The sequence below is a fragment of the Bradyrhizobium sp. S69 genome, assembly GCF_009766005.1.
Lineage (GTDB): Bacteria > Pseudomonadota > Alphaproteobacteria > Rhizobiales > Xanthobacteraceae > Bradyrhizobium.
Genome location: NZ_LMUK01000010.1, coordinates 111,773 through 168,463 on the forward strand (window position 1 = coordinate 111,773; position 56,691 = coordinate 168,463).

At 63.0% G+C, this 56,691-nt stretch carries 54 protein-coding genes (2 of these 54 only partly in view); 24 read left to right on the top strand and 30 right to left on the bottom strand.

The genetic code is table 11. The annotated features are described in order from the left end of the window. The 16 genes from GSQ88_RS03770 to eno all read right to left on the bottom strand — a co-directional run. Positions 1 to 1,171, bottom strand: partial view of a pyrroloquinoline quinone-dependent dehydrogenase gene (locus tag GSQ88_RS03770; RefSeq protein ID WP_159006045.1) — the 5' portion only. It extends 659 nt beyond the left edge of the window; the window shows 1,171 of its 1,830 coding nt (coding positions 1–1,171); it begins with the start codon at positions 1,169 to 1,171; the stop codon falls past the left edge of the window. Positions 1,172 to 1,335: 164 nt separating this feature from the next. Beyond that, positions 1,336 to 2,307: a tripartite tricarboxylate transporter substrate binding protein BugD gene (locus tag GSQ88_RS03775; protein WP_159006046.1), complete on the bottom strand. Its 972-nt coding sequence runs from the start codon at positions 2,305 to 2,307 to the stop codon at positions 1,336 to 1,338. A gap of 183 nt (positions 2,308 to 2,490) precedes the next feature. Next, entirely contained in the window at positions 2,491 to 3,732 is a 1,242-nt protein-coding gene (locus GSQ88_RS03780) for a threonine synthase (RefSeq protein ID WP_159006047.1), read from the bottom strand. 121 nt (positions 3,733 to 3,853) lie between these two features. Beyond that, positions 3,854 to 5,275 (bottom strand): dihydrolipoyl dehydrogenase, encoded by a 1,422-nt coding sequence (gene lpdA / locus GSQ88_RS03785; protein WP_159006048.1) that lies wholly within the window; start codon positions 5,273 to 5,275, stop codon positions 3,854 to 3,856. A gap of 65 nt (positions 5,276 to 5,340) precedes the next feature. Continuing rightward, complete coding sequence (locus GSQ88_RS03790) at positions 5,341 to 5,769, bottom strand: hypothetical protein (RefSeq protein ID WP_159006049.1); 429 nt, start codon at positions 5,767 to 5,769, stop codon at positions 5,341 to 5,343. 33 nt (positions 5,770 to 5,802) lie between these two features. Next, on the bottom strand, positions 5,803 to 7,161 hold the full coding sequence (locus tag GSQ88_RS03795; protein ID WP_159006050.1) for a pyruvate dehydrogenase complex dihydrolipoamide acetyltransferase: 1,359 nt from the start codon (positions 7,159 to 7,161) through the stop codon (positions 5,803 to 5,805). Between the two features lie 2 nt (positions 7,162 to 7,163). Further along, on the bottom strand, positions 7,164 to 7,469 hold the full coding sequence (locus GSQ88_RS03800; protein WP_159006051.1) for a DUF5076 domain-containing protein: 306 nt from the start codon (positions 7,467 to 7,469) through the stop codon (positions 7,164 to 7,166). A 3-nt stretch (positions 7,470 to 7,472) separates the two neighbouring features. Continuing rightward, the gene (locus GSQ88_RS03805) at positions 7,473 to 8,900 is read right to left on the bottom strand and encodes a pyruvate dehydrogenase complex E1 component subunit beta (RefSeq protein ID WP_159006052.1); all 1,428 of its coding nucleotides are present in this window, start codon (positions 8,898 to 8,900) and stop codon (positions 7,473 to 7,475) included. A 27-nt stretch (positions 8,901 to 8,927) separates the two neighbouring features. After that, a complete protein-coding gene (gene pdhA / locus GSQ88_RS03810; RefSeq protein WP_159006053.1) occupies positions 8,928 to 9,950 on the bottom strand; it encodes a pyruvate dehydrogenase (acetyl-transferring) E1 component subunit alpha in 1,023 nt (340 codons plus the stop codon). A gap of 144 nt (positions 9,951 to 10,094) precedes the next feature. Continuing rightward, positions 10,095 to 10,409 (bottom strand): FtsB family cell division protein, encoded by a 315-nt coding sequence (locus GSQ88_RS03815; protein WP_159006111.1) that lies wholly within the window; start codon positions 10,407 to 10,409, stop codon positions 10,095 to 10,097. A 201-nt stretch (positions 10,410 to 10,610) separates the two neighbouring features. Beyond that, positions 10,611 to 11,165: an NADPH-dependent FMN reductase gene (locus GSQ88_RS03820; protein WP_159006054.1), complete on the bottom strand. Its 555-nt coding sequence runs from the start codon at positions 11,163 to 11,165 to the stop codon at positions 10,611 to 10,613. 284 nt (positions 11,166 to 11,449) lie between these two features. Then, positions 11,450 to 12,448 (bottom strand): MBL fold metallo-hydrolase, encoded by a 999-nt coding sequence (locus tag GSQ88_RS03825; protein WP_159006055.1) that lies wholly within the window; start codon positions 12,446 to 12,448, stop codon positions 11,450 to 11,452. Positions 12,449 to 12,721: 273 nt separating this feature from the next. Continuing rightward, positions 12,722 to 13,864, bottom strand: coding sequence for a zinc-binding dehydrogenase (locus tag GSQ88_RS03830; protein ID WP_159006056.1), 1,143 nt, complete (start codon positions 13,862 to 13,864; stop codon positions 12,722 to 12,724). Positions 13,865 to 13,978: 114 nt separating this feature from the next. Further along, complete coding sequence (locus GSQ88_RS03835) at positions 13,979 to 17,125, bottom strand: glycoside hydrolase family 113 (protein ID WP_159006057.1); 3,147 nt, start codon at positions 17,123 to 17,125, stop codon at positions 13,979 to 13,981. Positions 17,126 to 17,302: 177 nt separating this feature from the next. Beyond that, entirely contained in the window at positions 17,303 to 18,484 is a 1,182-nt protein-coding gene (locus tag GSQ88_RS03840) for an NADH:flavin oxidoreductase/NADH oxidase (RefSeq protein WP_159006058.1), read from the bottom strand. Positions 18,485 to 18,557: 73 nt separating this feature from the next. After that, entirely contained in the window at positions 18,558 to 19,841 is a 1,284-nt protein-coding gene (gene eno / locus GSQ88_RS03845) for a phosphopyruvate hydratase (RefSeq protein WP_159006059.1), read from the bottom strand. 135 nt (positions 19,842 to 19,976) lie between these two features. Here eno and queF point away from each other — a divergent pair, with 135 nt between their 5' ends. Together queF and GSQ88_RS03855 are read left to right on the top strand one after the other, a co-directional pair. After that, a complete protein-coding gene (gene queF, locus GSQ88_RS03850; protein ID WP_159006060.1) occupies positions 19,977 to 20,453 on the top strand; it encodes a preQ(1) synthase in 477 nt (158 codons plus the stop codon). A gap of 169 nt (positions 20,454 to 20,622) precedes the next feature. Next, positions 20,623 to 21,075 (top strand): hypothetical protein, encoded by a 453-nt coding sequence (locus GSQ88_RS03855; protein ID WP_159006061.1) that lies wholly within the window; start codon positions 20,623 to 20,625, stop codon positions 21,073 to 21,075. Between the two features lie 190 nt (positions 21,076 to 21,265). On the opposite strand, the gene GSQ88_RS03860 is transcribed toward GSQ88_RS03855, so the two are convergent. Continuing rightward, positions 21,266 to 22,009 (bottom strand): SDR family NAD(P)-dependent oxidoreductase, encoded by a 744-nt coding sequence (locus GSQ88_RS03860; protein ID WP_159006062.1) that lies wholly within the window; start codon positions 22,007 to 22,009, stop codon positions 21,266 to 21,268. A 228-nt stretch (positions 22,010 to 22,237) separates the two neighbouring features. Between GSQ88_RS03860 and GSQ88_RS03865 the strand changes: the two genes are divergently transcribed. Then, the gene (locus GSQ88_RS03865; protein ID WP_159006063.1) at positions 22,238 to 23,146 is read left to right on the top strand and encodes a LysR family transcriptional regulator; all 909 of its coding nucleotides are present in this window, start codon (positions 22,238 to 22,240) and stop codon (positions 23,144 to 23,146) included. 160 nt (positions 23,147 to 23,306) lie between these two features. Here GSQ88_RS03865 and GSQ88_RS03870 read toward each other — a convergent pair whose 3' ends face one another. Beyond that, the gene (locus GSQ88_RS03870) at positions 23,307 to 24,542 is read right to left on the bottom strand and encodes an NADH:flavin oxidoreductase/NADH oxidase family protein (protein ID WP_159006064.1); all 1,236 of its coding nucleotides are present in this window, start codon (positions 24,540 to 24,542) and stop codon (positions 23,307 to 23,309) included. 107 nt (positions 24,543 to 24,649) lie between these two features. Here GSQ88_RS03870 and GSQ88_RS03875 point away from each other — a divergent pair, with 107 nt between their 5' ends. Continuing rightward, the gene (locus tag GSQ88_RS03875) at positions 24,650 to 25,099 is read left to right on the top strand and encodes a MerR family transcriptional regulator (RefSeq protein WP_159006065.1); all 450 of its coding nucleotides are present in this window, start codon (positions 24,650 to 24,652) and stop codon (positions 25,097 to 25,099) included. Positions 25,100 to 25,174: 75 nt separating this feature from the next. After that, entirely contained in the window at positions 25,175 to 26,476 is a 1,302-nt protein-coding gene (locus tag GSQ88_RS03880) for a PQQ-dependent sugar dehydrogenase (RefSeq protein ID WP_159006066.1), read from the top strand. A 19-nt stretch (positions 26,477 to 26,495) separates the two neighbouring features. Here the strand turns inward: GSQ88_RS03880 and GSQ88_RS03885 are convergent, their stop codons facing one another. Together GSQ88_RS03885 and katG are read right to left on the bottom strand one after the other, a co-directional pair. Next, positions 26,496 to 26,969 (bottom strand): hypothetical protein, encoded by a 474-nt coding sequence (locus GSQ88_RS03885; RefSeq protein ID WP_159006067.1) that lies wholly within the window; start codon positions 26,967 to 26,969, stop codon positions 26,496 to 26,498. A gap of 204 nt (positions 26,970 to 27,173) precedes the next feature. Further along, a complete protein-coding gene (gene katG, locus GSQ88_RS03890; RefSeq protein ID WP_159006068.1) occupies positions 27,174 to 29,366 on the bottom strand; it encodes a catalase/peroxidase HPI in 2,193 nt (730 codons plus the stop codon). Positions 29,367 to 29,559: 193 nt separating this feature from the next. Between katG and GSQ88_RS03895 the strand changes: the two genes are divergently transcribed. Then, positions 29,560 to 30,498: a hydrogen peroxide-inducible genes activator gene (locus tag GSQ88_RS03895; protein WP_159006069.1), complete on the top strand. Its 939-nt coding sequence runs from the start codon at positions 29,560 to 29,562 to the stop codon at positions 30,496 to 30,498. A 4-nt stretch (positions 30,499 to 30,502) separates the two neighbouring features. Here the strand turns inward: GSQ88_RS03895 and GSQ88_RS03900 are convergent, their stop codons facing one another. Next, on the bottom strand, positions 30,503 to 31,342 hold the full coding sequence (locus GSQ88_RS03900) for a helix-turn-helix transcriptional regulator (RefSeq protein WP_159006070.1): 840 nt from the start codon (positions 31,340 to 31,342) through the stop codon (positions 30,503 to 30,505). Between the two features lie 92 nt (positions 31,343 to 31,434). Between GSQ88_RS03900 and GSQ88_RS03905 the strand changes: the two genes are divergently transcribed. From GSQ88_RS03905 to GSQ88_RS03925, 5 genes are all read left to right on the top strand, one after another. Continuing rightward, a complete protein-coding gene (locus tag GSQ88_RS03905) occupies positions 31,435 to 32,328 on the top strand; it encodes an SDR family oxidoreductase (protein ID WP_159006071.1) in 894 nt (297 codons plus the stop codon). 89 nt (positions 32,329 to 32,417) lie between these two features. Then, complete coding sequence (locus GSQ88_RS03910; protein ID WP_159006072.1) at positions 32,418 to 32,741, top strand: ArsR/SmtB family transcription factor; 324 nt, start codon at positions 32,418 to 32,420, stop codon at positions 32,739 to 32,741. Next, entirely contained in the window at positions 32,738 to 33,148 is a 411-nt protein-coding gene (locus GSQ88_RS03915; RefSeq protein WP_159006073.1) for an SRPBCC family protein, read from the top strand. Before GSQ88_RS03910 ends, GSQ88_RS03915 begins: the two co-directional genes overlap by 4 nt. A gap of 52 nt (positions 33,149 to 33,200) precedes the next feature. Beyond that, complete coding sequence (locus tag GSQ88_RS03920) at positions 33,201 to 33,422, top strand: hypothetical protein (RefSeq protein ID WP_174247909.1); 222 nt, start codon at positions 33,201 to 33,203, stop codon at positions 33,420 to 33,422. A 38-nt stretch (positions 33,423 to 33,460) separates the two neighbouring features. Continuing rightward, entirely contained in the window at positions 33,461 to 33,919 is a 459-nt protein-coding gene (locus tag GSQ88_RS03925; protein ID WP_159006112.1) for a DUF1801 domain-containing protein, read from the top strand. Between the two features lie 59 nt (positions 33,920 to 33,978). Here GSQ88_RS03925 and GSQ88_RS03930 read toward each other — a convergent pair whose 3' ends face one another. From GSQ88_RS03930 to GSQ88_RS03945, 4 genes are all read right to left on the bottom strand, one after another. Beyond that, positions 33,979 to 35,769, bottom strand: coding sequence for an MOSC and FAD-binding oxidoreductase domain-containing protein (locus tag GSQ88_RS03930; protein WP_159006075.1), 1,791 nt, complete (start codon positions 35,767 to 35,769; stop codon positions 33,979 to 33,981). Positions 35,770 to 35,852: 83 nt separating this feature from the next. Next, complete coding sequence (locus tag GSQ88_RS03935; protein ID WP_502706692.1) at positions 35,853 to 37,046, bottom strand: MFS transporter; 1,194 nt, start codon at positions 37,044 to 37,046, stop codon at positions 35,853 to 35,855. A gap of 35 nt (positions 37,047 to 37,081) precedes the next feature. Continuing rightward, entirely contained in the window at positions 37,082 to 37,960 is an 879-nt protein-coding gene (kdsA, locus tag GSQ88_RS03940; protein ID WP_502706689.1) for a 3-deoxy-8-phosphooctulonate synthase, read from the bottom strand. A gap of 153 nt (positions 37,961 to 38,113) precedes the next feature. Further along, positions 38,114 to 38,440 (bottom strand): NIPSNAP family protein, encoded by a 327-nt coding sequence (locus tag GSQ88_RS03945; RefSeq protein WP_159006078.1) that lies wholly within the window; start codon positions 38,438 to 38,440, stop codon positions 38,114 to 38,116. A 122-nt stretch (positions 38,441 to 38,562) separates the two neighbouring features. Between GSQ88_RS03945 and GSQ88_RS03950 the strand changes: the two genes are divergently transcribed. Both GSQ88_RS03950 and GSQ88_RS03955 read left to right on the top strand, forming a co-directional pair. After that, a complete protein-coding gene (locus tag GSQ88_RS03950) occupies positions 38,563 to 38,823 on the top strand; it encodes a BrnT family toxin (RefSeq protein ID WP_159006079.1) in 261 nt (86 codons plus the stop codon). Further along, positions 38,807 to 39,103, top strand: coding sequence for a BrnA antitoxin family protein (locus GSQ88_RS03955; RefSeq protein WP_159006080.1), 297 nt, complete (start codon positions 38,807 to 38,809; stop codon positions 39,101 to 39,103). Before GSQ88_RS03950 ends, GSQ88_RS03955 begins: the two co-directional genes overlap by 17 nt. A gap of 6 nt (positions 39,104 to 39,109) precedes the next feature. Here the strand turns inward: GSQ88_RS03955 and pyrG are convergent, their stop codons facing one another. The 3 genes from pyrG to tpiA form a co-directional block, all read right to left on the bottom strand. Then, the gene (pyrG, locus tag GSQ88_RS03960) at positions 39,110 to 40,741 is read right to left on the bottom strand and encodes a CTP synthase (RefSeq protein ID WP_159006081.1); all 1,632 of its coding nucleotides are present in this window, start codon (positions 40,739 to 40,741) and stop codon (positions 39,110 to 39,112) included. A gap of 166 nt (positions 40,742 to 40,907) precedes the next feature. Next, positions 40,908 to 41,294 carry a preprotein translocase subunit SecG gene (gene secG / locus GSQ88_RS03965; RefSeq protein ID WP_159006082.1) on the bottom strand — a complete coding sequence of 129 codons (387 nt, stop codon included), beginning with the start codon at positions 41,292 to 41,294 and terminating at the stop codon, positions 40,908 to 40,910. Between the two features lie 329 nt (positions 41,295 to 41,623). Beyond that, on the bottom strand, positions 41,624 to 42,385 hold the full coding sequence (gene tpiA, locus GSQ88_RS03970; RefSeq protein ID WP_159006083.1) for a triose-phosphate isomerase: 762 nt from the start codon (positions 42,383 to 42,385) through the stop codon (positions 41,624 to 41,626). Between the two features lie 329 nt (positions 42,386 to 42,714). Here tpiA and GSQ88_RS03975 point away from each other — a divergent pair, with 329 nt between their 5' ends. The 10 genes from GSQ88_RS03975 (at position 42,715) to moaC (ending at position 54,743) form a co-directional block, all read left to right on the top strand. Further along, the gene (locus tag GSQ88_RS03975) at positions 42,715 to 44,331 is read left to right on the top strand and encodes an ABC transporter substrate-binding protein (RefSeq protein WP_159006084.1); all 1,617 of its coding nucleotides are present in this window, start codon (positions 42,715 to 42,717) and stop codon (positions 44,329 to 44,331) included. 21 nt (positions 44,332 to 44,352) lie between these two features. After that, positions 44,353 to 45,306, top strand: coding sequence for an ABC transporter permease (locus tag GSQ88_RS03980; RefSeq protein WP_159006113.1), 954 nt, complete (start codon positions 44,353 to 44,355; stop codon positions 45,304 to 45,306). Position 45,307: 1 nt separating this feature from the next. Then, positions 45,308 to 46,135 carry an ABC transporter permease gene (locus tag GSQ88_RS03985; RefSeq protein WP_159006085.1) on the top strand — a complete coding sequence of 276 codons (828 nt, stop codon included), beginning with the start codon at positions 45,308 to 45,310 and terminating at the stop codon, positions 46,133 to 46,135. After that, a complete protein-coding gene (locus GSQ88_RS03990; RefSeq protein ID WP_159006086.1) occupies positions 46,132 to 47,748 on the top strand; it encodes an ABC transporter ATP-binding protein in 1,617 nt (538 codons plus the stop codon). The genes GSQ88_RS03985 and GSQ88_RS03990 overlap by 4 nt, the downstream gene beginning before the upstream one ends. Further along, positions 47,745 to 48,929, top strand: coding sequence for an amidase (locus GSQ88_RS03995; RefSeq protein ID WP_159006087.1), 1,185 nt, complete (start codon positions 47,745 to 47,747; stop codon positions 48,927 to 48,929). Before GSQ88_RS03990 ends, GSQ88_RS03995 begins: the two co-directional genes overlap by 4 nt. 22 nt (positions 48,930 to 48,951) lie before the next feature. After that, positions 48,952 to 49,965, top strand: coding sequence for an alpha/beta fold hydrolase (locus GSQ88_RS04000; RefSeq protein WP_159006088.1), 1,014 nt, complete (start codon positions 48,952 to 48,954; stop codon positions 49,963 to 49,965). A 301-nt stretch (positions 49,966 to 50,266) separates the two neighbouring features. Then, complete coding sequence (locus GSQ88_RS04005; protein ID WP_159006089.1) at positions 50,267 to 52,195, top strand: peptidylprolyl isomerase; 1,929 nt, start codon at positions 50,267 to 50,269, stop codon at positions 52,193 to 52,195. A 159-nt stretch (positions 52,196 to 52,354) separates the two neighbouring features. Then, positions 52,355 to 53,368: an anthranilate phosphoribosyltransferase gene (gene trpD, locus GSQ88_RS04010; RefSeq protein WP_159006090.1), complete on the top strand. Its 1,014-nt coding sequence runs from the start codon at positions 52,355 to 52,357 to the stop codon at positions 53,366 to 53,368. Positions 53,369 to 53,384: 16 nt separating this feature from the next. After that, positions 53,385 to 54,206, top strand: a complete 822-nt coding sequence (gene trpC / locus GSQ88_RS04015; RefSeq protein WP_159006091.1) for an indole-3-glycerol phosphate synthase TrpC — start codon at positions 53,385 to 53,387, stop codon at positions 54,204 to 54,206. A gap of 3 nt (positions 54,207 to 54,209) precedes the next feature. Continuing rightward, positions 54,210 to 54,743 carry a cyclic pyranopterin monophosphate synthase MoaC gene (gene moaC, locus GSQ88_RS04020; protein ID WP_159006092.1) on the top strand — a complete coding sequence of 178 codons (534 nt, stop codon included), beginning with the start codon at positions 54,210 to 54,212 and terminating at the stop codon, positions 54,741 to 54,743. A 126-nt stretch (positions 54,744 to 54,869) separates the two neighbouring features. Here the strand turns inward: moaC and GSQ88_RS04025 are convergent, their stop codons facing one another. Next, positions 54,870 to 55,058, bottom strand: a complete 189-nt coding sequence (locus GSQ88_RS04025; RefSeq protein ID WP_159006093.1) for a Flp family type IVb pilin — start codon at positions 55,056 to 55,058, stop codon at positions 54,870 to 54,872. A gap of 191 nt (positions 55,059 to 55,249) precedes the next feature. After that, positions 55,250 to 55,846 carry a CGNR zinc finger domain-containing protein gene (locus GSQ88_RS04030; RefSeq protein ID WP_159006094.1) on the bottom strand — a complete coding sequence of 199 codons (597 nt, stop codon included), beginning with the start codon at positions 55,844 to 55,846 and terminating at the stop codon, positions 55,250 to 55,252. A gap of 106 nt (positions 55,847 to 55,952) precedes the next feature. Here GSQ88_RS04030 and GSQ88_RS04035 point away from each other — a divergent pair, with 106 nt between their 5' ends. Beyond that, on the top strand, positions 55,953 to 56,691 hold the 5' portion of the coding sequence (locus GSQ88_RS04035; RefSeq protein WP_159006095.1) for an MFS transporter. 533 nt of this gene lie beyond the right edge of the window; the window shows 739 of its 1,272 coding nt (coding positions 1–739); the start codon lies at positions 55,953 to 55,955; its stop codon lies beyond the right edge, outside the window.

The window sequence follows — 56,691 nt, forward strand, 5'->3', positions numbered from 1 at the left end:
ACAGCCATTGGCCGTTGGTGCGGTCGAGCACCTCGATGATGCCGAGCTTGCCCACCGTCACCATCGCCTTGCGCACCTTGCCGTCGACGGGAATGTCGACCAGCACGCGCTCATAGGCGTAGTCGAGGTCCCAGGTGTCGTTTTGAAGGTGCTGGTAGTACCACTTCAGCTTGCCGGTATGGGGATCGAGCGCCAGCGTGGAATCGGTGTACAGCGCGTCATTATTGGCGCCGTCTTTCTTCGGCAGCAGGCCGCCGATTTCGGCGATGTGGGGATAGGGCTGGCCGACGCCGAGGAACAGCGTGTCGGTGTCGGGGTCGTAGCTGCCCGAGTTCCAGGTCGAGGCGCCGAAGCGCTTGTCCAGCGGCAGGCCGTTCCAGCTATCGCCGCCGGGTTCGCCCGGTTGTGCCACGGTGTGGAAGCGCCACAGCTCCTTGCCGGTGTCGATGTCGTGGCCGGTGATGAAGCAGCCGCCGGGGTTGGCGTTGCCGCAGCCGGTCATGCCCTGCACGATGACGTTGGAAGCCACCAGCGGGCCGCCGGTGTAGCGCCAGCCCTTCTTGTAGTCCTCGGTCTCGTGGTCCCAGATCACCTTGCCGGTCTTCATGTCGAGCGCGATGATGTGGGCGTCGGTGGTGGCGACGATCAGCTTGTCGTCGACCATCGCCATGTTGCGCTTGGCGCCGTTGTTGCCGTTCTGGCGCGCGACCTCGGGCGGGATGTCGCGTTTGTATTCCCACAGAAGTTCACCGTTGGTGGCGTCGAGCGCCTGCACCTTGTCGAGATAATTGTAGAGGAACAGCACGCCGTCATGGACCATCGGCGTGGTCTCGGTGGCCCCCGGCGTCATCGCCCAGCTCCAGGCCACCGTGAGGTTCTTGACGTTGCCGGTGTCGATCTGCTTCAGCGGGCTGTAGCCCCAGGCATCATAGGTACGCCGCCACATCAGCCAGTCATTGTCCGGCGGATTGAGCAGCATCTTCGCGGGCACCGGGGTCAGCGCACGCAGCGGACCGTCATGCGGCGGCGGGGTCACTTGGGCGGGCGTCTGCTGCGCGGACTGCGCCGCGGCCAACGACAGGCCCAGCCCGAGCGCGCCGGCAGCCACCGCGCCGGCGCCGAACCAACGTCCCATCCAGTTTGCAACCGGCCTTTGCGTGGGCGTGTTCATGTTGGTTTCCCCTGATTGTTGTTGTTCTGTTGTTGGACTGGCGGATGCGTCGGCCGATCGCGGCTCACGCGATATGTCCGCACCTGTATAACGGACCGCGCGCAGGTCCCGTCATAGGGCCAGCGCATCGCAGTCATGTGACGGCATGCAAGCGCGCGCGCCGTTCACTCCATCTTGATGTTGGCGGACTTGATCATCGGCCACCATTTTGCAATCTCGGCTTTCTGCCAAGCGCCGAGCGCTTCCGGCGAGAGCTGATCCTTCGGCGGCATATCGAGGCCGAGATCGCCGAGCTTCTTGCGCACCGCCGGATCGCTCAACGCCTCCACCGCGGCGCCGTTGAGTTTGGTCACGATGTCGTTCGGGGTGTCCTTGGGCACCCAAAAACCCGACCACAGCGTCATGTGAAATCCCGGCAGGCCCGCCTCGTCGGTGGTCGGAATCTCGGGCGCGGAATCGACGCGCTTGTCGGCGGTGATGGCATAGGCGCGAATGGTCCCTGCCCGCACCTGGGCGATCGAATTGGAAGTCTGGTCGACGATGATGTCGATCTGTCCGGCGACGAGGTCGGTCAGCGCCGGTGCGGTGCCGCGATACGGCACGTATTGCAGCTTGATGCCGGTGATGTTTTCAAAATACAGCCCGGCGATATGGCTGCCGGAACCGGCGCCTGCGGTGCCGGCGGTCGGCGGCGTCGGTTTGGACTTCAGCCAGGCCAGCAATTCCTGCAAGGTCTTGGCGGGAATCGTGTTCTTGCTGACGATGATCATCGGGTTGCTCGGCAGCATCACCACCGGCTCGAGATCGGTCACGAGGTCGTAGCCGAGCTTGTAGATCGCGCCGTTGGCGACGTTGGTGCCGAGATGGCCGAAGCCGATGGTGTAGCCATCCGCCGGCGAGCGCACCACCCGGCCGACGCCGAGCGAGCCGCCCGCGCCCGTGACGTTCTCGATCAGGATGGTTTGGCCCAGCGACCGCTGCATCCGCTCGGCCAGCACCCGCGCCATCGCATCCGACGGGCCGCCGGCCGAGAACGGCACCACGATGGTGATCTGACGCGACGGGAAATTTTCGGCATGCGCGTTGCCGGCGAACGCCAGCAGCGCGGCTAATGCGGCCCACATCGTTCTTCGCATCACATTCTCCAGCGCGGCATGACGGCGACACAAACAGACGAGACAAACACAGCCGTCATCCTGAGGTGCGAGCCCTTGCGAGCCTCGAAGGATGGCCGCACGCACAGCGCCGAACAACATCCTTCGAGGCTCGCTACGCTCGCACCTCAGGACGACGTCGGAATTTTCCTCAGGCCAAGGCTTTTACAACTTCGCGTAGTCGATCGGTTTGTGCCGATCGAGCGTGCGGGTCACCGGCGGCAACGGGTATTTCAGCCCGGTGGCGCAATTGAACAGCATCACGCGATCGTTCTTGCCGACGCGGCCTTCGCTGAGACTTTGCTTGTAGGCCGCATAGGTCGCAGCCCCCTCCGGGCACAACAGCAGGCCTTCCTCGCGCGCGACTTCGTTGAGCGCCGCCGAAATCTTGGCGTCGTCGACCGCGATGGCAAACCCCTTGCTCTCGCGTACCGCGCGCAGGATCAGAAAATCCCCGACTGCCTGCGGCACCCTTATGCCGGAGGCGATGGTGTGGGCGTCCTCCCAGCGCGGCGCATGCTCCGTGCCGTTCTCGAAGGCGCGCACCATCGGCGCGCAGCCGGAGGCCTGCACCGCCACCATCCGCGGCCGCTTGGCGCCGATGAAGCCGATCGCCTCAAGTTCGGCGAACGCCTTCCACATCCCGATCAAACCCGTACCGCCGCCGGTCGGATAGAAGATCACGTCGGGCACGTCCCAGTCGAGTTGCTCGGCGAGCTCCAGCCCCATCGTCTTCTTGCCTTCGATCCGGTACGGCTCCTTCAAGGTCGAGGTATCGAACCAGCCGGCTTTTGCTTTGCCTTCGCCGACGATCTTGCCGCAATCGTCGATCAGGCCGTTGACGCGGTAAACCGTCGCGCCCTGCAACTCGATCTCGCTGACATTGACCTCGGGCGTATCGGCGGGACAAAAAATCGTGGTCCGGATGCCGCAAGAGGTGGCGTAGGCCGCCAGCGCGGCGCCTGCATTGCCATTGGTCGGCATCGCCATGTGCTTGATGCCGAGCGCCTTGCCCATCGACACCGCCATCACCAGGCCGCGGGCCTTGAACGAGCCGGTCGGCAACCGCCCCTCATCCTTGACGATGATCTCGCCGCCGCCGATCTTTTTGGACAGCTTAGGCAGGCGAATGAGCGGCGTCGTGACCTCGCCGAGGCTGACGATGTCGCTGACCTTGCGCACCGGCAGCATCTCGCGGTAGCGCCACAGATCGGCCGGCCGCGCCTTCAGCGCGTCCTTGGTCAGCGCCTTCTTCACGCCGGCGAGGTCGTACCGCACCAATAGCGGCTTGCCGGCTTTCGACAGGTTATGGATCTGATCGGCGGGATAATGATCGCCCTCCATCGCGCATTCGAGATGGGTCACGAAAGTGGGGCGCTCGATCGTCAGATTGTCGTTGTCTTTCACGGGCGTTGTTCTTTCTTGTTTTCCGTCATTGCCGGGCTTGACCCGGCAATCCATCCCCTAGGATCAAATGTTTTTAGATGGATGCGCGGGTCAAGCCCGCGCATGACGAGTTACCGTTACGCTACATATTCAGCGCTTGGCCGTAGGCGTCGAGCACGGCTTCCTTCATGGTTTCGGAAATGGTGGGATGCGGGAAGATCGTGTGCATCAATTCTTCCTCGGTGGTCTCTAGGTTCATCGCCACCACAAAGCCCTGGATCAGTTCGGTGACTTCCGAACCGACCATGTGCGCGCCGAGCAACTGGCCGGTCTTCTTGTCGAACACCACCTTGACCAGACCCTGGTCCTCGCCCTGCGCGATCGCCTTGCCGTTGCCGACGAACGGAAAACGTCCGACGCGAATTTCGTGCCCGGCTTCCTTGGCTTTGGCTTCGGTCAGACCGACCGAGGCTATCTGCGGATGACAATAGGTGCAGCCGGGAATCAGCAGCTTGTCCATCGGATGCGGATGCATGCCCTTGATGGCTTCGACGCAGATCACGCCCTCATGCTCGGCCTTGTGCGCCAGCATTGGCGGTCCCGCGACGTCGCCGATCGCGTAGATACCCGGCACATTGGTCTTGCCAAACGGATCGATCACGATGCAGCCGCGCTCGGTCTTGACGCCCAGTTTTTCCAGCCCAAAACCTTCGATGTTGCCGACCACACCCACCGCCGAGATCACCCGGTCGAATTCGACGGTCTGCGGCTTGCCCTTGCCGTCATCGATGGTGGCGACCACGCTGTCGCTCTTTTTCTCCAGCTTCGTCACCTTGGTGCCGGACAAGATCTTGATGCCCTGCTTCTCGAACTGCTTGCGCGCGACGCCGGCAATCTCGGCATCCTCGACGGGGAGGATCTGCGGCAGCACCTCGACCACCGTCACCTCGGCGCCCATGGTGCGATAGAACGAGGCAAACTCGATGCCGATGGCGCCCGAACCGACGACGAGCAGCGACTTCGGCATCTTGTCCGGCACCATCGCCTCGAAATAGGTCCAGACCAGTTTCTTGTCCGGCTCGAGGCCGGGCAACGCCCGCGGACGCGCGCCGGTCGCAACGATGATGTGCTTGGCCTGATAGGCGCCCTCGCCCAGCGCGCCCTTGGGCGCTGCGGCTTCGGATTTTTTCACCGTGAATTTGCCGGGCGCATCGAGCGTCGCTTCGCCCCAGATGATTGTGATCTTGTTCTTCTTCATCAGGAATTCGACGCCGCCATTGAGGCGCTTGACGACACCGCGCGAACGCTCGACCACGGCCTTCGGGTCGAACGAGATATTGTCCGCCGACAACCCGTAGTCCTTGGCGTGCTTCATGTAGTGGTAGATTTCCGCCGAGCGCAGCAGCGCCTTGGTCGGAATGCAGCCCCAATTGTTGCAGATGCCGCCGAGATAGGATTTCTCGACGATCGCGGTCTTGAAACCAAGCTGCGCCGCACGGATCGCGGTGACATAGCCGCCGGGACCGGAGCCGATAACGACGATATCGAAGGATGTATCAGGCATGGCAGGCTCCCGTTAGCTCACGCACGCATCGTGCGGCGTCCGCATCAATTTTCGTTGTTCGGATTTCATGTGGAAGCGGCTTTCGCGAGGATGGCCTGCCGCGAGAAATATATATGCAGGATAAGCCATTGTACCAGCGCGACGGTCCAGAGCGGCGTGAACATCTGCACCATGCCGACGGTCTCGCGCAGCCAGTCGATGTTGTGGATGCCGTTATCGGCGACGCCGAGCACCACGATCAGAAACGGCACCAGCAACAGCACATAGAGCGCGCGCTTGAGGTGCCGCTCGCGATCCCGGCGCCAAACCGCGATGCCAAATAAAATCATGCTCAGGATCACATAAGTCAGCGTCAGCACCGCGCGAAACACCTCGCCAAGGCCGCGCCCGGCGGCATCGTCCCAATCCGGCAGCAACGACGCCGCGGCATAGACCAGGAGGCCGGCGACGGCCGAGGCGACAAAAGCCAGGATGAAAACTCCCGCGAGCCGCATGATCGCCCTTGTGAGCTGTGAAAGACGAGAGGCCTACACCATCATCATGACGGGGTTTTCGATCAGCATCTTGAACGCGCCGATCAGCTCCGCGCCGAGCGCGCCGTCGACCGCGCGATGATCGCAGGACAAGGTCACGCTCATGATGTGCGCGGCTTCGATCTTGCCAGCCCTCACGACGGCACGTTCCTCGCTGGTGCCGACCGCCAGGATGGTGGCGTGCGGCGGATTGATCACGGCGGTAAAATCCTTGATGCCGTACATGCCGAGATTGGAGATCGCGGTGGTGCCGCCCTGATATTCCTCGGGCTTGAGTTTGCGCGCCCGCGCCCGCGCCGCAAAGTCCTTCATCTCGGCCGAAATCGTCGACAGCGACTTGGTCTCGGCGTTGCGGATGATCGGGGTGATCAGGCCGCCCGGCATCGCCACCGCGACACCGATATCGGAATGCTTGTGCTTGAGCATGCCGGATTCGGTCCAGCTCACATTGCAATTGGGAATCCGCTGCAACGCGACCGCCATCGCCTTGATGACGAAGTCGTTGACCGACAATTTGTAGAGCGGCTTCTTTTCCTTGTCCTTGGGCGCCGAGGCATTGATCTCCTCGCGCGCCGCCAAAAGCTTGCCGATGTCGCAGTCCATCGTCAGATAGAAATGCGGAACGGTCTGCACCGATGCGGTCAGGCGCTGGGCGATGGTGCGACGCATGCCGTCATGCGGCACGATCTCGTAGCTGCCGGGTTCGAACAGAGCCAGGATCTGCTTGTCCGACATCGACGGCGCGATCGCAGGCGCGCCGGCGGATGGTGCTGCGGCCGGAGCCTTGAGGCCCTTGCCGGATTTGGCCTCCGCGACGTCGCGGGCGATGACGCGGCCGTGCGGACCCGAACCGGTGATGCGTCCGAGTTCGATGCCGGCTTCCTTGGCGAGACGCCGGGCCAGCGGTGACGAGAACGTGCGGTCGTGGCCATTGGCCTGCGCCGCAGGTGCGGCGGCTTTCGGTGCGGGAGCCGGCGCAGCGGCGGGAGCTGGGGCCTTCGCGGCCGGTGCGGCGGCAGCGGGTGCAGGCGCAGCGGCAGGTTTCGGGGCCGGTGCTTCGGCCGCTTTGGGCGCGGGTGCAGCCCCCGCTCCGGCCGCTTTCACATCCTCGCCGTCGCTGGCCAAGACCGCGATCACGTCATTGACCGGCACGTCCTGGGTGCCCTCGGGCACCAGGATCTTGGCGATCGTGCCTTCGTCGACCGCCTCGACCTCCATGGTCGCCTTGTCGGTCTCGATCTCGGCGATCACGTCGCCCGACTTGACCTTGTCGCCCTCTTTCTTGAGCCACTTGGCCAGATTGCCCTTTTCCATCGTGGGCGACAGCGCAGGCATGAGAATATTGATTGGCATTGTCAGTGACCTTGTTGCGACCGCGGCGTCGTGGTGCCCGTATCGGTCGGCCGCGCGATTTCGGCTTCGAACATGTCGACGATGCGCGTCAGCGCCTCGTCCTCGGTGTAGCCGCTCTCGCGCGCATACGCTCGAGCGGCGTGGCGCGCAATATCGACCAGGAGCAGGCCCCACATATCCGGCTCCTCGAACGCGCGCGTGAAGGCGATCGACAATCCGCCATCGATCACGAACGCGCGCAGCACTTCGGTGGCGTCATCGCGGTCCATCACATCCGGAGGCAATGGCTGCTCCTTGGGACCCGCCATGGCTCACCGATAGCAAACGGCTTTGGCGGCTTCGACCACCTCCGCCACCGAAGGTAATGCCAGCTTTTCGAGATTTGCCGCATATGGCATCGGCACGTCCTTGCCCGACACCCGCGCCACCGGCGCATCGAGATAATCGAACGCGTGCTCCATCAAGCGGGCGGCGATTTCGGCCCCGACGCCATTCTGCTGCCAGCCCTCTTCCACCGTCACGGCGCGGCCGGTCTTCTTCACGGAAGCGACAAGGGTATCGGTGTCCATCGGGCGCAGCGTGCGCAAATCGATCACCTCGGCCTCGATGCCTTCCTTGGCCAGCTCGTCGGCGGCCTTCAGCGCGTAGGACATTCCGTTCGACCAGGAGATGATCGTGACATGCGTACCGGTTCGCACCACGCGCGCCTTGCCGATCGGGATCACGTAATCGTCGAGCTTCGGGACTTCACCCGTATGGCCGTACAGCATTTCGTTTTCGAGGAAGATCACCGGATTGGGGTCGCGGATCGCAGCCTTCAGCAGGCCCTTGTAATCGGCGGCCGAATACGGCGCGACCACCTTGAGGCCGGGGACCTGGGAGTACCAGGACGAATAGTCCTGGCTATGCTGGGCCGCGACGCGGGCAGCGGCGCCGTTGGGCCCGCGGAACACGATCGCGCAGCCCATCTGGCCGCCCGACATGTACAGCGTCTTGGCGGCGGAATTGATGATCTGGTCCATCGCCTGCATGGCGAAATTGAAGGTCATGAATTCGACGATCGGCTTTAAGCCGGACATCGCGGCACCGACCCCGATGCCGGCAAAGCCGTGCTCGGTGATCGGCGTGTCGATCACGCGCCTTGCGCCGAATTCCTGCAACAGACCCTGGCTGACCTTGTAGGCGCCCTGATATTCGGCGACTTCTTCGCCCATCAGAAATACGTCCGGGTCACGCCGCATTTCCTCGGCCATGGCGTCGCGCAGCGCGTCGCGGATCGTCATCGTCACCATTTCCGTGCCCGCGGGTACTTCCGGATCGGGCTCGGCGGCGGCCTTCGGCGCGGCAGGCTTGCTCTCGGTAGATTTGGTTTCGGCAGATTTGGTTTCAGCCGGCGCCGACTTCGCTTCGGCGGCAGGCGCCTCGGCGGCCTTCTCTGGCGTTTTTTCCGGCTTGGGCGGCGCTGCCGCCACCTTGCCGAGATCGGCCGCACTCTCGCCATCCGACAAAATGGTTGCGATCGGGGTATTGACCGCGACGTCGTTGGTGCCTTCGGGGATCAGGATCTGGCCGAGCGTGCCTTCATCGGTGGCCTCGACTTCCATCGTCGCCTTGTCGGTCTCGATCTCGGCGATGACGTCGCCGGATTTGATCGTCTCGCCTTCCTTTTTCAGCCATTTGGCAAGGTTGCCCTTTTCCATGGTGGGCGACAGCGCAGGCATCAGCACTTGAATGGGCATATCGACTCCGAAAATCAGCTTGCGCGCTTAGCGATAGATGTCTGTGTAGAGTTCGGCCGGGGACGGCTCGGGATCGTGCTGGGCGAAATCCGCGGCAGCATTGACGATCTCGCGCACCTCGGCGTCGATCGCCTTCAATTCCTGCTCGGTCATCTTGGCCGCCAGCAACCGCTCGCGGACCTGCTCGATCGGATCCTGGTCGTGACGGACCTTCTCGACTTCCTCGCGGGTGCGGTATTTCGCCGGGTCCGACATCGAATGACCGCGATAGCGATAGGTCTGCATCTCCAGGATATACGGCCCCTTGCCGGCACGGCACCACGCCACCGCCTCGTCGCCGGCCGCCTTCACCGCACGGACGTCCATGCCGTCGACCTGCGCGCCCGGAATGTTGAAGGAAATGCCGCGCCTGGAAAAATCGGTCTGCGCCGACGAGCGGGTCACCGAGGTCCCCATCGCGTAGCGGTTGTTCTCGATGACATAGATCACCGGGAGCTTCCACAGCTCGGCCATGTTGAAGCTTTCATAGACTTGGCCCTGGTTCGAGGCGCCGTCGCCGAAATAGGCCAGGCTGACAAAGTCGTTGCCACGATAGCGATTGGCGAAGGCCAGGCCAGTCCCGAGCGATACCTGCGCGCCCACGATGCCGTGACCCCCGTAGAAGTTCTTCTCCTTGCTGAACATGTGCATGGAGCCGCCCTTGCCATGGGAATAGCCCCCCTGGCGGCCGGTCAGTTCGGCCATCACGCCCTTGGCGTCCATGCCGCACGCCAGCATATGCCCGTGATCCCGGTATCCCGTTATGACCTGATCGCCGGTCTTCAGCGCCATCTGCATGCCGACGACGACCGCTTCCTGGCCGATATAGAGATGACAGAAGCCGCCGATGGCACCCATGCCATAGAGCTGGCCTGCCTTCTCCTCGAACCGCCGGATCAGCAACATGTCGCGCAGCGCGCCCAGTTCCTGCTCTCTGGTGAATTCCGGCGGTGCGTCGTGTTCCTTGTCCTGTTCAGCTTCTTTCGCGGCGGTCTTTTTCGGTGCGGCCATGGCAATTCCGGATGAGAGAGCGAATAGCCCTCTCTAGCTCAACTCAAACCGCCTTGAAAGGATTGCGTGAGGCCGCGCTATGCCGCAGTGCAACGCGACGCGAAACTTTCGATATCGAATTTGCGGCGTTTTGAAATTTGCGGATTACTTCGGACTAATACGGACCAGATCGTGGGGATTGACGTAGTCGAGCTGGTAGCGCGCGCGCTCGTCGAGCATGTCGGGATCGACCCGGTCGGACCGCAACAGCGAGACCCGCTGCTCGCCCTCGGTGCGCTCGCGCTTCAGCCGCGCCAGCTCGGAGGTCAGGGCGACGATCTCCTGGTCGAGCTCCTGCTGCGCGTTCAGGCCGTATTTGCCGGTGTAGGCGTTGACGCCGAAATAGCCGATCATGGCCGCTGCGATCGCATAGAGCGCGAGCCCGGTGAGAACGGATTTGAGTCGGCTGCGAGAGACCATAATCCGGAGCATGCGACGGCTCCGGTTAATGGAATGCTAAAACAATGGCCCCGCCAGAACCAACCGGCGGGGCCCGTCTCGTCTCTGTCTCGTCTCCGTCCCGTCTAGGGTCCGGTTCTGATAGATCAGAACCGGACCCTAGATTCTTGTCTTGACGCGTTTTCTTAACGCGAACCGGTGCCCACCTCGCTGGAAAACGCTTTAGCGATGGTGCCTTTCCACGAACGCCGCATAGGCGTCGATATACTGCTTCAGCACCGGCTTCAGCGATTCCTTGGTCAATTCGCCCTTGTCGTCGAACGCGTCGCCGATACCGTTCAGATAGATCTCCGGCTGGCCCAGGATCGGACCGGTAATGCCCGGCAGGACGTTCTGCAACGTCTTGGCGGCGCTGACTCCCCCCAGCGGTCCCGGCGAGTTGCTGATGATGCCGGTCGGCTTGCCCAGGAACGAGCTCTTGCCGTAAGGCCGCGAGGCAACGTCGATGGCGTTCTTCAGCACGCCCGGGATGGCGCGGTTATATTCAGGTGTCACGAAGATGACACCGTCGGATTTCTGGATCTTTTCGCGGAACGCCGTCCAATCGGCGGGAGGTGTGGCTTCCAGATCCTGATTGAAGAACGAGATGCCGTTCAAGGTCGCGACGTCGAGCTTCAGGCTGGCGGGTGCCAATTTGGCCAGCGCATTGGCGATCTTGAGCGTAAAACTGTCTTTGCGAAGGCTGCCGACGATCACAACGATATTATGGGTGGCCATGGGATTTCCTTTTGAGGCTGAAACGGCTGGGCGCACTTAAGCCACACACGACAGAACATGCAAGTGCATGAACCGCGCAAATTTGGAAACGCTGTGTTTGCATAAAGCAGCCAGTGCATGATCCGGAAAAGTGCAAACCTGTTTTCCGAGAAGATCATGCTGAAATAATGCGCCGGAACGGGATGACGATTCTAAGATAATCATTCCGCTCTGGCGCCTGGAAAGCAAAAAAGGCCAGCCCCCACCGAGGCCGGCCTTCGTCGTCACGCGCCCGTGAATGGCGATCAGATCACCGGATTCCAGGCGATCGGCACCAGCCGGTATTTCGCGCCGTCCTTTTCGACATGGCCGATCGAGGGGAAGGTGAAATGGAAGCCGACCACGGTCGCCTTCTCGGCCGCGGCCATGTCGTAGAATTTATGGCGGGTGGCCTGCGCCAGCTCGCCATCGACGTCGTAGGCGACATGCCAATCCGGATTGCGCAGGAAGAATTCGGGAATGTTGGTGACGTCGGACTGGATCAGGATCTTCGAATTGCCCGATGCGATCGCAAAGGCGGTGTGCCCGGGGGTATGGCCCGGCGCCTTGATCGAGGTGATGCCGGGCGCCACTTCCTTGTCCCAGTCGTATTGCGTCACCTTGGACTCGATCCCAGCAAAGGTCTTTTTCACATTGGCGAAATAATTCTTCATCATCTCGTCGGACTGCGCCTTGGCGGCATTGTCGTCGCTGGTCCAGAACGCCCAATCGACCGACGGCACCATGATCTCGGCATTCGGAAACGCCAGCGAGCCATCGGCGGCCCGGATGCCATTGGTGTGATCGGGATGCAGATGCGACAGCAGCACGACATCGATCTTGCCGGGGTCGACGCCAGCGGCGGCGAGATTTTGCAGCGTGCGGCCGATCGCGCCCTTGCTTGGCTCCAGCTTGGCGGCGCCGTTGCCGGTGTCGATCAGGATCAGCTTGCTGCCGGTGTTGATCAGTTGCGGGTTGAACGGCACCGTCACCATGCCCTTGGGCATATAGGCGGCTTCCGCGGCGGCCAGCGCCCTTTCCTTCGGGACGTTGCGCACGAAGGTATCGGGCAAGGGAAACGAGGCCGCGCCGTCATTGATCGAGGTGCATTCATAGGCCCCGACCTTGTAGCGATAGAAACCGGGCGCCTGGGCGCCGGCCGGCGGCTCGGCGGCGCGCGCGGCCGTCCCCAAGGATGTCAAAGCACCCGCGGCACCGGCCGCGGCAGCGCCGGCGAGCAGATGGCGGCGGCTCAAATCGATCATGGCGATTCCCCTCTATGATTGCGTTTGATGTTTCTCAGATGCGTTGCGGCGCGAATACCCCGCTGTCAGGGTGTCTCGGCCAAACCTGCGCTCACAAGCGCTTGGACTCATAAGCCCGAGGACTCATAGGCCCGTATCCGGATCGGGCAAGGCGTCGCCCGATCACATCATCGGCACGGCCGCCGGACCGGGGCGTTGTGCCCAGATCAAGCGCCGTCGATCCAGCCAGCGTTGGTAGCCGGTCTTGCTAGCCGGTCTTGCTACCCGACCCTGCTACCCGGCCTTGTTCGGGTTGATCAGGAATTTCTCACCGGTGGAACGCTTGTTGTAGATCGCGATGTTGGAAAGCTGCAACGCTTCCTGCAGCGAAACGACCTGGGTGTAGTGGCTGGCAAAGGTCGTCTTGAGCTCGTCGATCACGCGCTGACGCAGTTTGGCGCCATCGGCCGGTCCGATCTTTTGCAGGAACGGAAACAGCAGCCAGCCGCCGACGCCCCAGGCCATGCCGAAGGCACGGTTCAGTTCGATCGGACGTGTATCGAGGCCACCATAGACATAGACCTGCTTGTGCACGTTCGATCCGTAGCGGCTGTACTCCTTGGCGGTCTTGTTGATCGCGATCTCCATGCAGGTCAGGATTTGACCCGCGAGCTTGCCGCCGCCGATGGCGTCGAACGCGATGGTGGCGCCGGTTTCCACCAGCGCGCCGGTCAGGTCGTCCATGAAGCCTGGCAGGGACGAATCCACCACATGCTTGGCGCCGATCTTGTGCAGGATGTCCGCCTGCTCCTTGCTGCGCACGATGTTGACGAGGCCGATCCCATCCTTCAGGCAGATCTTGTTGAGCATCTGTCCAAGGTTCGAGGCCGCCGCGGTATGCACCAGCGCCTTGTGGCCCTCGCGCCGCATGGTCTCGGTCATGCCGAGCGCGGTCAAAGGATTGACGAACAACGAGGCGCCGTCGGCGGCCGTGGTGCCGGCGGGCAGCGCCACGGCATCCCTGGCCCTCACCACGCGATATTGCGCGTACATCGCGCCGCCGATGAGCGACACCGTCTTGCCCAGTAGCGCCTTTGCCGCATCGGACGATCCGGTCTTGACCACGACGCCCGCGCCTTCGTTGCCGACCGGCATCGATTCATCGAGCCGCGCCGCCATTCCTTTCAGCGCCGCCTCGGGCACCCTGGCCGTGATGACGGGAGATTCCTTGCTGCCGGAAGCCTTGGCCGCCGACATATCGGCAGGGCCGAACAGCAGCCCGAGGTCGGATGGATTGATCGGCGTGGCCTCGATCCGAACGACGATTTCGTCATCCTTCGGTTCGGGCACAGGCACCACCGCCAGCGACACTTCGAGTTCGCCGTTGCTCTTGACCAGCGAACGAAGCTGCAATCCCGTCTTGGTATCTGAACTCATGCCATAACCTCCCTGTTTCGGCCCCGCCGAAGTGACCGGCGAATTTGACCAGACTGTCTCGCAGGTTGCGGCGGGAAGGCAAGCCTCTTATGTCCCCAAAAACACAGCGCGGCCTTAAACGATCAATACGTCGTGCGGCGTGAGCGGCGTCACGACGCCGGTCAAAATGATCGAGGCGTCGTGGCCGAGCTCGATAATCGTATCGTGACCGACGATGTGGCTGGACAAATCCGCCAGGCTGGCGGCGAGCGTCGATGCGATCTCGAGCACGTCGTGGCCCGCGGCGTCGCCGACCTTGAAATTGTTGATGACGTCGTTGCCAACGGCCTGCTTGAAGACGAACGTATCTCCGCCCGCGCTATTCATAAAGTTATTGCCGATCGCCGCCGTCAATGTAACGCCCGGTGCATGGGCCGTCAGGGCATGCGAACCGTCGTTGTTGTCGAACGTGGTGGCCAGCGTATGGCCCGACGCGGCGATCAGATCATGGCGCGCCGAATAGGCTTGCCCGGCAATGTCGTAGGTGTCGACGTTCTTTGTGCCGTCGACCTGTCGGGTCGTCTCTGCGGCCAGGCTGCCGTCCGGCGCGTAGGTGGATTGAACATAGGAGCCGTCCTTCTCGGTCACGGTTTGCTCGACCATATCACCGGCGCCATCATACTGGTCGAGCGTCTTGACGCCGTTGGCGTCGACGGTCTGCGCCAGCGCCAGCGTATCGTCGGAACGATACTGCTCGATCAGAGTGCTATGCCCTGACGCATCCTCGACCACATGCTGCGAGGTGTAGTCCTTGCCGACGACGTCGTAATCGTAGATGTCGCGCGAGCCGTCGGCATGTCTCAGCGTTTGGTCGGTTAGGCTGCCGTCGGACGCGTAATCGGATTGCACGTACGAGCCGTCTTGCTGGATCACGGTCGCCTCGGCGAGATGGCCGAGGCTGTCATACTGGTCGAGCGTCTTGACGCCATTGGCATCGACGGTCTGCTGCAAGGCCAGCGTGCCGTCGGAATGAACTTGCTCGATCAGGGTGCTATGCCCCGACGCATCGGTCACCACGTGCTGCGAGGTGTAGTCCTGGCCGGCGACGTCATACGTATAAATGTCGCGCGAACCATCGGCATGCCGAACCGTCTCGCCGGTTTCGGATCCCGTGGCATCGAAGCTGAATTGTTCGAACGAGCCATCGCTATAGCGCGTCGCGAACTCGATCAGATGGCCAGACGTATCGTAGCTGGCGCTGTCGACCGAACCATCGCTGTTGACGACCTGCTTGAAGGCGAGATCGCGATCGGCGTCGTCGCGCTCGATCAGGGTTGTCGTGCCGTCGGCACTGATGACATCGTGCTCGGAGCTGTAATCCTGGCCGGTAATGTCCATCCTATAGACGTCGGTTGAGCCGTCGGCATGGTGAACCGTCTCTGTCGTGATGTCTCCGGCGCTATCCACCGCCTGGACCTGCATCAGGTCACCGGCGGCCAGACCAGACTGGCTCGCCAGCAGGCTGCTGGTAGAGATCGTGGTATCGGCAAACTGCAGATAGGCGATGTCGGTGAGATGATCGGTGCCGTCACGATTGGCGACCTTGTCGCCGACGACAAGCTCACTGCCGACCACGCTGATGCTGTAGTCGGTGATATCTCCGGCATAGACCACGGTATTGGTCCCGCCTCCGCCGTCGATGGTATCGTCGCCCGCGCCACTGAAAATCGTGTTGGTGCCGGTCCCTGTGACGATCGTGTCGTTGTCGGTCGACGCGCCGAAGAACCAGTCCTGGTGGCTGGTCGTATCGAAATGGATGCTGTGGACGTAGAGGTCAAACGTTCCAGGATCGCTGACATTGGTCGCCTCCCCCGGGGTCAACGCAACACCGTTGACCGAAAGCCCCGTGACATGCAGCGCCCGGCCCGGCGTCGCATTCATCAGCTCGACGTCGACGCTGTCGACCGCGGCCGGATTGGCGAAACTCACGGTAAAGGTCTGATAGCCGGACGGGTCGGTCGCGGACTTGAAATCGAGCAATCCGGAGACCGGGTTGCCGTTGACCAGGATCTCGGCCTGCGCGTCGATGCCGTCGACCGCCGAACCATAGCCGGTCAGGGTGATGGTCGTCGTCGCCAACGGGGTGGCCGTGCTGGGACCGCCGTAAATGAGGTTGTTGCCGTCGCCGACGTGAATGATTTCATTGCCGCGCCCGGCATGGATGACGTTGTCGCCTCCGCCGATATCGATGTCTTGGGCGATCGACGACCCCCACACCGTGAGGCCCGGGACGTAGCCTTCGCCGTGGAAATATTGCGAGACCACCGTCTCGGCCGGCTTTCCCATCGGGGAATAGCCGGTGCTGTTATATTCGTTGCTGAGATCCCATTGCCAGAGCTCGACGCCCTTCAGCCAGCTGCCGCCCTGCGCGCTCCAGACCTGAAAGAACGCATTGTAGGCGGTGGCCTGTGCCGCCGGATCGGCGGTGCCGCTAGAGGTCCATGATGCCGGATCGATCGCCGTGCCGTCGATGCTGCGGTAGCCGACTTCCGTCATCAGGACCGGTTTGCCGTACTGCTCCGACAGCGAATGAAGAAAGTCGACCGGCGATTGGTCATCGAAGGCGGCGGCATAATACGGATTGATCGGAACCTGGCTCCAGGCGTTGACCAGATCCTGCACCGTTGGCGTTTCGCTGGAGGTCAGCGGCGGATAGGTATTGACGCCGATGGTATCGAGCTCATCCCAGAAGGAGACATGGGAGGCCTCGTCGGTCGCCGCCGAATAGGTCAGGTCGCCGTGATAGACCGCGCGAACCGCCGAGATCAGATCGGTCCAGTCGCCGCGATATTGCGCGCCGGTCAGGCTGCTCATCTCATTGCCGATCGCAAAGGTCTCGACGCCGCCGGCCTGCGCGATGGTCGCGAGATGGACGATTTCAGCCTCGTAGGACGCAAAAAATGCACTGACGTCGGTTGGCGCCATGCTGCTGGTCGCGGTGCCGTCCAACGGCGAGATCGCGGCCCTGAAAACCACCGACAACCCCGCGGCGTGCGCGGCCTGAAAGCTTGCCAGCAAACTCGCATCGCTTTCCGACTTGGCGGGATCGGCGATCACGGTGTCGCTGGTTCCGGTCTGGGTCCAGATACGATCCGTCAATTCGATCGAATTCGAACCAAGCGAGGCGATGGTTTGAAAGGCCTGATCGGCGGATGCGCTCGAGAACTGCCCGTTCCACTCGGATAACGCCCCGAAACCCTGGACGTCGAAGATATTTGCCACGCGTGCACTCCGTCTTTGTTCGACGGATGCCGCAAAGCCATTACCTTCATCTTAAAGCGACGGCTTGCATCTTAAGCGGACGACGTGTTGCGCACGGAATTTTTCAAACGATCGACTTCAGCAACGCTGAAAGTGATTCAGTTCCGCATTCGGAACCTGATGCAGCGCGTATCGCTGTCACATTTTCGTTGTGGTGCGGTCTGCTATTCCGGCGGTCCAGGTCGATGGCCTGCCCTCGAACGCGGACCGCGCGCGCTTGCCCAGCCAGTAGGAATACGGGGGCGGCACCAGATCGAAATTCGGATCGGCGCCGAGCTTTTGCGCGGCGTCCATCGGCCAGTTCGGATTGTACATGATCTCGCGCGCGAGCGCGGTGAGATCGGCGCGGCCCTCTTGCAGGATCGCTTCGGCCTGGTCGGCGTGCACGATGTGGCCGACCGCCATGGTCATCACATCGGCTTCTTTCCGGATCCGCTCGGCATAGGGAACCTGATAGCCGTATTTTTTCGAGCGCTCGCCGTCCATCGGCGAATATCCAAGCGTGCCGCCGGACGAACAGTCGATCACATCGACGCCTTGCGCTTTCAACAGCTTCGCCAGCCGCACACTTTGGTCCGGCCCGAAGCCGGCGTCGTCCTCGCAGGACAGCCGCATGAACAGCGGCTTGTCCGCCGGCCACGCCGCGCGCACGGCTTCGGCGACCTCGATCGCAAATCGCGCGCGGTTGAGTTCCGAGCCGCCATATTCGTCGGTTCTGACATTGGCGACCGGCGACAGGAATTGATGGATCAGATAGCCGTGAGCGCCATGTATTTCCAAAACGTCGAAGCCCGCTGCGTCGGCGCGCGCGGCGGCCTCGCCCCATTTGGCGGCGAGATCGCGCACCTCGTTATGCGACAGCGCGCGCGGGGTCGGCGACTTCTCGGTATGCGGCACCGCGCTCGGCGCCACCAGTTCCCAGCCGTCCCAATCGAAAATCTCGGGCTCGTCGCCACGCAGCGGCTTGCCGCCTTCCCACGGGCGCGATAGCCGAGCCTTGCGGCCGGAGTGACCGAGCTGGAGGCCGGCCACCGCGCCATGCGTCTTGATGAAGGCCGCGCAACGCGCCAGGTTTGGAATGAAGCCGTCGTTCCATAGCCCGGTATCGCCGACCGTGCCGCAGCCGTTGCGCGCCACCTTGGTCGATTCCATGATGACGAGCCCGGCGCCGCCTTGCGCGTATTTGCCGGCGTTGACGAGATGCCAGTCGGAGGCAAAGCCTTCGACCGCTGAATATTGATGCATCGGCGCGACCACGACGCGGTTCTTCAGGCGGACGCCCCTGATCTGAAGCGGCGAAAACAGCATCGGTTGCGTCATCGCGTGTCACTCCCTCAGATCAGGCGTCACCGTTGCGGTCGAGCGCCTTTTATTTTGACGCGAAAACGCGATGTTAGGCCAGCGCCTTGAACGCCGCCCTGCCCGCGTATTTCGCCTGGCTTCCCAGTTCCTGCTCGATCCGCAGCAACTGGTTGTACTTCGCGGTACGGTCGGAACGCGCCAGCGAACCGGTCTTGATCTGCCCGCAATTGGTGGCGACCGCGAGATCGGCGATGGTGGAATCCTCGGTTTCGCCGGAACGGTGCGACATCACGGCGGTGTAGCCGGCCTTGTAGGCCATCTCGATCGCGCTCAGTGTTTCCGTCAGGGTGCCGATCTGGTTGACCTTGATCAGGATGGAGTTGGCGCAGCCTTTCTTGATGCCGTCGGCGAGCCGCTTCACATTGGTGACGAACAGATCGTCGCCAACCAACTGGCACTTGCTGCCGATCAGGTCGGTGGTGAGCTTCCAGCCCTTGAAGTCGTCCTCGGCCAGGCCGTCCTCGATCGAAATGATGGGGTAGCGGGAAACCAGCTCTCCCAGGTATTTTGCCTGCTCTTCGATCGAGCGGGTTTTGCCTTCGCCCTCATAGACGTAAGCGCCGTTCTTGAAGAATTCGCTGGAGGCCGGATCGAGCCCCAGCGCGATGTCTTCGCCCGGCCTGTAGCCGGCCGCCTCGATCGATTTCATTACGAAGGCCAGCGCCTCGTCGGCCGATTTGAGATTCGGCGCGAAGCCGCCTTCGTCGCCGACATTGGTATTGTGGCCGGCGTCGTGCAGCGCCTTCTTCAGCGTGTGGAACACCTCGACGCCCATGCGCAGGGCTTCGGAAAACGTCGGCGCGCCGATCGGCAGGATCATGAATTCCTGGAAGTCGATCGGGTTGTCGGCGTGCACGCCGCCGTTGATGATGTTCATCATCGGCACCGGCAAGGTCCGCGCCGAAGTGCCGCCGACATAACGATAAAGCGGCATGTCGAAGGATTCGGCCGCGGCCCTGGCGACCGCGAGCGACACGCCGAGAATGGCGTTGGCGCCGAGCCGGCTTTTGTTGGGCGTGCCATCGAGATCGATCATGACCTGGTCGATCTGCACTTGTTCCTCGACGGCCATGTCGGCCAGCGCCTCGAAGATCTCGCCATTGACGGCGGCAACCGCCTTCTGGACGCCCTTGCCGAGATAACGCGTCTTGTCGCCATCGCGCAGTTCCACCGCCTCATGCGCCCCGGTCGAGGCGCCTGACGGCACCGCCGCGCGGCCGAACGAGCCGTCTTCCAGCACCACATCGACCTCGATGGTGGGATTGCCACGGCTGTCGAGAATTTCGCGGCCGATGATGTCGACGATGGCGGTCATGGGAGCCTCTTTGGAAAATGCCAGGAAGGGTGGACGGCGCTGCTTCTACAGCAAGGCAGGGAAGCGGAAAAGGCCGCCTCGCCGCGTGACGCTGGCAGCCGAATTGTCTAATAAGCCGGCAACGGAGACGTCATCATGTCGAAAACACCAAAGAAATCGTCGAAATTCGAGGGATTGCAGCTCGGCCACGACGTCGAATGGCCGCAGACCCCCGAACAGGCAAAACTCGACCGCGTACCCAATCCGCAGGCCGATACCAATTATGTGGTGCGGTTCACCGCGCCCGAATTCACCTCGATCTGTCCGGTTACGGGACAGCCGGATTTCGCGCATCTGATGATCGATTATGTGCCGGGGCAATGGCTGCTGGAATCCAAATCGCTGAAGCTTTTCGTCGCCAGCTTCCGCAACCATGGCGCGTTCCACGAGGACTGCACGGTGATGATCGGCAAGCGGATTGCTGCCGCCATCAAGCCGAAATTCCTGCGCATCGGCGGCTACTGGTATCCGCGCGGCGGCATTCCGATCGACGTGTTCTGGCAGACCGGCAGACTGCCAAAGGACATGTGGATGCCGGACCAGGGCGTCGCGCCCTATCGCGGGCGGGGATGAGCCGGCCGTCATCCCGCCGTAGTGCCGTCATTGCGAGCGCACGCGAAGCAATCCAGGGCCACAAGGAAGTGCTGGATTGCTTCGTCGCAAGAGCTCCTCGCAATGACGATCAAGATGTATCATCGCTCCTGCCCGGCCCGAAATTTCTTCAACCGCGGATTCAACCAACATGAGCGACCGCCCCCTTGCACCGAAGGCAAATGATTATTCCGTCGTTCCGGGCTCTTCCGGGCCGCGCCGTGACTTTCGCATCAGCGTCGGCCTGCGCGAGGGCTGGGATTCCGAGGGCCGCGTGTTCGACGTCTCAGAAGCGGTCCGCACCGCGCGGGCCTGGATGAAACGCCGCGTCGAAGCCGGCCTGCCCGCTTTATCAGGAATGTTCACGCGCGCGGAGGTGACCTATGCGTGGCCCCGCCCCGACGGCACCGTCGGCTCCGACCGCGAACCGGTGGCGCTGTTCACCGGCGAAGCGGTTCACGCTTATCTCGGCCATTTGCCCGACGAGGCCATCGAGGAGATGTTGAACGAATTGTCGATCGAGCTTGGCGCAGCGCTTGGGCAGGAGCGGATTTACGTGGCCTTTGCCGACAAAACCTGGATCCTGGATGCCGGAGAACGTTAGCTCGCAGAACGCGATTTGCTCACCGGCTAATCACGAGTCGACCGTCATCCTGAGGTGCGCGCTCTTTCTTGCGCGCCTCGAAGGATGGCCGCACGTACTGCGCTGAACAACATCCTTCGAGACGCGGCCAAGAGGCCGCTCCTCAGGATGACGGCGGGACTATAGCGGCTAGCCCGCCTCTCCCCGCCCATCAAGCGTTCGTGCCACCGTCGACGGTCAGGCTCGCGCCAGTGATGTAGGATGACTCCGGACCGGCGACGAATGCCACCATGGCCGCGATATCGTTCACGCTGCCGTAGCGATTGAGGGCGGTGTTGGCTTTTTGCGGCGTCGCCCAATCGCCGGCGGCGGGATTGAGATCGGTATCGATCGGGCCGGGCTGGACGTTGTTGACCGTGATGGCCCGGTCGCCGACCTCTCGCGCCAACCCCTGCGTGAACATCTTGATGGCTCCCTTGGTCGCCGCATAGGCCGCAAGGCCGGGGGTCATGTTGCGCTCGCCAACGCAGGAACCGATCATGATGATGCGACCGCCATTGTTCAGGTGCTTGAGGGCCGCCTGGGTCGCGATGAATGTCCCGCGCAGGTTGATGTCGATCACGCGGTCCAATTCCTCCAGCGTGGCGTCTTCGAACTTGTTCGGAATGGCGGTACCGGCATTGTTCACCAGCACGTCCAATTTGCCGAAGCTGGCGACCACTTTTTCAACCGCGGCCTTGACGGCGGCGGCGTTGACGGCGTCCGCCTGGATCGCGATCGCCTTGCCGCCGGCGCCTTCGATGGCCTTGACCACCGAGGCCGCGGCGTCGGCGCCCTTGGTGTAGGTGATGGCGACCCTGGCCCCATCAGCGGCGAGGCGTTTGGCGATCGCAGCGCCGATGCCGCGCGAGCCACCGGTTACGAGCGCAGTTTTGCCTTCGAGTTTCTGGGACATGGTGAGGCTCTTTCCTGGGGTTTTGCGGATTTCATCCATCGGCAGCCGCCCACAGAGGTGGGTGGCCGTTGGCAATCCGGTTCTGAGGTCCTGCGGGTTGGGTATGACCCTGACGACTATTGCCGCTCTCGGCGGGAGTTTTGCCTAACCATCCCGGTTTTAAAAAGACTTTGTAACTTGGGCCTCATGCCTTTAAGGTATGACCTACCTTACGATGGGGCTTGCGCCGTGGAGCTACGACATCTTCGCTATTTCGTCGCGATTGCCGAGACCGGCAGCCTCACCTTTGCCGCCGAGAAGCGGCTCAACACGGCGCAGCCCTCGCTGAGCCGCCAGATCCGCGACCTCGAGCAGGAGGTCGGCGTTCAGCTCTTGATCCGCAGCCCGCACGGCACCGAACTGACCACCGCCGGTCGCGCTTTCCTCGATCACGCCCGGCTTTCGCTCAGTCAGGCCGAGGCGGCCGGCGAAGCCGCGCGCCGCGCCGCACAGCCCACCAGACCGACGTTTTCCATCGGCTTTCTAACCGGTCAGGAAGTGGATTGGCTGCCGCACGCGCCGGGCATTCTGCGCGACCAACTTCCCGAAATCGAGATCAGGGTTTCGAGCGGATTTTCGACAAACCTCGCCGATGATTTGCAGCGCGGCAAGATCGACGTTGCGTTCCTGCGCCGCGAACCGAAACCCGATCTTGAATACCGGCTGGTGCGCAAGGAACCGCTGGTCGTCATCCTGCCGAGCGATCATCCGCTCGCCGCCAACGAGGCGATCGATCCGCGCGACTTCACGAAGAAGACATTTATCGGGATCTCGGATATCGCGCCGGTGTTGCGCGCCGCGATCCGGGATTATCTCAGGCGGTCCGGCGTCGAGATCATTGCAGCGCTTGAGGTCGACAATTTTGCGATGGCGATGTCGCTGGTGATTTCGACCGGCGGTTTGGCGCTGTTGCCGGTCTCGATCCAGGGCTACTTGCCGCCGTCTATCACGAGCCGTCCGCTGGCTGGCGAGCAGCCGACGGTCGATCTGGTGATTGGATATCACCGGGCAAATTCATCACCGCTGCTAAAAAAGTTCCTGTCCGGAATCGATGGGCTGGCCGATCGCATTTACAACCAAGCGCGCGCCGAGCGATGAATCGAAAAAAAAGCCCGCCGGTCAGGCGGGCAAGAGTTTTAGGGAGGAAGCGCTCCCACAACCGAGCGCCATGACACTCTTTTCGATTCGGCGGCCGGCGCCAAGATCGTAAGACTACTGGCATCGGCTTCGCCGGCGCGATCGACGGCGCAGGCCGGCCCTAAACTGCCGATCGCTGCGCCACCCAGCGCCGGTACTGGCGGGTGCGAAATGCGATCGCAATCTGCTGCAAGGTCAATGCGCGCAGCGGCGACACCTTGGGGTTGGGCGTTTGACCCTTGCTGAGTTTATTCAACTGGAACTTGACCACCGCCATGTTGGCGAGAGAGGCCAGGACCTTGTTCTTCCAGGTGATCGGCGCCAATTCCGGCGCAGTGTCTTTGCCGAGACGCCAATCGCGCGGCAGAAAGGGATCGATGGCCAACGCGGTCGCCATGCCGACCATGTCCACGCCGGTGCCGAGCACCTGCTCGACCACCGGCCGGCGGCGGATGCCGCCGGTGACCATCACGGGCATCTTTGCCACCGCCTTGATGTCGCGGGCGAACTCCAGGAAATAGGCCTCGCGGGCCAGCGTTCTGCCGTCGCGCGCCTGCCCTTGCATGGCCGGCGCCTCATAGCTGCCGCCCGACAATTCCACGAGGTCGACTGGCAGCCGGCCCAGCATTTCCACCACCTGCCGCGCGTCATCGGTGGTGAAACCGCCGCGCTGGAAGTCCGCTGAATTGAGTTTGACGGCAACCGCGAAGTGCGGAGAAACCACCGCGCGAACCGCCTTGACGATTTCCACGAGCAGCCGTGCCCTGTTCTCCAGCGAGCCGCCCCATTGATCGGTTCGCTGATTGGTCAGCGGTGAGAGAAATTGATTGACCAGATAGCCGTGCGCGGCGTGGATCTCCACGCCGGTAAAGCCTGCCTGCTCGCCGAGCCGGGCGCTGGTGGCGAAGCGCCCAATCACTTCCGAGATCAAATCCGCGGTCATCATGCGCGGCACGGCGAAACGGTTGGACAGCTTGCCTAAATCCAGCGGCACCGCTGAAGGCGCCCAGGTTTCCTGGCCGAGATTGGCCTGCATCTGGCGGCCCGGATGGTTGATCTGGAGCCAGAACTGCGCACCCCCAGAGCGACCGATGCCGGCCCAGCGCTTGAACTTGTCCAAATTCCTGTCGTCTTCGAGCACGACGCCGCCTGGCCCGGTCACGGCGCGCCCATCGACCATCACGTTGCCGGTCAGGATCAAGCCCGCTTCGCCATCCGCCCAAGACTGGTACAGCCGCATCAAATGCTCCGACGGCGCCTGATCGGCGTCGGCCATGTTTTCTTCCATCGCGGCCTTGGCGATCCGGTTAGCGATCACCGAACCGTTGGGCAGCGTCAGTTTCTCAAACAGGTTCATCGAACAATTTCTCGTGGCGCGCTTTTCGCGGGCGTATTTGGCTTGATCCTGGGTCAACCCTACCCTTAAAGTTAACTTGAAGGTCAATACACTTGTCGAGGTGCGGCATGAGGATCGGGGAACTCGCGGAACGCAGCGGCCTGACCGCCTCGCGTATCCGGTTTTACGAGGCGAGCGGCCTGATCAATGCGGTCGAGCGCAACGCCAATGGCTATCGCGAATACACCACGGACGCGGTCGTTACGCTGGACATCATCACCGGCGCCCAGAAGGCGGGATTCTCGCTGCAGGAGATCCGCAGTCTGCTGCCGACGAAACTGGGCACCTGGCAGGAAGACAAACTGCTGAACGTGCTCAAGAAGAAGGTTGCCGATATCGAGGCCTTGCGTGAGCGCCTGGCCCAAAGCAAAACCCAATTGCTTGGGATCATCGAGACCATCGAGACCAGTCCCGAAGGACTGTCCTGCGACGACAACAAGAAGCGGGTGCTGAACCGGATTCCAAAGCATCGCACTCAGCGTCCGACGACGCGAGCAATTGCGAGCCCCAAACCGTAGCGCAGCCATGTCGGCGGCGAGGTTTCAACACATCTCGGCGTCGGATAGCGTGCGCGCAATCAAAAGGGGAATGACATGAGTCTGTCGGGTATTTTTGCACAATTCGTCGCGCTGCTCGGTGGCGCGGCGCTGCGCTGGCGCCGGTTGCAGGGCGACGCGCCGGCGCCGGCCTGGGGCAACGCGCCGACGGTTCCAGTGGCCAAGCCGCAGGGCGCCCTGCCGACGCTGAAGATGCCGTCGGCAAGAGGATGGAGCGACGGGCAGAAACCGGTGGCGGCACCTGGCCTCAAGGTCAATGCGTTTGCGACCGGGCTGCAACATCCGCGCTGGATCAACGTGCTGCCCAATGGCGACGTGCTGATCGCCGAGTCGAACCAGGTCGCCGGACCGGTCCGGAGCGTGTTCAGCTACGCGATGCAGGCGACGATGCGACGGGCCCGCGCGCTCGGCGACAGCGCCAACCGCATCACGCTGCTGCGCGACACCGATGGCGACGGCATCGCGGAGCGGCGCCAGACTTTCATGGAAGGACTGAACCAGCCGTTCGGCATGGCGCTGCTGGGCGACACCTTCTATGTCGGCAACACCGACGGCGTGATGGCCTTCCCCTATGCTGATGGCGCCGACCGCATCACCGCGTCAGGCAAGCGATTGACCACCTTCAAGCCAAGCGGGCACTGGACGCGGAGCCTGTTGCCGAGCCCCGATGGCACGAAGCTCTATGTCGGGGTCGGCTCGCTGACCAATATCGCCGATGAAGGCATGGCGGTCGAAGAAGGCCGCGCCTGCGTCTACGAACTCGATCTCGCCACCGGCGCCAGCCGCATCTTCGCCGGCGGCCTGCGCAATCCGGTCGGCCTCGCCTGGGAGCCGACCACCGGCGCGCTGTGGACCGTGGTCAACGAGCGCGACGGTATCGGTGACGAGACGCCGCCGGATTACATGACCTCGGTGCGCGAAGGCGGTTTCTACGGCTGGCCCTATTGCTACTGGGGACAGACGGTGGACGACCGGGTGCCGCAGGATGCCGCGCTGGTCGCCAAGGCGATCAAACCCGACTACGCGCTGGGCGGCCACACCGCCTCGCTCGGTCTGTGCTGGCTGCCGGCCGGGACCCTTCCCGGCTTTCCGGACGGCATGGTGATCGGCCAGCACGGCTCCTGGAATCGCAGCACGCTGAGCGGCTACAAGGTGGTGTTCGTGCCGTTCGTGGACGGACGCCCGGCCGGGCCGGCGCGCGATATCCTGTCGGGCTTTCTCGCCCCGGACGAACGGGAGTCCTATGGACGACCGGTCGGCGTCACGCTCGGCGCCGATGGCGCGCTTCTGGTGGCCGACGATGTCGGCGACGTGATCTGGCGCGTCACGGGCGCGTAAAACAAGCCGGCGAGCGCGATCATGCAGGCATCGGAGCGCCCGCTCCGATCAGGACATCGTCGCCATCGCCGTCGCTTTGTTTGCGTCTCACGGCACCACGCTTGCGGCGACTTTCGCCGCCGGCGCGACCATGACGGAAATCCAGCCTCCGCAGGCTGGTCAGAACACCGCCTGCGCCCGCGATGGCGAGTTCGATGGCCCGCGTCAGCACATACACGACCACGCCGACCCGTGCGATCATGCCGAGCAGGAACATCATCGCAAAGACATCGATATAGGCCAGGAGATCGCCGACCAGCACCAGTTCCGGCGGGATCGGTATCCGGTGCATGTAAGCAAGCACGAGGATCACCACCGGGATAAAGGCGATGATTTTTCGCAAAGTCAGCCGGTCCAGCCAGGCTGCAAACTGCACGACAAACACATCCCACAGCCAATCGCCGAACGCCGCGGGCTTGTCGACCGTCCATCTGTGCCACAGTCCACGCTTCATCGCCGCACCTCGCGCTCCAACGCAAGATACGGCGCATTTTGACCGCCGCAATATCCCGCGACGGAAAAAGCGCGTCGCAACACGGGGTACCAAACAGCATCGGGGCGGCGTTTCAATTCCTGAAACGCCGCCCCGGGTTTTTGTCGTTTACGTGGAGGCTCGAACGCCGACTTTCAGCCGCGCTCGAACATCCTGCCTTCGCGATCAGGCGACTTCAAAGCGATCCGCGTTCGTCACCTTGGTCCAGGCCGCGACGAAATCCTTGACGAATTTCGCCTTGGCGTCGCCGCTCGCATAGACTTCCGCGAGCGCGCGGAGCTGCGAGTGCGAACCGAAGATCAGGTCGGCACGGGTGCCGGTCCACTTGACCTGCTTGGTCTTACGGTCGCGCGCCTCGTACACCTCATCGGAGCCGGCGGCCGGATCCCACACGGTGTTCATGCTGAGCAAATTGACGAAGAAGTCGTTGGTCAGCGTGCCCGGCTTGTCGGTGAGTACGCCGTGCTTGGACTTGCCCGTGTTGGCACCGAGCACCCGCAGGCCGCCAACCAGCACCGTCATTTCCGGCGCGGTCAGCGTCAGCAACTGGGCACGATCGACCAAAAGCGCCTCGACCGGCATCGGGTGCTTGCCGCGGATGTAGTTGCGGAAACCGTCGACGGTCGGCTCGAGCGCAGCGAACGAATGCACGTCGGTCTGCTCCTGCGAGGCGTCGGTGCGGCCCGGCGTGAAGGGTACCTTCACGTCATGGCCACCATCCTTCGCGGCCTTTTCGATCGCGGCAGCGCCGCCAAGCACGATCAGGTCGGCGAGCGAGACCTTCTTGTCGCCCTTCTGCGCCGCGTTGAACTCTTTCTGGATGCCTTCGAGCTTCGACAGCACCTTGGCGAGTTCGGCCGGCTGGTTGACGTCCCAATCCTTCTGCGGGCTGAGACGAATACGTCCGCCATTGGCGCCACCGCGCTTGTCGGAGCCGCGGAACGTCGAGGCCGACGCCCAGGCGGTCGAGACCAGTTCCGAAACCGATAGGCCAGCACCGAGCAGCTTCGCCTTCAGGCTGGCGATGTCCTGCTCGCTGACCAATTCATGGTTGACCGCGGGAACCGGATCCTGCCACAGCAGCTCTTCCTTCGGAACCAGCGGGCCGAGATAGCGCACGATCGGACCCATGTCGCGGTGGGTCAGCTTGAACCAGGCGCGAGCGAACGCGTCGGCGAACTGATCCGGGTTCTTGTGGAAGCGGCGCGCGATCTTCTCGTAGGCCGGATCGAATCGCAGCGCCAGGTCGGTAGTCAGCATCGCCGGCGCGTGACGCTTCGACGGGTTGTGGGCATCAGGCACCGTGCCGGCGCCGCCGCCACCCTTCGGAGTCCACTGATGGGCACCCGCCGGGCTCTTGGTCAGCTCCCATTCGTAGTTGAACAGGTTGTCGAAGAAGTTGTTGCTCCACTTGGTCGGCGTCGTGGTCCAGGTGACCTCGAGGCCTGACGTGATGGCATCGCCCGCCAGCCCGGTGGCGTATTTGCTCGACCAGCCGAGCCCCTGCGCTTCGATCGCGCCGCCTTCCGGCTCAGGGCCGACCAAGGTCGCATCGCCGGCGCCGTGGGTCTTGCCGAAGGTGTGTCCGCCGGCGATCAGCGCGAGCGTTTCTTCATCGTTCATCGCCATGCGCGCGAAGGTCTCGCGGATGTCGCGGGCCGAGGCGAGCGGATCCGGCTTGCCGTTCGGGCCTTCCGGATTGACGTAGATCAAGCCCATCTGCACCGCGCCGAGATGACCATGCAGTTCGCGGTCGCCGGTATAGCGCTGGTCGTCGAGCCATTTGGATTCCGGACCCCAGTTGACGTCCTGCTCGGGCTCCCACACGTCGGCGCGGCCGCCGGCGAAACCGAAGGTCTTGAAGCCCATCGATTCTAGCGCAACGTTGCCGGCGAGAATGAGCAGATCGGCCCACGAGATCTTCTTGCCGTATTTCTGCTTGACCGGCCACAACAGCCGGCGCGCCTTGTCGAGGTTGGCGTTGTCGGGCCAGCTATTGAGCGGCGCGAAACGCTGCTGACCGGCGCCGGCGCCACCGCGACCATCGCCGATGCGATAGGTGCCCGCGCTGTGCCATGCCATGCGGATGAACAGCGGGCCGTAATGGCCGAAATCGGCCGGCCACCACTCCTGCGAATCCGTCATCACATGATGCAAATCCTTGATCACCGCATCGAGATCGAGGGTCTTGAATTCCTTGGCGTAGTCAAAACTCTCGCCCATCGGGTCCGAGAGGTTCGACTGCTGGTGGAGAATGCCGAGATCGAGCTGGTTCGGCCACCAATCGTGGTTCGCGGGTTTGCGGGCGCCATGCACGACCGGGCACTTGCCGGCGTTGTCAGCATCATGTCCATCCATATTTTTTTCTCCGATTGTGGCTACGTTGATTGGACTGTTCTTGAAACCGTTCTTCGAACTGTTCTGAGCCAGTGGGCCTGACGCGAGGCGCCGATGTCGCATCGGCGCGGTTCCGTCTCCGCTAGAACGGTTCTAGCATAGCCAATTTATCAGTTTAAGTTTGATTTTCTGATTGCGCTGATAAGATGAGGTTATGACAAATCTGACGCTTAAGCAGCTGCGCTATTTCGAGGCGCTGTCCCAACATGGTCATTTTGGCCGCGCGGCGGATGCCTGCGCGATCTCGCAGCCGGCGCTGTCGATGCAGATCAAGGAATTGGAGGAACAACTGGGCGCCGCGCTGTTCGAAAGAGGCGCGCGACAGGTCCGCCTGACCAGTTTCGGCGAGGAATTCGCGCTGCGCGCCCGCGGCATCCAGCGTTCGGTCGACGAACTGGGCGACCTCGCGCGCGCCTCGCGGGACCGGCTGATGGGACGCTTACGGATCGGCGTGATCCCGACCATCGCCCCCTATCTGCTGCCGACCATCATCGGCAACCTGACCCGCGTGCATGCCGGCCTCGACATTCATATCCGCGAGACCGTGACACCGAAGCTCATTCAGGAACTGGCGGAAGGCCGGCTCGACACCGCCATTGTGGCGCTGCCCGTGTCGGAGCCGTCGTTTGCCGAGGTAGCGCTGTTCGATGAGGACTTCGTGCTGGTGCGGCCGGCCGAGGACGAGGGAAAGCCCGCGCCCAATGTCGAAGCGCTCGCCAAAATGCGATTGCTGCTGCTGGAGGAAGGTCACTGTTTTCGCGATCAGGCGCTGTCGTTCTGCAACCGGCATTCGGCGCTGCCGCGCGAACTGTTGGATTGCAGCTCGCTGTCGACATTGGTCCAGATGGTCAGCGCCGGCATCGGCGTCACCTTGATTCCGGAAATGGCGGTCGCGGTGGAGACCCGCTCGGCGCCGGTCTCGGTGACGCGCTTCAAGAGTCCAAAGCCATCGCGAACCATCGGCATGATCTGGCGCAAAACCAGTCCGCTGGCCAAACAGCTGCAGCAGATTTCCAAAGTCGTGCGTCAATCGGGCGAAATGTTGCGCAAGCAGCAAAATCCGGTTTCACCGTCGCGCAAGGCGCGGGCGTGATGGCTCAAGCTTCTCCGGCTGGCTGCGGCGTCACCAGTGATCGGATCAAATCGGCATCGGCGCTGGTGGCCGGATTGTAAACCACCATGCTGAGATCCGGCCGACCATCGACCGCAAACGCGGAATATTCCAGCGAGATCGGGCCGAGCACCGGATGCCGCAGTTGCTTCACTCCCTCGCCGTGAACGCCAACATCATTTTCACGCCATAGCGCTTCGAATTCAGGGCTTAGCCTGCACAACTCGTCCACGAGCTGGCCGACTTCGGAAACGGCGCCGGCGCGCGCGGCATCCGCCCTGAACGCGCCGACCACGAAACGGGCGACGCTGTTCCAATCATGCTGCGCAGCCCGGACGTGGGGGTTGCCGAACATCATGCGAAGAATGTTGCGTTGGCCCGGCGGCAGCGCGCCGTAATCGGTCAGCACCAGCGTGGCCGCGCGATTCCATGCGACAATGTCCCAGGTGGCCGTCTTGACCATGGCGGGACTGACCTCGAGCGCATCGAGCACGCGTTGCAAGCGCGGTGTGACCCCTTCCGAGGCCTTGTAGCGAACCTCGGGCGGACGCCCGAGCCCGAGCAGGAAAAGATGTTCGCGCTCAACGTCCGTCAGCATCAGCGCCGCGGCGATCCGGTTCAACACATCCGCCGAGGGAGCCCCGCCCCGTCCCTGCTCCAGCCACGTGTACCAGGTCGGGCTGATGTTGGAGCGCTGGGCAACCTCCTCCCGGCGCAGCCCCGGCGTCCGCCTGCGCCCTGCTGCAAAACCGAAGGCGGCCGGATCAAGCCGGGTGCGGCGATCCTTCAAGTAGTTTCCCAGCAGATTATCGGTTTCGGCGGGCATCCTGTTGGTCTTTATACCATGATAAAGTCACTACTTTAACAGAATGAAAGTGTAACCGATATTGCTCTCCGGGCAACCCTGGAGACATTCCCATGCGCATATTCCTCACCGGTGCGACCGGCTTTATCGGTTCGGCCATCGTTCCGGAACTCATCAACGCCGGCCATCAGGTCCTCGGACTGACGCGGTCGGATGCGGGAGCGCAGTCTCTCGCCACCGCCGGCGCCGAGGTGCATCGCGGCACGCTCGAAGACCTCGAAAGCCTGCGTAGCGGAGCCGCCCAATCGGACGGCGTGATCCATTGCGCCTTCGACCACGACTTCCTGAACTTCGTGGCCAATTGCGAAAAGGACAAACGCGCCATCGGGGCGCTCGGCGCAGCACTTGCCGGATCCGACCGGCCTTTGGTGATCACTTCCGGAACCGGAATGGGCAACACGGTGCACGGCCAACCCGCGACCGAGGACGCCTTCCATGCCGATAACCCGCATCCCCGCAAAGCTTCGGAATTGGCTGGAGCTTCGATGTTGGAGGCTGGCATCAATGTGTCGGTGGTGCGCCTGCCGCAGGTTCACGACACGGTCAAACAGGGCCTCATAACCCCAGCGGTAGCGATCGCGCGCGAGAAGGGCGTCTCGGCCTATGTGGGCGACGGATCGAACCGCTGGCCGGCGGCGCATGTGCTCGATGTCGCTCGCCTCTACCGGCTGGCGCTGGAAAAGCGCGAGGCTGGCGCCAGGTATCACGCGGTCGCTGAAGAGGGCGTCGCGGGCCGAGAGATCGCGGAAGTCGTTGGCAGAGGTTTGAAAGTGCCTGTCGTCGCGATGTCTCCGGAACAGGCCGCGGGTCATTTTGGCTGGCTTGCGCCATTTGCCGGGATGGATATCCCCGCTTCAAGTGCGCAAACGCAGGCGCGGCTCGGATGGCACCCGACCGGTCCCGGATTGATCGCCGACCTCGAGAACATGCGCTACGCCGCCGCTTGAGCACGACCGCGCTTTGCGTCGTTATCGCTTGACGAACACATAACCCGCTGGTTATACATAACCCATAGCCAGCGGGTTATTGATTCAAAATGCCAGATGCTCACGATGTGCTGTTTCGAACGCTCGCCGATCCGACCCGGCGGGCGATCTTCGAGCGACTATGCCGCGAAGGTGAGCAAACGGTCGGGGCGCTGACGACCCACGCCGGGGTCTCGCAACCGGCGGTATCAAAACATCTCGGAGTCCTGAAGCAGGCCGGCCTCGTGCGTGATCGCCACGAGGGCCGCCAGACGCATTATTGCGCGCAACACCGTGCGCTGGCGCCGCTGCTCGACTGGACCAGCCACATGGTGGGGTTCTGGCAGAGCCGGTTCGACGACCTCGAAGATCTCCTCAAAAGGATGGACCAATGAGCGAGCCTGCGACCGAAACGCTGTCCGCCATCGTCGAACGCAATATCCCCTACCCGCCGGAAAAGATCTGGCGCGCGCTGACCCAGCCACATCTGATCCAGGAGTGGCTGATGAAGAACGACTTCCAGCCGGTGGTGGATCACCGTTTTAAGCTTCGCGGCGACTGGGGCGCCGTTGACTGCAAGGTGCTGGCGATCGAGCCGCACAAGACGCTGTCCTACACATGGGATGCGATGGGCCTCGAGAGTGTCGTGACCTGGACGCTCACCGCGACCGATACGGGGACCCATCTGCGCATGGAGCAGTCGGGCTTCCGGCCGGATCAGCGGCAGGCTTACCAGGGCGCCAAATACGGCTGGCAGAAATTCCTTGGAAACCTGGAGCAGGTGTTGGCGCGCGTTGACTGACGCCGGCCCGGCGCCATTCACCCGATCCGCTTCGCGATTATCGTCAAGGAGGTTGAGCATGAACATCTGGATTAGGCAGGGTCACCGCTGGCTGTCGATCATCTTTACGGCAACTGTCATCGCCAATTTCGTCGCCCGGATATGGGGAGAACCTCCGCCCTGGGTGACCTACTCGCCGCTGGCTCCGCTGTTCTTGCTGTTGTTCAGCGGGCTCTACATGTTCGTGCTGCCCTATACTGCCAAATCGCGCGGCACGCGGCGCGCCGGCCTATAAGGATAAACGCAATGACCAAGAGCGAGGCCCACACAGACATGTCTGCATCGGAAAATATCGACCGGCTGATCGCAGGGCTTGCGGACTGGCGCGGCAAAACGCTCGCCGGCATCCGCAAGGCGATCCTCGCGGCCGACAATGAGATCGTTGAGGAATGGAAGTGGATGGGAAGCCCGGTGTGGTCGCGCCACGGAAACATCGTGGTCGGCAACGCCCACAAGGACAAGGTGAAGCTTACCTTTGCCCACGGCGCAAGCCTGCCGGATCCCGAAAAACTCTTCAACAACGGTTTTGGCGGCAAGGTGTGGCGGGCGATCGATGTTTTCGAGGGCGACAAGGTCAATGCGCGCGCGCTAACCAGTCTCATCCGCGCTGCGATCGATTACAATCAGCTCAAGTTGAAGAAGAAAGCGGATGCGAAGAAGAAAGCGCCGTTGAAGAAAGCGGCCGGAGCTACCGGCGCGAAAGCGAAAGCCGCCAAACAGCGTTCGGACTAGAACGTGAGCTCATATCGTGCCCTCCACTCCCGGTGCGTAAGTGATCCAGCCTCGCGCCGTCACAGATCAATGACAACATCGCCCTCGGGTTGCGCGCAGCAGATCAGCGCAATGCCGTCGGCTGGTGCGTCGATCGGCTCCGGGTGGTAGCCGACCTTGCCGGCCACGAGCCCGCTCTCACAGGTGTGGCAGACCCCCGTTCGACACGCGAACCGCACCGGCACGTCGCAGGCCTCGGCCAACTCGAGCAAATTTTGGAACGTCGGCTCCCACCGCACATTGAGCCCGCTGCGGGCGAACGAAACCAGCGGTCCCGAGCCGGCAAGCCCTGCTGGTAGAAGCCCTGCTGGTAGAAGTCCTGCCGGCAAATGAGGCGGCCGACTCGGTGAAGCCGCGATGCCTGGCGTATTGGATGGACCGGCGCCGAACATCTCGGTGTGAATGCGATCTCGCGCGACGCCCAACGCTGCAAGGCCGACCGTCAGGTCGTTCATGAAGGCCGATGGTCCGCAGATGTAGAAGTCACCGTCGCGCGGCAAATCAAGTTCCTGAAGCACGCGGGTATTCAGCCGTCCGGGAGCGTCGAAATCAATCGTGGGCCGATCCCCGGCATCGGGCGAACTGTAACAAATGTGGCTGTGCTGGTGGGCAAGCGCTTTGAGCAGTCCGCGCGTCTCCTCGGCAAACGGATGTTCGCGGCCGTTACGGGCTCCGTATAGCCACCAGATTTCCCGCGTCGACGCTTCGGCTGCCAGCGCATGAAGCATCGCCAGCACAGGCGTTACGCCGATCCCGGCACTCAACAGAACAACCGGCGTCTCGCCCGGCCGTAATGTGAAGCTGCCGCGTGCCGCGCTGGCCGGAACGATGTCGCCAACCTGTAGCGCATCGTCGACATAGGCGCTGGCGGCGCCATGGGCTTCCCGCTTGACGCTCACGCGATAGGACGCGGCGCCAGGTTCCCCCGACAGCGAATAGCTCCGCGTCAGCGCAGGCGCGGATGGCGGCCCGAGCCGCAGCACGACAAACTGCCCGGGGAGAGCCGCAGTGACAGGTTGACCATCGGTAGGCTCCAGCACCAGCGACGTCACGTTGCCGCTCTCGCGCACCTTGCGCGAGACACGAAGCGGACGGAATCCACGCCACGCCGGAGGCGCGCCCGACACGGCACCGAGTCCGGCGTTTCCGGTCGTCACGCCGCCCGTTTGCTCCTGGTCGAGCAACGCCTCGAACGATCTGCGCCAGTCAACACTCAGCGTCGGGATCCGCAGCGCGCGCTCGAGCCGATCGCGGGGATGGCCCGGCATGTAAAGCAGCGCATCAATCTCGGACACGCTCATGCGTTCGGGCCCGGACGCGACCCGCGTGATCTCGTCGCCGGCCGTCACTTCGCCTTCCTCCAGCACCCGAAAATAAAAGCCGGGCCTGCCGTGCTTGACCACCAACGCGGCCATATCCGGCTGGTTCATACGGATGCCTAGCCGGTAGCAGGTGACACGCGGCTGCGTGACCTCGAACAAAGTGCTGCCGATCCGGTAGCGATCTCCAATACACACCTCCGCATCCGACAGGCCATCGACGGTGAAGTTCTCGCCGAACTGCCCATAGACGAAATCGTTTCGTCCCAATTGGCTCTGCCAATACCGGTAGGAATCCATCTGATAGACAAATACCGCCCGGCGTTCGCCGCCGTGGCCGTTCAAATCCCCTTGTCCGTCACCGTCGATGTTAAGTCGGCGCACCGTGCGCGGGCCTTCAACCGGCGCCTTCCAGATGCCGGTATGAACCGTCTTGCCCTGCCAGGGGACATCTCGCGGCAAGCCGACATTCACTGAGAGCAAGCGTGCCATTGCATCTCCTCGACGACGATAGCGCTACCTGCCGCCCCGCATCGGTCAAGCAGTTGCATCAGATGGCGGAGGCCAGACTCGTGTCAAGGCGCAACGTCGGGCCGCGCCGCCGCGTCCGCCGGCCGGGTCTGCCGCAACAGCCGCGCACAGACAAAGCCGAGCGTGACGATAATAACCGCACTGGTCAGCAGCGCCGGAATCTTGCCGGCATTCAGGATGCCGAACCCGTAGGCGATCGGGCCGACGGTCTGGCCCATGAAAAAGAAGAATGAATGCAGCGCCAGCGCGGTGGCGCGGGCTTCCACCGACAATTCGCTGGCGAACACCTGCAGCGAGCCGTGGATCATGTAGAACCCCGCCCCCATCAGGACGAAGCTGAACGCCTGGAACTGCCAGCGCGGACCGAAGGCGATGATGGCCAGTTGCACGCCCATCAGCGCCGCGCCCGACATCATCAAGCCGTTGATCCCGATCAGCGGCAGCAGCCGCGATACGGTCGCGGTGTAGAACAAGCCGCCGACCGCGAATCCGGCAATCACCAACCCGCCGATCGAAAGGCTGGTGACGCCCTGCTCGAACAGGAACGAAGCGATGTAGGGAAACAGGCCGAGCACGCAACAGCCCTCGATAAAGACCGCGCTGTAGCAGACCTTCGCGTTGGGATTGGCGAAGATGGTGCGATAGCCGTGCTTGAGCACCGATAGATCGATCTTTGCCGGCGCCCGGGTCAGCGCCCCGCCGCGAAATCCGAGTGCGACCGCGATCGAGGCCACCACCGCCAGCGAGCCGAGCACAGCGAGCACGCCGCGCCAGCCCAGGAAGTCGCCGACCAGCCCCGACAGCGACGCCCCCAGCAGATTGCCGGTCATCGAGCCCGTCAGGGTTCTTCCGATCGCAATCTGGCGCTTCTCCGGTCCGACCAGATCGCTGGCGAGCCCGAGCGCGATCGGAAATACCCCGCCGGCGCCGATCCCGGCCAGGATGCGTGTCGCAAACAGCATCGGAAACGACGACGACAGCGCGCCGAGCACGTTGGCCACGCCCAGCAGCACGAGGCATATGATCACGAGCCGTGCCTTGCCGAACAAATCCGCCGCAGCCCCCAGCGCCGGCTGGATGATGGCGAAGGTGAAGGCGAACACCGAGGCAAAGCCCGCCGCGGTCGCGATGCTGACGGCAAAATCGCTGGCGACATGCGGCAGCACTGGATCGAGCGCCCGCGCCGAGAGGCTGGCGGCAAACGTCGCCAGCGCAATGATGTTCAGGACTGGCGGCATGCGCGATTGATCGCGGCCGCTAGGCGTATTGCCCATCAGGCCGCCGGGCTTTTCGCCAAGCGGTCGAATGCCATCAATGTCCGCAGCAGCCCCTCGAACTCACGCAGCGGCACCATGTTCGGACCGTCGGACGGCGCGTGATCGGGATCGGGATGGGTTTCGATGAACACCCCGGCGACGCCCACCGCGACCGCGGCGCGCGCCAGCACCGGGACGAACTCGCGCTCGCCGCCCGACGATGCGCCCTTGCCGCCCGGTTGCTGCACCGAATGCGTGGCGTCGAAAATCACCGGCGCGCCGGTGGTGCGCGCCAAAATCGGCAGCGCCCGCATGTCCGACACCAGCGTATTATAACCGAACGAAGCGCCGCGCTCGGTGACCAGCACATTGCGATTGCCTGATCCAGTGATCTTGGCGACCACATTGGCCATGTCCCACGGCGCCAGGAACTGGCCTTTCTTGACGTTGACGACCTTGCCGGTTTCGGCCGCCGCGACCAACAGATCGGTCTGCCGGCAGAGAAACGCCGGGATCTGCAACACGTCGACCGCCTGCGCGACCTCGGCGCATTGCGAGATTTCGTGGATGTCGGTGAGCACGGGCAATCCGAGCGAAGAACGGATTTCGGCAAAGATCGGCAGCGCCTGTTGGAGGCCGATGCCGCGCGCGGCCCTGGCGCTGGTGCGGTTGGCCTTGTCGAACGAGGTCTTGTAGACGAGGCCGATGCCGAGCCGCGTCGCAATCTCCTTCAGCGCGCCGGCGACTTCGAGCGCGTGCGCACGGCTTTCGAGCTGGCACGGGCCGGCGATGATCGAGATCGGCAGGTCGTTGCCGAACTTGACCGTGCCCGCGGTGACAACCGGTGCAGCTGTAGGGGTGGTGTTCAAAGCGCTTTCCTTGTTCGGGCCGACCATGCCGGGCGGTTTCCCGGGGATCAACCCTCTCAAGCCATTTTGGCAGCTTGGAATATCAGGGTTGTCCAACCGACACGATCACCGGCGCAACCGCCCGCCCCGCATCGCATGCGGGGCGCGCTTTCGCTGCAACAATGCTTTTCGTGAACGCGGTCACTTGACCGACGAGAACGAGGTCGGCACCAGCAACTGGTTGACGATGTTGCCGACGATCTGGCCGTCTGCCTCGGTCTTGGCGCGCGCTGAAATCCAGTCCGGATCGCTCTGGAATGCGGCCCATTTCTTCTCGCGATCGGCGAGCGACTCCCAGGCCAGCAGATAGGTCAGGTCCTGGTTGGATTCGCCGACCAGCGTGGTGAAGAACCCGGCCTGCTTGATGCCGTGCTTTTCCCAAAGTTTTAGCGTGATGGTCTCAAAGCGCTTCAACAGCGCCGGCAGCCGGCCCGGCAGGCAACGATAGACGCGTGTCTCGTAGATCATAGGTATCCTCCCTGTTCTTGCGCGGCGGTTATAGCCGGTAGCCTGAAGACTGTCTTGAGGGGGTGAGCACATGGCACCGTTGTCATCTTGACCGAAGCATCGACAAATCGTATATACAAAAAATGGTTGGTTTCGATCCATCGAAGGACGCGGTCAATCTGGCCAAACACGGCATATCGCTGGCGCGCTGGGTCGACCTCGATATCTTCGCAGTGGTCGATGATGATCGTTTCGAATACGGCGAACCGCGTTATCGCGGTTACGGACTGATCGACGGCCTCGCTTATTGCCTCGTCTTCACGATCCGCGATGGGCAGTACCGGCCGATCAGCCTTCGACGTGCGCATGCAAAGGAAATGAAACGCCATGCCTCGAAAAGCTAAGCAGCCCCCCGTCATCTTCGACGACGATAATCCGGAATGGACCAAAGAGGATTTCGCGCGAGCGACGAAATGGCCCGCCGGGGTACGATTGAAGGACCTCAAACCGGGCGAATTGGCGCGCATTGTGGGAAAACGCGGGCCACAGAAAACGCCAACCAAGGTCGCGGTATCGATCCGTCTCAGCCCGGAGGTCGTAAAACATTTCAAGGCCAAAGGCCCCGGCTGGCAGTCGCGGATCGATGATGCCTTGCGCAAGATCGCAAAAAAGAAGGCGGGCTGATTCGAGTTAAACCAGCCGGCTTTGCACCATCGCGGCCTGAACGAACGACGCAAACAGCGGGTGCGGTTCGAACGGGCGCGATTTCAGTTCGGGATGGAATTGCACGCCGATGAACCAGGGGTGATCCTCATATTCGACGATCTCCGGCAGCACGCCATCGGGCGACAGGCCGGAAAACCGCAGGCCGTGCTGCTCGAGCCGGTCCTTGTAGGCGGTGTTGACCTCGTAGCGGTGGCGATGACGTTCGGAAATCTCGGTGGCGCCGCCATAGACTTCCGATACCCGGCTGCCGCGGGTCAGTGCCGCGGGGTACGCGCCGAGCCGCATGGTGCCGCCGAGATCGCCAACCTTGGAGCGCTTCTCCAGTTCATTGCCGCGCAACCATTCCGTCATCAGGCCGACCAGCGGCTCCTTGGTCGGGCCGAACTCGGTGGAATTGGCCGCCTCGATACCGACCAGATTACGCGCGGCCTCGATCACCGCCATCTGCATGCCGAAGCAAATGCCGAAATACGGCACATTGCGCTCGCGCGCGAATTGCGCCGCGCGAATCTTGCCCTCGGCGCCGCGCTGGCCGAAGCCGCCGGGCACCAGGATGCCGTTGACGTGCTCGAGGAACGGCGCCGGGTCTTCGTTCTCGAACACCTCGCTCTCGATCCAGTCGAGATTGACCTTGACCTTGTTGGCGATGCCGCCGTGCGACAGCGCCTCGATCAGCGATTTATAGGCGTCCTTCATGCCGGTGTATTTGCCGACGATGGCGATGGTCACCGCGCCTTCGGGGTTGCGCACCCGCTCGTTGATGACGTTCCAGCTCTGTAGCGCCGGCGGAATCCGCGCCTCGATGCCGAACGCCGCCAGCACTTCATCGTCGAGGCCGGCGGCGTGGTAGGCCTCCGGCACTGCGTAGATGTTATCGACATCCCGCGCCTCGATCACCGCGGTCTCGCGCACGTTGCAGAACAGGCCGAGCTTGCGCCGCTCTTCCTTGGGGATCGGGCGATCGGTGCGGCACAGCAGGATGTCCGGCTGGATGCCGATCGAGCGCAGCTCCTTGACCGAATGCTGGGTCGGTTTTGTCTTGAGTTCGCCCGCGCTTGGGATGAACGGCAGCAGCGTCAGATGAATGTAGATGGCGTGGTCGCGCGGCAAATCGTTCTTGATCTGGCGGATCGCCTCGAAGAACGGCAGGCCCTCGATGTCGCCGACCGTGCCGCCGATCTCGCAGAGCACGAAATCGTAATCGTCATTGCTGTCGAGGATGAAATCCTTGATCGCGTTGGTGACGTGCGGAATCACCTGGATGGTGGCGCCGAGATAGTCGCCGCGGCGTTCCTTGGTCAGGATGTCCTGATAGATGCGCCCGGTGGTGATGTTGTCGGCCTTGGTGGCCGGACGTCCGGTAAAGCGCTCGTAATGGCCGAGATCGAGATCGGTCTCGGCGCCGTCATCGGTGACGAACACTTCGCCGTGCTGATACGGCGACATCGTTCCGGGATCGAGATTGAGATAAGGGTCGAGCTTGCGAAGCCGGACCTTGTAGCCTCGTGATTGCAACAGCGCGCCAAGCGCCGCTGAAGCAAGACCTTTTCCGAGCGATGAAACCACGCCGCCGGTGATGAATATGTACCGCGCCATGGGGCCTAACCTTTAATGCCAGTGGCATGATTCGCCAAAACGAATCGCGCCCCGCGCCAAACATTCGGCCGGGCTGTGGGTGACGTGAAAACTGAAGTATTGTCAGGACATTGATGGGGTCTGCTCATGCAGGACGCTAGATGCGATCCTGCATGGCCACCAAGCTTTATTGGGACTTCGGCGCTTCCGGGCCTGACGGAGCCGGTGGATTCGCCGGCTGGTCGGACTTCTTCAGCGAATCCAGCACACCGCCGCTGGTCGGCGCGATCGGGGTCGGGCCGCCGGCCGGCTGCGACTGCGACGCCGGCGTGCCCAGGATCGAGGTCGGGGCGCGGTTGTAGCTCGCGAGCCAGTTCAGAAACAGGCTGGTGACGAAGAAGCCGACCGCCAGGATGGCCGTAGTGCGGGACAGCAAATTGGCGGTGCCGCGGCTCGACATGAAGCCGGCGCCGCCGCCCATGCCAAGGCCACCGCCTTCGGATTTCTGCAGCAGCACGGTCGCGATCAGAACCGCGACGATCATGAGGTGGACGACGATAACGACAGTCTGCATTGCTACCTTCCGTCGCAAACCAACGTGGCCGGGGAGCCGGCTGCATCAACGGGCTTGCGGGATTTGAATTCGCGGCGGTGTTACACGATCGGACCGGGCATTGTCACCCCCCGCGCGATCAGCACCAGATAGTTGCTTTACGGCCTTTTCGCGAGTGCGCTAGAGCCCAGTTCCGATGGAATCGGAGCTGGGCTCTAGTCTTTTGTTTTGACGCGTTTTCTTCACGCGAACCGGTGCCCACTTCGCTCGAAAACGCTCTTCGGGGGCAAAAACAGCGCCACCGGCGGTATTTTTACAACTTATGATGTCTAACTGAGGAAAAGACAATCCTACGACGGACAACCCTGTGCAATCGCGAGGAAATCCGATGCCTTCAGGCTGGCGCCGCCGACCAGCGCGCCGTTGACGTTGGCCACCGCCATCAGTTCGGCCGCGTTGGAGGGTTTCACCGAGCCGCCATAGAGGATGCGGATCCGGGGCCCCTCGTCCTTGAACCGCGATGTCAGGCAGTCCCGGATGAAGCGATGAACCTGCTCGACATCGGAGGCCGTCGGCGTCAGCCCGGTACCGATCGCCCAGACCGGCTCATAGGCCACCACCAGATTAGCTGCCGTGATGCCGTCAGGCAGCGATCCCGCGAGCTGGCCGCCACAAATATCGAGCGTCTTGCCGTGATCGCGCTGCTGCTGGGTCTCGCCGATACAGACGATGGCAACGAGACCGGCGCGCCAGCAGGCCTCCGCCTTCAGCCGCACCAGCGCGTCACTCTCGCCATGATCGGCGCGGCGCTCCGAATGGCCGACGATGATGGCGGTGGCGCCGGCATCCGCCAGCATTTCGGCCGAGAGGTCGCCGGTATGGGCGCCCGAGACCTTGGGATGGCAATCCTGGGCACCGATCGCCAGCGTTTTGACCCCGCGTGCTCGATCCGCGAAGCCGGCGATCAAGGTCGCCGGCGGGCAAACCAGGAGATCGGCCTTGGCAGCGAAGCCCGCGGCGCCGGCACACATCGCGTCGAATTCCGCGATGGTGGCCTTGAGGCCGTTCATTTTCCAGTTGCCGGCAATCAGCGGCCGGATGGCGTCGGTCATATGACATTCCCGCGATCGTGTGACGTCGGTATCAGCTAGCAGAGCCGCGGTGCCTATTCCAGAGAACAGTCTTGCTACATCCCCGCCAAGATGGCGACGTCGCAACGGCCAATGCCCGTGACTCAACGCGTGGGCATCACAAACAAGTGTTGGAGGAACGCAATTGTTGGAGCAACGACCGACGCACCATTCTCCAAAAACGTCGACCAGAGTCTTGTTTTGTAGATTTTTTGGTAACTGGACCGATTGTCGCGGCATCTGGGATGGCACGTCAATTGCTTGTTTGCGAACACCATCAAGGAGTTCGCATTTTGGTTCACGATCCGCGCTTGAATAAAATCTCACGCCGTACGGCTCTGGCTTTGCCGCTTGGGTTGGTCGCATCCTCCAGCACGATCTTCAACAATTTGGCCAAGGCCGATCAGCCGGTGCGAGGCGGCACGATGGTGATGATCGTGCAGCCCGAGCCTTCGACGCTCGCCCATTACGCCGTGACCGCCGGCAATATCCCGCCCATCGCCACGCAGATCTATGAAGGTCTGGTGACCTACGACTGGGATCAAAATCCCCAGCCCAATCTCGCAACCTCCTGGGAAATCGCGCCCGACGGTAAATCCATTACCTTCAAGCTGCGCGAGGGCGTCGTGTTTCACAACGGCAAGCCTTTCACAAGCGCCGACGTCCAATTCTCCTTCATGGAGATCTTGAAGAAATATCACCCCATTGCACCGCTCCTGCTTGCCGAACTAACCGGCGTCGACACCCCGGACGAAAAGACCGCGGTTCTGCTGCTCGCCAATCCCGCGCCCTATCTCATGAAGGGGCTCGCGGGGCGCGACCTGCCGATCATGTGCAAATCGGTTTTCGAGGGAACGCAGATCTTGCAGAATCCATCGGCCAACAAGCCGATCGGCACCGGGCCGTTCAAATTCGGCCAATGGGACCGCGGGCAGTTCGTGCGGCTCGACCGCAATGAAAAATACTGGAAGCCGGGACTGCCCTATCTCGATCATATCATCGCGCGTTTCATTCCCGATGCCGCGACGCGCTCTGCCGCGCTCGAAACCGGCGAGGCACATTTCGCCGGCTACAGCGCCGTCAACTACGCCGATCTGGCGCGGATGAAAACCAACCCGACGCTCGATACGACGATGAAAGGCTATGAGATGACGCCCGCCTTGAGCGTGCTCGAGCTCAATGCCAAACACGCCCCGCTCGACAAAAAGGAAGTGCGCCAGGCCATCGCTTACGCGATCGACCGCAACGTGATCCTGCGCGATGTCATGTATGGCTACGGCAAGCCAGCCACCGGCCCGCTCAGCAGCCTGTTCAAGACCGTCGGGTTCTATACCGACGATGTGCACAAATATGACGTGCCCGACCGTCTCGACATTGCCAACAGACTGCTCGACGGCGCGGGCCTGCCGCGCGGCGCCAACGGCATGCGCTTCGGCATGCATCTCGAAGTCAATTCATTCGGCGAGCAATGGCTGCGCCAGGCCGAATATCTCAAACAGGCGCTTGCGATCGTCGGGATCGATCTGACGCTGCGCTCGGAAGACACCGCCACCTGGTTGCGGCGCGTCTATACCGAGTACGATTACGATATTAACGAGCCCTTCCTGAGCCAGGGTGTCGATCCGGTCTATGGCCTCAACAAGCAATATCTGGCGTCGCAGATCAGAAAAGGCGTGACCTTCGTCAACGACAGCTTTTATGCCAATCCGGAATTCGACGGCATTCTCAACGAGGCGATGCGCGAACAAGACCACGACAAGCGCGCCGTGCTGTACAAGAAGGCGCAGCAGATTCTGGCCGAGGATTGCCCGCTGGTCTGGCTGATCGACGTGCAATATGTCTCGGTCTTCAACCGAAAGCTTCACGATCACACCACCGGGCCGCTCGGCACGCAGCAGGCTTTCGAACGGGCCTGGCTGGAAACCTGAGCCGTGCGATTTGCCCGTTATATGGGATACCGGCTGGTCACCGCGCTGCCGGTGATCTTCGGCATCATTGTACTCAACTTCCTGCTGATCCATCTGGCGCCCGGCGACGCGGCCTCGGTGCTCGCCGGCGAGAGCGGTGCGGCGACGCCCGAATATATGGACGCGCTGCGCCATAAATTCGGCCTCGACCAATCGCTCGGCATGCAGTTCCTGACATACCTCTCGAACATGGCGCACTTCAATCTCGGCTATTCTTACCGCAACGATGCCGATGTCTCTGGCCTGATCCTCGAACGGCTCGGGCCGACCAGCCTTTTGATGTTGACGGCGTTCGGGACCGCTGTGGTGCTCGGCATCATCCTTGGTCTGGTTGCCGCGACCGGGCGCAATTCCTGGCGCGACAACATCATTTCGCTGGTGAGCCTTGTCGCCTATGCAACGCCCGGATTCTGGCTTGGGCTGATGATGATCGTGATCTTTTCGATCGGGCTAGGCTGGCTGCCGACAAGCGGGTTCGACACCGTCGGCGCCGGTCACGAAGGCTGGGCCGAGGTAAAGGACGTCGCCCGCCATCTGGTGATGCCCGCCGTCTCGCTCGCGCTGTTTTACCTCGCGCTCTACGCGCGCCTGATGCGCGCATCCGTCCTCGAGCAAACCGGCATGGACTATGTGACGACGGCGCGCGCCAAGGGCCAGACCGAGCGCCGGATCATGACAGGTCATGTGCTGCGCAATGCGCTGTTGCCGATCGTGACGATCGCCGGCGTTCAGGCCGGCAATCTGATCGGCGGCTCCATCGTCGTGGAAACCGTATTCGGCTGGCCCGGCATCGGCACGCTGGCCTTCAACGCGCTCCAATCGCGCGACCTCAATCTGTTGCTCGCGATCTTCTTCATGTCGGCCTGCCTGATCGTGGTCATCAACCTCGCCGTCGACGTGATCTACGTCATGCTCGACCCGCGCATGGAGATTTGACATGTGGCAGGGTGTTGCGCGGTTCGCGCGTAATCGGATGGCTTTATTCGGCGCGGCCGTGCTGGGGTGCCTGCTGCTGCTCGTCGTGCTCACGCCGGTGATCTATCCCGACAATCCGTTCAAGCTCGCCGGCCCCGCCTTGCAGCCGCCGGGCGGCCGCTTCCTGCTCGGCACCGACACGCTCGGTCGCGATGTCGCAGCCGAGATCGCCTACGGCGCCCGCACCTCGCTCCTCATCGGTGTCGGCGCCACCCTCGCCGCCATCGTGTTCGGCGCGGTGCTCGGAGGCATCGCCGGTTACTATCGCGGGCGGACCGAAACCGTGCTGATGCGCCTCACCGAATTCTTTCAGACCATCCCGGCCTTCATCTTCGCTCTGTTGATCGTCGCGATCCTCTCGCCGTCGGTCTCCAGCGAGATCATCGCGATTGCCGCGGTCTCCTGGCCAAGCATCGCGCGGCTGGTGCGCGGCGAATTCGTCGCCCTCGGCGGCCGCGAATTCGTGCAGGCCTGCGCCGGCCTCGGCGCCAGCGACGCGCGCATCATCCTCAACCATATGCTGCCGAACTGCGCCTCCTCCATCATCGCGGTCGGTTCGCTCTTGATCGGCACCGCGATCCTGCTCGAGGCCGGATTGGCGTTTCTCGGCCTCGGCGATCCCAATGTCATGAGTTGGGGGCTGATCATCAGCGCCGGACGCGCGGTTTTACGTTCTGCCTGGTGGATCTGCACCTTTCCGGGCATCGCGATCCTGCTCACGGTGCTCGGCATCAATCTCATTGGCGACGGGCTCAACGAAGCCCTCAATCCGAGGCTGCGCGAGCGATGAACGAGACCGTCCTCGAACTTGAAAAGCTCACGATCGCTTTGCCGCCCGGCGCCGACCGGGCCAATGCGGTAAGCGATGTCGATCTGGTGTTGCGCGCCGGCAAGGTAACGTGCCTGATCGGCGAAAGCGGATCAGGCAAATCGCTGGTCGCGCGTTCGATCCTGGGCCTGCTGCCGCGCCCGCATGTGCGCGTCGGGAGCGGCCGCATCCTGTTCGAAGGCCAGGATCTTGCTGTCGCGCCGCAGGACAGGATGCGCGCCATCCGCGGCGCAAAAATCGGCATGATCTTCCAGGAGCCGATGACGGCGTTAAACCCGCTGCACACGATCGGCCGCCAGCTCGATGAAGTGCTGCGCATTCACACCTCGCTCGGCAAAGCCGCCCGCCGCGCCCGCGTGCTCGAATTGATCGACAGCGTTCATCTGCCGGAGCCTGCGCGCATCATCGGTTCGTTTCCCCACCAATTGAGCGGCGGCCAGCGCCAGCGCGCGATGATCGCGATGGCTTTGCTGCTCAATCCGCGGCTATTGATCGCCGATGAACCGACGACGGCGCTCGACGTCACGACCCAGGCGCAAATTCTCTATCTGATCCGCGAACTGCAGCGCGAGCACGGCACATCAGTTCTCTTCATCACGCATGATTTCGGCGTCGTCGTCGACATTGCCGATGAGGTCGCCGTGCTGCAGCGCGGCACCCTGGTCGAGCGTGGCACGGCCGGCGCCGTGCTTGGCGCGCCGACCCATCCCTATACCAAGGCGTTGATCGCCGCGGTGCCCAAGCTCGTACCACCGGCGGCACGGCCGGCGAATATGCAACCGATCATCATTGAGGCGCGCAATATCACCAAGACCTATGGCACGCGGGGCCTGTTTGGTGGGCGCGTCACCCTGGCCCTGGCCGGCGTGAACATGGAACTACGTCGCGGTGAAACGCTCGGCCTGGTCGGGGAAAGTGGCTCCGGGAAAAGCACCTTGGCACGCGCCATCACCCGGCTGCTGCCGATCGATAGCGGTCAAATCCTGCTCGGCGGCACCGATATCGCCCGTCTCCCGCGCCACCGGCTCCGCCCAATCCGCAAACGCGTCCAAATGGTGTTTCAGGATCCTTACGCGTCGCTGGATCCGCGGCAACGCGTCATCGACATCATCGCCGAAGGCCCGATCATCCACGGCACCCCGGCCTTCAGAGCCCGCGAAGAAGCGCTAGCGCTGCTCGGCCTTGTCGGGCTCGACGCCTCGGCAGCGAAACGTTTTCCGCATGAGTTCAGCGGCGGCCAGCGCCAGCGGATCGGCATTGCCCGGGCGCTCGCGCTGCACCCGGAAGTGCTGGTCGCCGACGAGCCGGTCTCGGCGCTTGACGTGTCGGTGCAAGCGCAGGTGCTGGCGCTGCTCGCCGACATCAAGGCGCGGCTGCAGCTCAGCATGCTGTTCGTGACGCATGATTTGCGCGTCGCGCTGCAAGTCTGCGATCGCATCGCCGTGATGAAACAAGGCGAGGTGGTCGAAATGGCGCCGACCGCCGAGATCTTTTTCAATCCGCAGCATTCCTATACCAAGGCCTTGTTCGCCGCCGTGCCTGGGGGCAGTTGGCAAGACCGGAAAGCGTCATGACCTCGACCGAAGCTTTTATACCGGGCCCGCGCACGCGTGTGCCGGGTGCGGCGACGGGGCCGCTCGCCGGTCTTGGTTTCGCGGTCAAGGATCTGATCGATGTCGCCGATGTACCGACCGGCGGCGGCAATCCCGATTGGCCGCGCTTCGCCCCAACGCCGACCCGTCACGCGTGGGTGGTGCAGACCCTGCTCGATGCCGGCGCCTCGGTCGTCGGCAAGACCATCACCGACGAAGTGTCGCTCGGCATTCTTGGCGAGAACGCGCATGACGGCACGCCGTTGAATCCGGCGGCACCCGGCCGCGTGCCGGGCGGCTCGTCGAGCGGATCGGCTTCCGCCGTGGCGGCCAGGGCCTGCGATTTCGCGCTTGGCACCGACACCGGCGGCTCGGTGCGCGTGCCCTCGAGCTTTTGCGGTCTTTACGGCATCCGGCCGACGCATGGGCGGATCGATTTCACCGGCATTGCCGTGCAGGCGCCCGGCAGCGACACCTGCGGCTGGTTCGCGCGCGATGCAGTGACCTTCGCGCGTGTTGGCGAGGTTTTATTCGGAAGCGCCCTGCCCGCCACGTTGCCCACGACGCTGCTGGTGGCCCAGGACTCCTTCGGCTTCGCGGACGAAAATGTGCAGCAGGCGCTCGCGCCAGCCGTCAGCCGTTTGGCGAAGCTGATAGGGCATCGGCGTGAGGTGACGCTGGCGCCGCAAGGGCTTTCGGTCTGGCAACGCGCGCAACGCGTATTGCAGGCGAGCGAGGCCTGGCGCACGTTTCAGCCTTGGCTCGACGGCCATAATCCGCGCCTCGCCTTCAGCGTGGCGCGAGGCTTGTTGCAGGGGTCGAGCATGACCGACGCGGAGCGTAACGCCGCGAGCCTGATGCGGATGGAGGCCCGCGCCCGGCTCCGCATGCTGCTGCCGTCAGGCACCATCCTCTGCCTGCCGACGACACCGTTTCCGGCGCCGCAAAAAGGTCTGCCGCTTCACCAACTGGATCCCTTGCGTGAACGCATCTCTTGCCTGACCAGCCAAGGCGGCCTCACCGGCGTGCCGCAGGTCAATCTTCCCGGCGCCACCGTCGATGGCGCGCCGGTGGGGCTTTCGATCATCGGCGCGCGTGGGTCGGATCTCGATCTGCTGCGCGTCGCCGTTGCTTTCGAGGCGCAGGTCGCCGAGAAGCCGTAGACGGACATCCAGGAGAACAGCGATGGATTGGGAGAATGAGACGGGCAGCTTTGCCCTCGGCGATTTTGCCGTTGAAAAAGGCGGCGTGATCCGCGAGGCCCAACTCGCCTGGCAGCGCTTTGGCATGCTCAACGGCAAGCGCGACAATCTCATCCTCTACCCCTCGAGCTATTCCGCGCGTCTTGCGGATATGTCGTGGCTGGTCGGACCGCGGGGTATTCTCGATCCCACGCGCTGGTGCATCGTCGCCGTGGCCATGTTCTCGAACGGGGAATCGTCCGGCGCGGCGGAGACGCCGGATTATCCAGCACTTGTCACGGTTGCCGACAATGTCCGCGCCCAGCACCGTCTCGTCACCGAAATGCTCGGCGTGGATAAACTCGCCGCCGTTTATGGATTTTCGATGGGCGGCATGCAGGCCTACCATTGGGCGGCGCTCTATCCCGAAATGGTGGCACGCGCCTTCGTCGTCTGCGGCAGCGCCCGCACCGCCGATCACAACAAGGTTTTTCTGTCCGGCCTGTTGCGCACGCTCGAAGCCGCCCCCGAGCATCTCGGCAATGGCCGCTTTTCGAGCGAGCCGCTGCTGGCGCTCAGGGCTTTTGGCCACATCTATGCCGGCTGGGGCCTGAGCCAGGATTTCTACCGGGCCGGCCTCTACAAAAGCGCACTCGGCGCGCCCGATCTCGAAACCTTCGTCCGCATCAATTGGGCCGAGCGGTTTTCGCAGTGCCGCGCGGCGAACCTCTATGCGCAGGCGCACGCATGGTTTCACGGCGATATCAGCGACAACAGACTTTACAACGGCGATCTCACGCACGCGCTCCGATCCATCAAAGCGCGAATGTTGCTGATGCCGAGCGAAACGGATCTGTATTTCCGCGTTGCCGATAATGCGGCCGAGCTTCCTTATCTGGCAACCGGGACCCTGCGGCCGATCCCCAGCGTATGGGGTCATCGCGCGGGCAATCCGAGCGCCAATCCGGCAGATGCAGCCTTTCTCAGGGCGGGGGTCACGGATTTGCTGGCGGGATAAAGCCCGATTCTGGGTCGATTCTTGGGGGCCCGTACCGCGCGCACGGCCCGTTCCTGACTTTGGCTCGCCCCCTGATCAAGCTCCCACCTGCGCCTTGCCACGGGTCCGGGGAGCGGACGGCGACGCCGTACACCAAAAAACGCCGGCCGCAGCAGGCTTGCAGCGGGGGCCATCGGCAAGCTAGACCGTGCCTAGACCGAAGATAGAACATCCATTTCCCGCACCCACGGCTGAGGCGCGGGCTGGAACTCGGAAAAGCGAATAAAATCAGCCCCTTATTTTTTAGATAGAAGACAGACCCATGCTTCGAGGAATGCGGAAAGCCTCATCAAACTGGCTCGGCAAAACCATCATGGCCGTGGTGATGGGGGTCTTGATCATCAGTTTCGGAGTCTGGGGTATTGCCGACATCTTCAGGGGATTCGGCCAATCGACTTTGGCCAAGGTCGGTCACACCGAGATTTCGGCCAATGAATTCCGCCAGCTCTATACCGATCGGCTGCAGCAGCTTGGCCGCCAATTCGGCCGTCCGCTGACGATGGAGCAGGCCCGCGCCTTTGGCCTCGACCGCCAGGTCCTGCAGCAGACCATCGCCGAGGCCGCCCTCGATGAGGAAGCGCGCCGTCTCGGGCTGGCGCAGTCCGACGACGAAACCCGGCGCATGATCTTCAGCGACCCCAATTTCAAGGGAGCCAACGGCGCCTTCGATCCCCAGCGTTTCGAGGCCGCGATCCGGCAATACGGCTACAGCGAGGCCCGTTATGTCGCCGATCAGCGCAAGGTCTCGCTGCGGCGCCAGATCGCCGGCACGATTTCGGCGGGTCTGGCACCACCGAAACTGACGATCGACGCGCTCAGCAACTTCCAGAACGAACAGCGCTCGGTCGAATACGTCAAACTCGACGTCGCCCAGGCCGGAACCATCGATCCGCCTTCGCCGGAGACGCTGGCCGGTTACTTCGACGATCACAAGGTCCAGTTCCGCGCGCCCGAATATCGCAAGATCGCCTTTGTCGCGATCACCCCGGAAGACATCGGCAAATGGACCGAAGTCTCCGACGAGGACGCCAAGAAGCTGTACGACGTGCGCAAGGACAGCCTTGGCCGGCCGGAAAAGCGCGAGGTGTCGCAAATCGTATTTCCCAACGATGCGGAAGCCGCCGCGGCGCGCGCGCGTATCGCCTCGGGCCTGTCGTTCGACGACCTCGCCAAGGAGCGCGGGTTGAAACCATCCGACGTCGAGCTGGGCCTGGTCTCGAAATCCGAGATCATCGATCCGGCGGTGGCGAATGCCGCTTTCACCCAGCCGTCCGGCGATGTGAGCGAGCCGTTGGCGGGCAAATTCGGTGTCGCCTTGATCAAGATCGGCAAGATCGAGCCGGGCGCCGAAGTCCCCTTTGAAGCCGTAGCACCTGCCCTGAAAAAGGAAATCGCGACCGAGCGCGCGCGCAAATCGGTCGGCGCTCTCCGCGACAAGATGGAAGACGAACGCGGCGGCGGCGCCAGTGTGGTCGAGGCCGCCAAGAAGCTCGGACTGAACGCTGTCACCGTCGAAGCGGTCGACCGCTCCGGCCGCCGCCTCGACGGTCAGTTCGCGACCGACATTCCCAAGGGGCTCGATATCGTCACGCAGGCCTTCGGCAGCGACGTCGGCGTCGACAACGATCCGATTACCTTCAACGGCGGCTATGTCTGGTACGACGTGCTCGGCATCATCCCGTCGCGCGAGCGCAATCTCGATGAGGTCAAGGACCAGGTCGAGGCGAAATGGCGTGACGACCAGATCACCAGCCGGCTGCGCGCCAAGGCCACCGACATGGTGCAAAAGCTCGATTCCGGCGCCAAGCTCGCCGACGAGGCCGCAACCGCCGGACTGAAAGTCGAGACTTCGGCGGGCTTCAGGCGCGAAGCCACCGTGCCCGGCGTTCCCGCCGGCCTGATCGCGGCGGCGTTTCGTACCGCGAAGGACGGCGCCGGCCAAACCCCCGGCGCGGCCAATAACGAGTGGCTCGTGTTTCGCGTGACCGATGTCAGCGTGCCGCCGATCGACCTTGCGTCGGACGACATCAAGAAGATGAAGGAACAGCTTCAGCGCAGCGTCGAGGACGAACAGATCGCGCAATACGTCACCAAGCTCGAAGCCGACATCGGCACCACCATCAACGAAGCCGCCTTCGCCCAGGCAACCGGCGCGAGCAGCAGCGACAACAACAGCGACAGCAACAACTGAGCCTGAATTGAAAATTCAAAGCGGCCCTCGCCCGATCCACAGTTGCCTCACCCCGAGGAGCGGCCTGTTGACCGCGTCTCGAAGGATGGCGCATTGATGGTTCGAGACGGCGCAAAGGCGTCTCTTCACCGTGCGGTCCCTTTTTTCTGAAAGCTCGCGATGGACGACTTTAAATCTATCATCGGAAAAGTCGCGACCGGTGCGACGCTGTCGCGCGATGAGGCGGCGTCCGCCTTCGACAGCATGATGTCCGGCGAGGCCACGCCCTCGCAGATGGGCGGACTGTTGATGGCGCTGCGCGTCCGCGGCGAGACCGTCGACGAGATCACCGGCGCGGTATCGGCCATGCGCGCCAAGATGCTGCGGGTCGAGGCGCCGGCCGACGCCGTCGACGTGGTCGGCACCGGCGGCGACGGTTCCGGCTCGGTCAATGTGTCGACCTGCGCCTCGTTCATCGTCGCGGGCACCGGCGTGCCGGTTGCCAAGCACGGCAATCGCGCACTGTCGTCGCGCTCGGGCGCCGCCGACGTGCTGTCCTCGCTCGGGGTCAAGATCGATATCACGCCTGAGCAGGTCGGCCATTGCGTCGCCAAGGCCGGGATCGGCTTCATGTTCGCGCCTACCCACCATCCCGCGACCAAGAATGTCGGCCCGACCCGGACCGAACTCGGAACCCGCACCATCTTCAATCTGCTGGGCCCGCTGTCCAATCCGGCCGGCGTCAGGCGGCAGATGGTCGGGGTGTTTTCCCGGCAATGGGTGCTGCCGCTGGCGCAAGTGCTGAAGAATCTCGGTGCCGAATCCGCCTGGGTGGTGCACGGCTCCGATGGCCTGGACGAAATCACCCTCACGGGGCCGACGTTTGTCGCCGCCCTCGAAAACGGCGAGATCCGCACCTTCGAGGTGACGCCGGAGCAAGCCGGCCTGCCACGCGCCAGCGGTGATGGCTTGAAGGGCGGCGACGCCGCCGCCAACGCGATCGCCCTGCAGAGCGTGCTTGACGGCAAGCCGAGCCCCTACCGCGATGTCGCGCTGCTCAACGCGGCGGCGGCGCTGATCGTGGCCGGCCGCGCCAAGGATCTGAAAGAAGGTGTGGGCCTTGGCACAAAATCGCTCGACAGCGGTGCGGCGGCAGCACGGCTGAAGCAACTGATCGCGGTCTCCAACGGCTGATCCAAAGGGCCTTTCGATGTCCGACATCCTGACCAAGATCGAGACTTACAAGCGAGAGGAAATCGCCGCCGCCAAGCGCGCGCACCCGCTCTCGAGCCTCGAAGCGCTGGCGAAATCCGCCCCCGCGCCACGCGGTTTCGTCGGTGCGATCCGCGGCAAGCTCGCCAGCGGCGACTACGCGCTGATCGCCGAAGTGAAAAAAGCCTCGCCCTCCAAGGGGCTGATTCGTGCCGATTTCGATCCGCCTGCCCTTGCCAGGGCCTATGAAGCCGGAGGCGCTGCCTGTCTGTCGGTGCTGACCGACACGCCGTCGTTCCAGGGCCATCTCGATTTCATGGTGGCGGCGCGCGCGGCGACCGCACTGCCGGTGCTGCGCAAGGATTTCATGTTCGACACCTATCAGGTGGTCGAGGCGAGAGCCCATGGCGCCGACTGCATCCTGATCATCATGGCGGCACTCGACGACGGCGCGGCCCGCGATATCGAGGACGCCGCGATCACGTACGGCATGGACGTGCTGATCGAAATCCATGACCGCGGCGAACTCGATCGCGCCCTGAAACTTCGCTCGCCGATGATCGGCGTCAACAACCGCAACTTGCGGACCTTCGAGACCACGCTGGCGACCAGCGAGGCGCTGGCGCCGCTGATCCCCGGCGACCGGCTGATGGTCGGCGAAAGCGGCATCTTCGCGGCCCCCGATCTCGCGCGGCTGGCGCGGGTCGGCGTGTCGACTTTCCTGGTCGGCGAAAGCCTGATGCGGCAGGCCGACGTCACCGCCGCGACCCGCGCTTTGCTGGCGCGCGCCGAGCCCATCAGTGCGACGGGGACGCGCTAGATCATGCCACGCCAGTCTTCCAAAGAAACCGCCAAGAAAACCGTCAAGAAAACCTCGAAGCAAAAACCCGCCCTCACCCACATCGATACGTCAGGTGCGGCGCGGATGGTCGACGTCTCGGCCAAACCCGCGACCGAACGCCTCGCGATCGCCGAGGGCCGCGTCATCATGAGCGAGACGACGCTTGATCTCATCCTCAGTGGCAACGCCAAAAAAGGCGACGTGCTCGGCGCCGCGCGTATCGCCGGCATCATGGCGGCGAAGCGCACCTCGGACCTGATACCGTTGTGCCATCCGCTGGCGCTGTCCAAGGTCACGCTGGACATCACGGCGGACAAAAAGCTTGCGGGCTGCATCGTCCGCGCCACCGTCAAGGTCACCGGCCCGACCGGTGTCGAAATGGAAGCGCTGACGGCGGTGTCGGTCGCGTGCCTGACGATCTACGACATGATCAAGGCGGTTGAACGTGGCGTGCGCATCGAAGGCATTCACCTGCTCGAGAAAATAGGCGGCAAGTCCGGCCATTATCGCGCCTAAGAGCGTTTTCGAGCCAACGGGTCGCGCGAATGCGCGCCCGATGACAGGCTCCGTGGGTACCGGCTCGCGTCAAGAAAACGCGTCAAAACAAGAAGCCAGCCGCGAACGCACATTCACCTGCGATGGCTATCTCAGCGAACTGTTGATCGAGCTGAACTTGGTGTTTAGCTTGGTGCCGAGTCCGTTAATGGTTGTAATAATTGCAAGCGCGATACCGGCTGCGATCAATCCATATTCGATTGCCGTTGCGCCGGATTCGTCGGCGAGAAAGTTTTTGAATACCCGTAGCATCGCTGTGACTTCCTCGTTACGCATCGGAATCTATCGACCTATAACTCGCAAATAGCATGCCAGATCGACAACGTGCGTCGTCAATGGATTAGATAGTTAAGTTCTGATTGATCGGCCTCGATACGGAATTTAGTTCCGGGCATTCGTACCGCGCATCGGCAAATAATGCCGACATGGAACTTTGGAACCGAATAGATCTTGGAACCGAATGGAACTTAGCCGACGTCGCGATGGCGCGCGCGATAGGCTCTGGTCTTGATCCGGTTGCCGCACAGCGTTGACATGCACCAGCGCCGCGTCGACGGCTTTGAGCGGTCGAAGAACACCCGACGGCATTCCTCGGCCGCACACATCTTCAGCCGATCGAGGGTTCCATTGATGGAACCGTTGTACAGCTCGGCGACAACGACGGACAAACCGGCCAGCGCATCTTCGCGCGAGGCCCGCAGCGTCAGCGCTTCACCGCCGCGCGCATCCGCGACCAGCGGAAAACTTTTCAGCGCGTCGTTGAGGCGACCGGCGACACGTCCGTTCTTGCGCCGCTCGATCGGATCGCATCCCAGATAATCGCGCAGCTCGGCGCGCAGCCGTAGTGCTGTGTCGAACATCGCCGGCGTGATCTTGCCCGCGCCCTGCGCCAGCAACCCCCGCCCGGCCAGCCAGCCAGCGAGTTCCGCCGGCTCCGTCAGTTCGTCGTCCTGCTGGTGCGGCACGCCGTGATGCGTGAAACGCCTGACATCGAGCGAATTGGCGAAATCATAGAGATTGGCCAATGGGTCCGGAACTTTAAATTTTCTCGAGAGTTTTGACATTTCGACACCAGTAAAGCATTTTTACTGGTGTCTCGCAATAGACACCGGTATAGTCATTTTACTGGCGTCGAACCGTCAATCCTGACAATCCAGAATGGAGGCCGTCATGAGCAGCCACACAACGACCGCTCCCCGCATCTTCCACGGCTGGCTGGTGGTCGCCGCGGCATTCGCGGTGACATTCGTCGGCTTCGGCAGCGCCTATACGTTCAGCGCGTTCGTCGAATCGCTGCAACGGGATTTCGGCGCCTCGCGCGGCTCGGTGTCGCTGGTGTTCTCGCTCGCAGGCTTTCTCTATTTCGGTCTCGGGATCGTCAGTGGTCCGCTGGCCGATCGCTTCGGCTCGCGCCGCCTCGCCGTCGCCGGCATGGTCATGACCGGCCTCGGCCTTGCCGCGGCCAGCCTGGCGCGCACCCTGTTCGAGGTCTATGCCGCCTATGGACTCGGCGTCGGCCTCGGTGTGGGCTGCGCCTATGTGCCCGCCATTGGCGCGGTGCAACGATGGTTCGTGCGCCGCCGCGGCTTTGCCTCCGGCCTCGCGGTCAGTGGAATAGGCATGGGCACGCTGGTAATGCCGCCGCTGGCATCGCTGTTGATCGAGACCCTCGGCTGGCGCGGCGCCTATCTGGTGCTTGGCGCCCTCGCCGCCATCGTCGGCGGCGGATTTGCGCTGCTGATTGAAAACGATCCCCGCGACCGCAACCTCGGCCCCGACGGCGATCCGCCGCAAACGGGTCCGCAATCGACACGGCCGGAGGGCATGTCAGTCAACGAGGCCGTCCGCTCGCGCCGTTTCATCAGCCTGTACGCGGCCTGTCTGATCTGCGCGTTCGGCGTGTTCGTGC

Bases quoted from the DNA above. Each gene is read 5' to 3' on its own strand.
- GSQ88_RS03775 (WP_159006046.1), bottom strand. From the start codon at position 2,307: ATGCGAAGAACGATGTGGGCCGCATTAGCCGCGCTGCTGGCGTTCGCC.
- lpdA (WP_159006048.1), bottom strand. From the start codon at position 5,275: ATGCCTGATACATCCTTCGATATCGTCGTTATCGGCTCCGGTCCCGGC.
- GSQ88_RS03790 (WP_159006049.1), bottom strand. From the start codon at position 5,769: ATGCGGCTCGCGGGAGTTTTCATCCTGGCTTTTGTCGCCTCGGCCGTC.
- GSQ88_RS03795 (WP_159006050.1), bottom strand. From the start codon at position 7,161: ATGCCAATCAATATTCTCATGCCTGCGCTGTCGCCCACGATGGAAAAG.
- GSQ88_RS03800 (WP_159006051.1), bottom strand. From the start codon at position 7,469: ATGGCGGGTCCCAAGGAGCAGCCATTGCCTCCGGATGTGATGGACCGC.
- GSQ88_RS03805 (WP_159006052.1), bottom strand. From the start codon at position 8,900: ATGCCCATTCAAGTGCTGATGCCTGCGCTGTCGCCCACCATGGAAAAG.
- pdhA (WP_159006053.1), bottom strand. From the start codon at position 9,950: ATGGCCGCACCGAAAAAGACCGCCGCGAAAGAAGCTGAACAGGACAAG.
- GSQ88_RS03815 (WP_159006111.1), bottom strand. From the start codon at position 10,409: ATGGTCTCTCGCAGCCGACTCAAATCCGTTCTCACCGGGCTCGCGCTC.
- GSQ88_RS03820 (WP_159006054.1), bottom strand. From the start codon at position 11,165: ATGGCCACCCATAATATCGTTGTGATCGTCGGCAGCCTTCGCAAAGAC.
- GSQ88_RS03825 (WP_159006055.1), bottom strand. From the start codon at position 12,448: ATGATCGATTTGAGCCGCCGCCATCTGCTCGCCGGCGCTGCCGCGGCC.
- GSQ88_RS03830 (WP_159006056.1), bottom strand. From the start codon at position 13,864: ATGAGTTCAGATACCAAGACGGGATTGCAGCTTCGTTCGCTGGTCAAG.
- GSQ88_RS03840 (WP_159006058.1), bottom strand. From the start codon at position 18,484: ATGACGCAACCGATGCTGTTTTCGCCGCTTCAGATCAGGGGCGTCCGC.
- eno (WP_159006059.1), bottom strand. From the start codon at position 19,841: ATGACCGCCATCGTCGACATCATCGGCCGCGAAATTCTCGACAGCCGT.
- queF (WP_159006060.1), top strand. From the start codon at position 19,977: ATGTCGAAAACACCAAAGAAATCGTCGAAATTCGAGGGATTGCAGCTC.
- GSQ88_RS03855 (WP_159006061.1), top strand. From the start codon at position 20,623: ATGAGCGACCGCCCCCTTGCACCGAAGGCAAATGATTATTCCGTCGTT.
- GSQ88_RS03860 (WP_159006062.1), bottom strand. From the start codon at position 22,009: ATGTCCCAGAAACTCGAAGGCAAAACTGCGCTCGTAACCGGTGGCTCG.
- GSQ88_RS03870 (WP_159006064.1), bottom strand. From the start codon at position 24,542: ATGAACCTGTTTGAGAAACTGACGCTGCCCAACGGTTCGGTGATCGCT.
- GSQ88_RS03875 (WP_159006065.1), top strand. From the start codon at position 24,650: ATGAGGATCGGGGAACTCGCGGAACGCAGCGGCCTGACCGCCTCGCGT.
- GSQ88_RS03880 (WP_159006066.1), top strand. From the start codon at position 25,175: ATGAGTCTGTCGGGTATTTTTGCACAATTCGTCGCGCTGCTCGGTGGC.
- GSQ88_RS03885 (WP_159006067.1), bottom strand. From the start codon at position 26,969: ATGAAGCGTGGACTGTGGCACAGATGGACGGTCGACAAGCCCGCGGCG.
- katG (WP_159006068.1), bottom strand. From the start codon at position 29,366: ATGGATGGACATGATGCTGACAACGCCGGCAAGTGCCCGGTCGTGCAT.
- GSQ88_RS03895 (WP_159006069.1), top strand. From the start codon at position 29,560: ATGACAAATCTGACGCTTAAGCAGCTGCGCTATTTCGAGGCGCTGTCC.
- GSQ88_RS03900 (WP_159006070.1), bottom strand. From the start codon at position 31,342: ATGCCCGCCGAAACCGATAATCTGCTGGGAAACTACTTGAAGGATCGC.
- GSQ88_RS03905 (WP_159006071.1), top strand. From the start codon at position 31,435: ATGCGCATATTCCTCACCGGTGCGACCGGCTTTATCGGTTCGGCCATC.
- GSQ88_RS03910 (WP_159006072.1), top strand. From the start codon at position 32,418: ATGCCAGATGCTCACGATGTGCTGTTTCGAACGCTCGCCGATCCGACC.
- GSQ88_RS03915 (WP_159006073.1), top strand. From the start codon at position 32,738: ATGAGCGAGCCTGCGACCGAAACGCTGTCCGCCATCGTCGAACGCAAT.
- GSQ88_RS03925 (WP_159006112.1), top strand. From the start codon at position 33,461: ATGTCTGCATCGGAAAATATCGACCGGCTGATCGCAGGGCTTGCGGAC.
- GSQ88_RS03930 (WP_159006075.1), bottom strand. From the start codon at position 35,769: ATGGCACGCTTGCTCTCAGTGAATGTCGGCTTGCCGCGAGATGTCCCC.
- GSQ88_RS03935 (WP_502706692.1), bottom strand. From the start codon at position 37,046: ATGCCGCCAGTCCTGAACATCATTGCGCTGGCGACGTTTGCCGCCAGC.
- kdsA (WP_502706689.1), bottom strand. From the start codon at position 37,960: ATGGTCGGCCCGAACAAGGAAAGCGCTTTGAACACCACCCCTACAGCT.
- GSQ88_RS03945 (WP_159006078.1), bottom strand. From the start codon at position 38,440: ATGATCTACGAGACACGCGTCTATCGTTGCCTGCCGGGCCGGCTGCCG.
- GSQ88_RS03950 (WP_159006079.1), top strand. From the start codon at position 38,563: ATGGTTGGTTTCGATCCATCGAAGGACGCGGTCAATCTGGCCAAACAC.
- GSQ88_RS03955 (WP_159006080.1), top strand. From the start codon at position 38,807: ATGCCTCGAAAAGCTAAGCAGCCCCCCGTCATCTTCGACGACGATAAT.
- pyrG (WP_159006081.1), bottom strand. From the start codon at position 40,741: ATGGCGCGGTACATATTCATCACCGGCGGCGTGGTTTCATCGCTCGGA.
- secG (WP_159006082.1), bottom strand. From the start codon at position 41,294: ATGCAGACTGTCGTTATCGTCGTCCACCTCATGATCGTCGCGGTTCTG.
- tpiA (WP_159006083.1), bottom strand. From the start codon at position 42,385: ATGACCGACGCCATCCGGCCGCTGATTGCCGGCAACTGGAAAATGAAC.
- GSQ88_RS03980 (WP_159006113.1), top strand. From the start codon at position 44,353: ATGGGATACCGGCTGGTCACCGCGCTGCCGGTGATCTTCGGCATCATT.
- GSQ88_RS03985 (WP_159006085.1), top strand. From the start codon at position 45,308: ATGTGGCAGGGTGTTGCGCGGTTCGCGCGTAATCGGATGGCTTTATTC.
- GSQ88_RS03990 (WP_159006086.1), top strand. From the start codon at position 46,132: ATGAACGAGACCGTCCTCGAACTTGAAAAGCTCACGATCGCTTTGCCG.
- GSQ88_RS03995 (WP_159006087.1), top strand. From the start codon at position 47,745: ATGACCTCGACCGAAGCTTTTATACCGGGCCCGCGCACGCGTGTGCCG.
- GSQ88_RS04000 (WP_159006088.1), top strand. From the start codon at position 48,952: ATGGATTGGGAGAATGAGACGGGCAGCTTTGCCCTCGGCGATTTTGCC.
- GSQ88_RS04005 (WP_159006089.1), top strand. From the start codon at position 50,267: ATGCTTCGAGGAATGCGGAAAGCCTCATCAAACTGGCTCGGCAAAACC.
- trpD (WP_159006090.1), top strand. From the start codon at position 52,355: ATGGACGACTTTAAATCTATCATCGGAAAAGTCGCGACCGGTGCGACG.
- trpC (WP_159006091.1), top strand. From the start codon at position 53,385: ATGTCCGACATCCTGACCAAGATCGAGACTTACAAGCGAGAGGAAATC.
- moaC (WP_159006092.1), top strand. From the start codon at position 54,210: ATGCCACGCCAGTCTTCCAAAGAAACCGCCAAGAAAACCGTCAAGAAA.
- GSQ88_RS04025 (WP_159006093.1), bottom strand. From the start codon at position 55,058: ATGCGTAACGAGGAAGTCACAGCGATGCTACGGGTATTCAAAAACTTT.
- GSQ88_RS04030 (WP_159006094.1), bottom strand. From the start codon at position 55,846: ATGTCAAAACTCTCGAGAAAATTTAAAGTTCCGGACCCATTGGCCAAT.